We start from the raw sequence: 55,238 nt of genomic DNA, 5'->3' as shown, positions 1-55,238 counted from the left end.
GCAGCGCCGGACGAGGAAGGCGAGTTCCTCGTAGAGGGCGGGGAAGGGGTCGCCGGGGTCGGTCTCGTAGTCGGTGCCGGTGGCCAGCTGCACACCCGCCCGGTGCGCCTGCGCCGTGAGGGCGATGGCCAACTCGGTGTTACGGGAGGCTCGTTCGGACGCCTCCGGGTCGTCACCGGCGAGCGCCGCACTGGCCCACATTCCGGCGGTCGCGTCCAGGACGACCCCTTGCTCGCGCATGCGGGCGAACAGGGCGGCGAGCCGCGCGTCCTCGCCGGTGACGAGACTCGCGTGGTCGACGGGCGGCTTGTCCTTGTAGGTGGTCAGGGGCGCCGTGGCCGCCTCGTGGGCCAGCAGCGTCACGTGCGAGACGGTGTCCACTCCGGCCGCGACGACCTCGCCGGGGGTCGCGGGGAACACGGCTCCGTGTGCCCAGACCGGAACGCCCTGCCGGTGCGCCTCGGCGGTGATGGCGGCGACGAGGCCCGCGTCCAGGTCGGCGTAGACCTTGACGGCCGCGGCGGAGGTCCCCCGGGCGAGGGCCACCGCCAGGGGCAGGTCGGTCAGGCCGGTGACGGCCTGCATCCAGGGCACCTCTCCCGGCACGGCGCCCCGCGTCACCTGGTGGGTCCGGGGATCGTCGAAGAACCCCGGACCCGCCATCAGCGCCGCGTAGTGGATGTCCGGGGCCGCGATCTCCCCCACTCGCCCGGCCCGCGCCAGGTCGCCGACCTGCCGGAGGTCGTCGGCCATGTCGCGTACGGCCGTGACCCCGCTGTGCACGAGGCGGCGCAGTACGGCCTCGGCGGCCGGGCGATCGGGTGGCGTGGCGAGGTGCTGATGCGCGTCGACGAGACCGGGGGTGACGAAGTGGCCGTCGAGGTCGACGACTTCAGCCCCCTCGGCGCCGAGGGCGGCCGTGTCCGCGTCGTCCACGACGGCCCGGATCAGGGAACCGTCCACGACGATCGACGTCGCGGGCCGGGGCGGGCCGCCGGTCCCGTCGAACAGCGTGACGCCTCGGTAGACCACGACCGTTCCGCTCTCGGGCGGGGCGTACGGGGTCGCCGCACCGGCACTGTCGCTCGTCAAGGTCACCACTCCCAGCCTGTTACGCTCTACGTAACAACTCTCTCGCCATACGAAACAGGCGGTACTCTACCCCCGTATCCGGGCGGTCGGCGGTCAGCCGCCGACGAAGAGCCCGCAGGAGGGCTTCGATCGAAAGGGCTTCGATGCCGCAAGCGTCGCGAACGGCCGTGGACAAGGCGCTGGACCTGGTCGAGGCCGTCTCCCGGGCTCCCCGGCCGCCTCGGCTGACCGACCTCGCCGACGAGGTCGGACTGCACCGGGCCACCGCCTACCGGATCCTGGTGGACCTGGTCCGCCGCGGCTGGGTCCTGCGGGCCGGCGACCGCTACCTGCCCGGCACCGCCGTCCTGCGGCTGTCGGTCCGGGCGGCACACAACTCGCTGACGTCACTGGCCCGTCCCGTACTGGAGGACCTGTCCGGGCGCACCGGCCTGATGGTCAACCTCCAGGTCCTCGAGAACGACGGCTCCCGGGTGGTGGACGTGGTCCGGCCGGACCGCCTGGCGATGATCAGCACCCTGCTCGGCGAGTCCCTGCCCGCGCACCGGTTCGCCGGTCCGCTCGCCCTGGTGGCCGCCCTCGCCCCGGAGGCACGCGGCCCCTACCTGGACGCGGCCCGCAAGGACGGACATCCCGTGGACGGCGACGCAGGGCTGCTCGCCGACATCGAACGGACCCGCGCCGCCGGGTTCGCCGTCGAGCACGGCCGTGACGAGCAGCTCGTCGCGTCCCTGAGCCGGGCCGTCGTCCCGGCCCCCGGGGCGCCGGTCTGCGCCGTGACCGTCGTCGGCCCGGACGCCGAGATCGACGCCCCACGCATGCGTGGACTGCGGGAGGATCTCGCCTCGGCGGTGGACGTGCTGGGCGGCCTGCTGTCCGGCACGGGCGGAGCGGGCGACGCGTGAACGACCTCCTCGTCCTCGACCGGGCCGCCACCGCGGCGGCGCTCGACCCCCACCACCTCATGGCCGCCGTGGCCGACGCCCTCACCGCCGTGGCACGCGGACAGGCGTCCGCGCCGCCCCGGATCGCGGCGACCGCGCCCGGCGGCCTGCTCGGTGCCATGCCCGGATACGTGCCGGGGCTGGGTCTCGCGGCGAAGCTCGTGTCGGTGTTCGCCGACCCCGCCCGTCCGGGCCGCAGCACCCACCGGGGCGTCGTGGCCCTCTTCGACCCCGAGGACGGCCGGCCCCTGGCCGTCATGGACGCCGAGCCCGTCACGGCCTGGCGCACCGCGGCGGCCGCCACGCACAGCGCGCTGGCCCTGGCCCGGCCCGGCCCCGTCGTGGTCGTGGGCACCGGCGCCCAGGCCCGCGCCCAGGTCTCCCTGCTGGCAGCGCTCCGTCCGGCCGAGCCCGTCACCGTCGCCGGCCGCGACCGTACGGCGGTCCACGCGACGGCCGCCCTGCACCCCCGGGGCCGTGCGGCCGACGGCATCGAGGCCGCCGTACGCCAGGCGGCGACCGTGTACTGCTGCACCGGCGCGACCCGTCCCGTCCTGCACCGCGACTGGCTCGCCCCGGGCACGCACGTGAGCTCGGTCGGCGGTTCCCACGGACCCGAGCTCGACGCCGCGACCATCCGGGAGGCGGCGCTCTTCGCCGAGTGGCCCGGCGCCGCCGGCACGCCACCGCCCTCCGGCGCCCACGAGTTGCAGGGCCTGCCGCGGGACTGTGGCGTCACGCTGCTCGGATCCGTCCTCGCGGGCGAGGCCCCCGGTCGGAACTCCCCCGCCCTGCTCACCGTCTTCAAGTCGACCGGCCACGCGGCCCTCGACGTGGCGGCCGCCCATGTCGTGCACGGCGTGGCGACCGGACGCCTCTCCGTACCGGAGGGGCCAGGCCGCTAGCGACACCGGCACAGGGGACGCGACCGAACCGCTCCCCAAGGCGGCTCACGGCAGGCGCAGTTCACCGCGGGGGAACATGACGCGGCCCGCCCTCTCCCCCGGAGCAGGACGGACCGCTGTCATGAGCGCGGGCGTCAGGCGGCGAACCGCTTGAACGCGGCCCGGGTCCCGTCCCCGGCGACGCCATCGATCGCGCCGGTGTAGCCGTAGTCGTCCTTCAGGAGACGCTGGAGTGCCTTGATCGTGTTGGTGCCGGGGTCGCCGTCGATCGCGCCGGTGTAACCCCAGTACGTCTTGAGGCAGCGCTGGAACGCCTTCCAGCTGTTGGTGCCGAGCTGACCGTCGATGGTGTCGGTGTAGCCCCAGTAGTCCGCCAGGAAGTTCTGGACGTTCTTGGCCTCGGCCGTCGTCAGACCGAAGTTCTGCGTCGCCAGCACGGAGGCGGTGGTCGCGCTCACGGCGGACTGCGAAGTCGGCGCGGACGCCGCGAAACTGGTGCCCGCGGTCGCGAGGCTTCCGGCGGCGATGCCGGCGACGGCGACAAGGCCGGCGATGGTCCTGGCCACAGCATTCGGTCGCATACGTTCCTCTTCCAGGTCGTGGGGTCGGCACCTGACCCGGCCGGTGAACATGTGGCGGGCCGGTGACGACTTGGTGGCGGGACCACGGTGCACGGGGGTCGGCCAGGGCCGCCACGGGTGCCGCGAAGGTGACGGCTTCTTGGGACACGGGACGCGCTGACCTGCGAAGACGACGTCCGCCGGGACGGTACGGCGGGACGGCTGTGACAGATGTTGCGATGTTCATGCAGAATGCGAGCGAGCGGGGGGCCGCTGATCACGGTCGTGACCGCATCTGGGGGGAACATGCCGCGCTGGAAGGCGCTGTCCGCCGAACTGGACCCACGGGTGCGGGAGTTGGTGACGCACTTACGCCGGCTCAAGGACCACAGTGGCCTGAGCCTGCGGCAGTTGGCCGCGAAGACGGGGTACAGCGAGAAGTCATGGGAACGGTATCTCGGCGGTACGTCCCTGCCGCCCCGAGAGGCCGTGGACACGCTGGCCCGTATCGGCGGCGCCGACCCGGTCCGGTTGCTGGCGTTGCGCGAAGTCGCCGCCGACACCTGGAACGGCCGCCGCGCACACACCTCCGCGCCGGACGACCTCATGGCGGAACCGGCGGTGCGTATCCCGCCGAACGACCCCGTGGCGGAAACGGTGGCGCAGGTCCCGCCCAACAGTACGGCGACGGAACCGGTGGCGCAGGTCCCCCCGGAGATCCTGCCCGAGCCGGCCGCCCTGTCGGCGCAGGACGACGGTCGGCGGACGGACGGACGGTCGCTGCGCGTCGCACTCGTGGCGGGGGCGGTGGCCCTGGTCATGGCCCTCTCCTCGGCGGTTCTGCTGGTCCTGCGGCTCAACGACGACGCCGGCGGCGCACCCGAAACCGTCGCCGCGGCCCCGTCCACCGCTCCGGCATCCTCGCCGCCCCCCTCGTACACCTGCCGGATCGAGCGGATCGACGGGCTCTGGACCGCGGGCATCAGCCGCACGCGGGACACCGAACTCTCCTACGGTGACGTCGGACCCGGTGTCGCCGAGGCGCAGTGCCTGCTGCGCCGGGCGGGCATCTCACCGGGCGGCATCGACGGAATGTTCGGCCCCCTGACGCAGCGCGCGGTAAAAGCCATGCAGAAGCGGTCCGGCCTGGTCGTCGACGGGATGATCGGGCCGCGCACCTGGAAGGCCCTGCGCGGATGACACGGCCGGCGCTGTCGCCGGGGACCGCCCGACTGACCGCCGCACTGCGGGAGTTGAAGGACCGCGTGGGGCTGAGCCTGGCGGGGCTCGCCGCCGCGACCACGTTCAGCAAGTCCTCGTGGGAGCGCTACCTCAACGGCAGGACCCTGCCGCCGCGTGGTGCCGTCACGGAGCTCTGCCGCCTCGCGGGCGAACCGGACGGGCGCTGTCTGGCGCTCTGGGACATCGCGGAGGCCGAGTGGGGCGGACGGGGGGAGAGCGCGGTGCGCCCATCGTCGCCGTCCGCCGACGTGAGCGCGGACACCGCCCCCGCTCCTCCCCTCACCTCCGAGCCTCCCGCTCGCTCCGTCGGCGATTCGAAGGCGATCACGGTCGGCGGCCGTCCGGGGACGGTGGCCGTGGCGGTTCTCACGTCGGTCTGCGCCGCGGTGTTGGCCATCGTCGTGCTGGTCTTGCTCCTCCTGCCGGACCGGGCCGATACGCCACGACCGTCGACGCACCCGCCCGCCACCGGCCCGCTGTGTGGGACGGCCACCTGCGCGGGCAAGGACCCGATGGCGATGCGATGCGCCGCCACGCCGGACACCCTCACCGAGCACCGGACCGCGACCGGAGCCTCCGTCCAGCTCCGGTACAACCGGGTGTGCGGCACCAGTTGGGCTCGGATGTGGGGTGCCCGGATCGGCGACCGGATCGAGATGACGACGGACGGGCCCGACGCCGCGCACAGGCGTGGCGCCCGGGTCAGCAGCCGTTCCGAAGCGGACACCTACGTGCACACCCTCATGAGCCTGACTCCGCCAGGAGCGGCCGTACGGGCGTGCTTCCTGCCCGTGAAGGGCGGCGGGACCGAGTGCTTCGAGGCCCGCGCCGGCCAGGGCACACCGACGCCTTGAGGACCGGCCGTCCTTGGGACCAGGGCACGGTCATTGCCTGGGCCTGTCGGGATTGATCACCGCGCGGAGGGTCTCGATCCGCCCGTCGAGTATGTCGACTACGTCGAGCGCGAGGGTGTGTGCGGCACCTTGCCCTCCGGGGCACGGAAAGGCGGCCGCGGCGGCCGTGGACACCGGGAAAAGGGTCGAGCGCTGCCGTCCCGGGTCAGGCGAGATGCCGGACCGGGACAGCAGCGCTCGGGAAACCGGCACTACTTGGTGAGCGGGGACAGCTTCGGGTCGTTGGCGTAGGCCTCGGCCGCGTTCTCCTTGGTCACGATGACCGGCGGGAGCAGGTACGAGGGAACGACCTTGGAGCCGTTGTTGTACGACTTGGTGTCGTTGACCTGCGGCTTGTCGCCCTTCTGGATGGACTTGACCATGTTGATGGTCTCGGCGACGAGCTTGCGGGTGTCCTTGTTGATGGTCGAGTACTGCTCACCGGCCATGATGGACTTGACCGACTCGACCTCGGAGTCCTGACCGGTGACGACCGGGACCGGCTTGCCGGCACCCTTCACCGAGGTGAGGATCGCGCGGGCGAGGGTGTCGTTCGGGGACAGGACACCGTCGAGCTTCTTGGCGCCGTTGTACGTCGAGGTCAGCAGGCCGTCCATGCGGCTCTGGGCGTTCTCCGCCTTCCAGCCCTGGATCGCGGTCTGCTTGATGTCCTTCTGCCCGGAACCGACAACGATGTCACCCTTGTCGATGAGCGGCTTGAGGACATCCATCGCGCCGTCGAAGAACACCTTCGAGTTGTTGTCGTCCGGCGAGCCGGAGAACAGCTCGACCGTCCAGGGGCCCTTCGGCTTCTTCGCCTTCATGCCGTCGAGCAGCGCCTGACCCTGAAGCTGGCCGACCTTGAAGTTGTCGAACGCGATGTAGTAGTCGACGTCCGGCGTGTTGGTGATGAGCCGGTCGTAGGCGATGACGGTCACGCCCGCCTGCTTGGCCTGCGCCACCTGGGTCGACAGCTGCGACGCGTCGGTGGCGCCGATGACGATCACCTTCGCGCCCTTGGTGACCATGGAGGAGATCTGCGCCTGCTGGTCCGCGACGGTCGTCGAGGCGCCGGCGTACTGCACGTCGGCCTTGAACCCGGCGCCCTTGAGGCCGTCGGTGAACAGGTCACCGGCCAGCACCCAGTTCTCCGAGGTCTTCGCGGGCAGCGCCACGCCCACGAGCGAGCCCTTGTCGAAGCCCTTGGCGTCGCTGGTGCTCGACTTGTCGGAACCCTCGCGCTCGTTGGAGCACGCGGTGGCGCCCAGGGTGAACAGAGCGGCGGCGCCGACCGCCGCGATGCCTCTGATGATGCCAGTACGCATGGTGAGTTGAGCCCTTCTTACGGTGGTGCGGGGTGAGTGGGACGCAGTGGAGTGCGGCGCCATCGGTGACGACCCTCCGTTCAGCCTGCGACCTGAGCCTTGTCGGGATCGGAGGCCTGCTTCGGCGCATCGGCCGGTGTGGACGCCTCGTCCCGCTGGAACGGGCGCATCAGCGTTCCGATGATCGAGAAGCGCCCCTGCTTCTTGCTGTAGACGTCGAACGCGACGGCGAGCAGGAGGACCAGGCCCTTGATGATCTGGACCATGTCGGAGCCGACGCCCTCGAGTTGCAGACCGTTGTTGAGCAGCGCCATGACGAGACCACCGACGATGGAGCCGCTGATGGTGCCGAGGCCGCCCGAGACCGCCGCGCCACCGATGAAGACGGCCGCGATGGCGTCGAGTTCCCAGCTCAGGCCGTCCTGCGGGCCGGAGGCCGCGGAACGCGCCACGAAGATCATGCCCGCGAGTGCCGCGAGGACGGACATGTTCATCATGACGTAGAAGTTGACCTGCTTGAGCTTCACACCGGACAGCTCGGCGGCGCGGGAGTTGCCGCCGACGGCGTAGATGTGCCGGCCGCCGACGGTGTTGCGCGTGTAGTACGAGTACGCGAGCACCAGGACGATCAGGATGATGCCGGAGATGGGCAGGCTGGTGCCGATGCGGCCGCCGGCGAAGCGCAGCGTGGTGAAGATGATGACGGTCAGCATCACGGCCAGCCGCACCCCCGCCACCCACAACGGTGCGGTGTCGGCGTTCATCTCCTGCCGGGTCTGCCGCGCCTTCCACTCCCGCCACACCACACCCAGGCAGGCGGCCAGGCCGAGCAGCAGGGTGAGGTTGTTGTAGCCGGTCTCCGGACCGACCTCCGGCAGGAATCCGGCGCCGATGTCACGGAACCCGGTGGGCACCGGCACCGTGTCGGCGTTGCCGATGTACTGGTTGCCGCCGCGGAACAGCAGCATGCCGGCCAGGGTGACGATGAACGCGGGCACCCCGACGTAGGCGACCCAGAAGCCCTGCCAGGCACCGATCGCCGCGCCGACGAGCAGGCCGAGCACGATGCCCAGGATCCACGGGAGGTCGTACTCCTGCATCGCCTTGGCGACCACGATGCCGGTGAACGCCGCGACCGATCCCACCGAGAGGTCGATGTGGCCGGCGACGATCACCATCAGCATGCCGATGGACAGGATCAGGATGTAGGAGTACTGGCTGACCACGGCGATGAGGTTGCCGGAGGTCAGGGTCAGACCGCCGGTCCAGATCTGGAACAGCGCGACGATCGCGACGAGCGTGGCGATCATCCCGAACTGGCGGGCGTTGGAGGTCGTACCTCCGAAGAGGTTCTTCTGCAGCTCTGATATGCGGCTCATGGGGTCGCTGTCTTCGTGAGAGAGGTCATCTTCTTCATAAGGAGTTCCGGGTTGGCGTCGTCGCGCGTCACCTCACCGGTGATGGCGCCTTCGAACACCGTGTAGATGCGGTCGCACAGTCCGATGAGCTCGGGCAGCTCCGAGGAGATGACGATGACGCCCTTGCCCTGGTCGACCAGGCGCTGGATGATCCCGTAGATCTCGTACTTGGCGCCCACGTCGATGCCGCGTGTCGGCTCGTCGAGGATCAGCAGGTCGGGATCGGTGAACATCCACTTCGCGAGGACGACCTTCTGCTGGTTGCCGCCGGAGAGCTTCACGACACCCTCGTCGACTCCGGGGGTCTTGATCCGCAGGCTCTGGCGGTACTCCTCGGCCACCTTGTGCTCGCGCACCGGGTCGATGACCCGGCGACGGGTGATCTTCGAGAGCTTGGCCGCCACCATCGAGGTCTTGATGTCGTCCAACAGGTTGAGGCCGATCGACTTGCGGTCCTCGCTGACGTAGGCCAGACCGTGACCGATGGCGTCCGCCACCGACTTCAGCTGGATCTCCTCGCCGTCCTTGAAGACCTGGCCGGAGAGCCAGTGGCCGTAGGAGCGTCCGAACAGGCTCATCGCGAGTTCGGTGCGTCCGGCGCCCATGAGCCCGGCGAAGCCGACGATCTCGCCGCGCCGCACGGTGAAGTGGGAGCCCTTGCACACGAGCCGTTCGTCGGAACTCGGGTGCCGTACGGTCCAGTCGCGGACCTCGAAGAACACCTCGCCGATCTCGGGGGTGTGATCGGGGAACCGGCTGCTGAGCTCGCGGCCGACCATACCGCGCACGATGCGGTCCTCGTTGACGCCGTCGGCCTGGACGTCGAGGCTCTCGATCGTCCGGCCGTCCCGCAGGATCGTGATGGTGTCGGCGACGGCCTCGATCTCGTTGAGCTTGTGGGAGATCATGATCGAGGTGATCCCGCGGTCCCGGAAGCCGCGCAGCAGGTCCAGCAGATGCTGCGAGTCGGCCTCGTTCAGGGCCGCGGTCGGCTCGTCGAGGATGAGCAGCTTCACGTCCTTGGCGAACGCCTTGGCGATCTCGACGAGTTGCTGCTTGCCGACACCGATGTCCTTGATCAGCGTGTCCGGGTCCTCCCGGAGCCCGACGCGTTCCATCAGCTCCAGTGCCTGGCGCTGCGCGGCCTTCCAGTCGATCGAGCCACGCCTGCGGGGCTCGTTGCCGAGGAAGATGTTCTCGGTGATCGACATGCCCGGGACCAGCGCCAACTCCTGGTGGATGATGACGATGCCGGCCTGCTCGCTCGCCCGGATGTCACCGAAGCGGACCTCGTCACCCCGGTAGACGATGTCGCCGGTGTAGCTGCCGTGCGGGTGAACACCGCTCAGCACCTTCATGAGGGTGGACTTACCGGCGCCGTTCTCGCCGCAAATCGCGTGGATCTCGCCCTCCTTGACCACCAGGTTCACATCCGCGAGCGCCCTCACGCCCGGGAAGGTCTTGGTGATCGAGCGCATCTCCAGCAGTACCTGGGGGTCGCTCATGAGCCGGGCCCCATGCCACGGAAGCCGTGAGGATCACACGGCTCCGAGCGTTCCGGGCGACATTTCATGGACATCAACCTGCCTCCGATGGCACTGCCTTGTGCCTGCATGTCCGGGCTGTTACGTCTGCGGGACGGGACTTTAAATCCATTTGTTTTACTAAGTCAACGCCTGGCGAAGGTATCGTCATCGAGCTGGAACAGAGAGGACCTCGCGCGTGCGCCAAGCAGGAACAAACCTCCCCAAGGTCGGGCGATACAACAGGGCGGTCGTGCTCGACCAGATCCAGCTCGCCGACGGCATCAGTAGGGTCGAGATCGCCCAACGGACCGGGCTCACCCCGCAGACGGTCTCGGGCATCGTGCGCCGGCTGCTGGACGAGGGGATCGTGCGCGAGGACGGGGCCAGCCGGGGCTCGGGCGGCGGCAAGCCCCGTACGACGCTGAGGGTCAACGCCGACGCGGGCAGCGCCGTGGGCCTCGTGTTCGACCCCGTCGAACTCACCTGTGCCGTGGTCGACCTGCTCGGACGGCCCCTGGTCGTCAAGCGGCGGCCCACCCCGCCGGGCACCGACCCGTCACACGTCGTGTCGGCCATGGCCGAGCTGGTCACCGACGTGCTGGACGAGGCGAAGGTGCCGCGCGAGAAGGCACTGGGGCTGGGACTCGCCGCGCCGGGACCGATCGACCAGAAGCTCGGCATGATCGTCGCCCCTCCCCAACTCGCCCACTGGCGGCGGGTGCCGCTGCAAAGCATGCTGAGCGAGGTCACCGGCCTGGCGGTGACGCTGGACAACGACGCCACCGCCGCCGCCATCGGCGAGCGCTGGTCCGGCCTGGGCAAAGGGGTCGCGAACTTCGCCTACCTGTTCTTCGGCACCGGCGTCGGAGGCGGCCTGATACTTCATCACCAGGTCTACAGGGGCGGCTCGTTCAACGCGGGCGACTTCGGCCACTCCTCCGTACTGCCCGACGGGCCGGAGTGCTACTGCGGCGACCGGGGCTGCCTGGAACGGCTGGTCAACCCCACCGCGATCGTCGCGGAGGTACATCGCCGACTCGCCGCCGGGCCAGGCGTCGACAGTGCGCTGTCGCAATCGTTCGCCGAGGATCCGGCCCTCGTCGACCACGCCGCGATCCGGCTCGCGGCGGGTACCGGTGACCCAGTCGCGACGGCGGTCATCGACGAGGCCGCGGGACATGTCGCCTCGGTCGCGGTCACCATCGCCAACTTCATCGACGTGGACCTCATCATCCTGGGCGGCCACGGCATCCAGCACGTGGAGTCGCGCTACGTGGACGCCGTCACCGCGGCCCTGACCTCCAGACCGCTCGCCCGGCACATCCGGGTCGTACAGGTCGCGGCCTCCCCGCTCGGCGTGGACGCCGCGGTCGTGGGCAGCGCGGCACTGGTGCTCCACGCGACGTACTCCCCCCAGTTGTCGGCGCTGCTGTCGGACTGACCAGCGGACGGCGCCAACGGGGACAGCGACGGCGACGCCCGGCGGAACGGAGTCCCCTTCCCTACGGCCGCTCCCCTACGGTCACTTCCACCCGTACGCGTACGCCGCGACCCAGGTGATGTCGAGCTGGGCGCTGCTGCCTGGCGCCGCGCCCGGCCCTTCCAGGGCGCTCTCGTTCTGCAACACCCAGGACAGCGGCCGGTCCGGTACACCGCGCGTGTCGTGTCCGGTCAGCCGCCCGTCGACGAAGAACCGCACATGGCCCGGCGTCCACTCGGTGGACACGGTGTGCCATTCGGTCCAGTCGTCGCTCCCCGGAAAGTACCCCTGTTCACCGCCATCGCACGGATGGTGGAACGCGGTGAGCGCGCCGGTCCACTCGCCTTCGGGGTGGTCCATCTCGCACCCCCCGCCGTAGTGCAGCCAGGCGGACTTGTATCCCGGGGCCAGTTTCGTGACCTTGATACGCGCGCTGTACTTGCCGTACTTCATCTGCATCACCGCGCGTGGTACCAACGCGGCGGCGTGCACGGGCCCTCCGTCGGCCGGCCGCCACATCCGTACGGTCATCCTGCCGTCGCCGTCCGCCGCAGGGCCGACGCTCACCGTGTCCTCCGGGTGGTAGACACCCACCACGTCCCGGGCCCTGCTGTTCGCCGTGTCGAGCCAACCGGTCGGGTAGGCCCACCAGTTGTCACGGAACTTCCCGCTCAGACCCGCGCAGTACGCGGCGGAGGTGTCGACATGGTGATCGCAGTCGCTGAACGCGCCGAGCGGCACCCGGTCGCCGTCGAAGTCCTCCGCGAGGACCTGCCAGAAGGGCCCGCAGTCCCCTCGGGGCAGACTCGCGCCCGTGGTGTGACAGGCATCGGCCGAACCGGGCGCCCCGTCCGCCCGGGGCAGTCCCAGGAACGCGGCGACGAGCACGAGGCCCGCCGACGCCACCAGGGCTCGCCTTCGGTGGTGCGGCGCTGCGTGTGAACCCATCCCCAGGCTCCCTCGATGCTCAGCTGCCGGCGGCGTCCCTACTTCCCACGCCCTCACGAGGGCGGACGGTTCTCCGCGAAGGAGCATCCTGACCCGCCGGCCCGCGCGGCGCCATCCCCGGAACGGACCGGGAACCGGACGGCCCTGCTCCACCGCCGCCGCCCCCCGGCGGTTCCGGAACCGGCTATCCGGCCCGGTTCCGCAACGGCCATCCGGCCTTGCCGCTCGCGGTGGGCCGGACGCGCGTCCCGCCGGGCATCGCACCGGCCCCTCGGGGCAGCCCGCTCTGCCTCGGAAGCCGCTGACGCCCGGTCACGGGTTCGTTAGCGTCCGAGGGTGAGCCCGAACATCCCGCCCACACCGCGCCCCGCCGCGGCTCCCGCGCACCACCGGCCCGGCACGTGAACGACCCGGCGGACACCGCGACTCCACGGCACATCACCGACGAACCGGCGCGGCCTGCCTCCGCCCTTGACCTCGCGACAGCGACAGCGACATCAACCGCGACTGGGGCTAGGTCTACGTCTACGTCTACGTCGAGCGAAGGTCGTCCACCGCGCCGCCGTGGGCCCGGCCCCTTCACCCTGATCGTGGTGCCCGGTCTGATGGCGCTCATCGGAGTCTCCGGGTTCCTGGCCCTGACCGGTGGCCTCTCCCCCGCACTGTCCCCGGGACCGGATCCGGCACCGACCTCCAGCAGCGACGTCGACGCCTCGTACGTCCCTTGGCTGCGCAAGGCGACCGATGCCTGCGCGGTCGTCACCCCCGCACTCCTCGCCGCGCAACTCGACCAGCTCTCCGGATGGGTGGACGACAGCGCCAGCCTGTCCGAGCAGGGAATCGCACGCTTCACGGCCGACCGGTGGCGGACCTGGGGCCGGGACGACGACGCCAACGGCCGCTCCTCACCGCACGATCCGGCGGACGCCATCATGGCCCTCGGCCGGCAGGACTGCGCGCTCGCCGGGAAGGTGACCGCCCTCAGGACCGAGGGGACCGTCAGCGGCAGCCTCGCCGACCTCACTCTCGCCGCGTACGCGGTCGGGACGGACACGGTGGCACGGGCCGGCCGGGTGCCGGGCGCCGCCCGCCCGTTCGTCGACCAGGTCCAGGAACGGCTTCCGCGCTACGAAGCCCTGGTCCGCCGGAATCCCGGCCAGGCGGGCGGCCAGAGCGCCGCCGCGATACTGACCCCTCCCGTCGGCACGCTCACGGTCACCTCGCCCTTCGGGTCGCGCGAACACCCACTCACCGGAGTCACCAAACTCCATACGGGGGTGGACTTCGGCGCGGCTCAAGGAGTTCAGGTGTCCGCCGCGCGGGCCGGCCGGATCGAGTTCGCGGGCACGACCACGGCCTACGGCAACCGGGTGGTGATCGACCACGGCACGATCGGCGGCAAGCGGCTGGAGACGACGTACAGCCACCTGTCCGCCCTCCAGGTCACCGCGGGGCAGACCGTGAGCGCCGGCTCCCCGGTCGGGCTCGTCGGCTCCACCGGCCTGTCCACCGGCCCACATCTGCACTTCGAGGTTCTCCTCGACGGCCAGTACACCGACCCGATGCCGTGGCTCACCACCACCCGGTGACCCGTACGAAGCGCACCCGGCGGCGCCGCCTCACCACGCCGCCTCACCACGCCACGACACCGCCGCCCCACGGCGCACACACGTGACGACGGCACCCCGTCGGACATTGCGCAACCCTCGGGTTGCACGTTACTTCACGACGTGCAACCCTGGAGTTGCACGCACCGACCGTGGCGACGAAACCGTGACGACGAAGGAGTCCCTCATGAGCGAGGACCGGATCGAGCGCGAGACCCTCATCTCGGCGTCCTTGGAGCGGGTCTGGTCGCTGGTGGCCCAGCCCGGGTTCTGGGTGGCCGAGAAGGCGAGCCTGCCCGGCACCGTGGCCGTGGAGGGAGAGTCGATGGTGGCGAAGAACGCGGAGCACGGCGATTTCCCGGTCCGCGTGGAGAAGGTCGTGCCGCCGACGTACCTGGCGTACCGCTGGACCAGTGCCTTCCCCGGCGAGGAGTTGCGCGAGGACAACAGCACCCTCGTGGAGTTCACACTGACCGCGGAAGGCGACCGGACGCGACTGCGCGTCGTCGAGAGCGGGTTCGCGGCGCTGGCCGGCTCCGAGGAACTGCGCACCCAGAACGTCAAGGACCACACCGAAGGCTGGCCGCTGGAGCTCGGCGCGCTCAAGTCCCGCGCCGAGCGGCCCTCCACGTGACCGAAGAGCGTCCCGACGCCGCCGAGACCGTCGACAGCGTGCTCGCCGCACTGGCCGACCCGACGCGACGCCGGCTGCTCGATCTGCTCGCCGAACGGGGCGAGGCCACCGCCACGACGCTCGCCGGACAACTCCCCGTTTCGCGCCAGGCGGTGGTCAAGCACCTCACCGTGCTGGACGCCGCAGGTCTGGTCCGCAGCGGCCGGGTCGGCCGCGAGGTGCGCTACGCGGTACGCCCCGCGGCGCTGGACACGACGGCACGGTGGATGGCCTCGCTGGCGGCCGACTGGGACCGCCGTCTGGCGACCATCAAACGCGTCGCGGAGGCGGCGGAACGGGAGGCGACCACGCCGGGCACCGACTGACGAGCGGGATCCTTCGCACAGGAGGCGGCCGCGCGGAACCTGTGACGGGCCGCTCGACTCGGTCCTGGCTCCGCCCCCCTCACCCCAGCAGGGCGAGCAGTGGTTCCGCGGGCAGGGGGTAGCGGGTGTCCCCGCCCGGGCCGGTGGTCGTGGTGGCGGTCAGCAGCGAGTTGAGGACCGCTTCCTCCACCGCGTCGAGCACGGCGACGAAGACGGGATCGAGGAGGTCGTCGCGCACCACGGCGGGTCCGGCGGGCGTACCCAGCGGACGGGTCCCGAAAGCGATCCCGTAGTCGCCGCTGCCATGGCCGTACGCGGCACCCACCCTGGCCAGCCCGAAGACGGCCCGGCGGGCCAGCCGGGTCAACTGCCGTGCGTCCAGCGGCGCGTCGGTCGCCACCACGACCATGCAGGAGCCGTCCTGCGGGCCGGGGTCAGCGGTCGGCACGCCGACGTCGGCGGGAGTGACCGTACGGCCCAGCACCCGCAACGTGCCACCGAAGTTGGCCTGCACGAGGACCCCGACGGTCGCCTCCCGGCCGGCCGGACGCACGCGCCGCGACGAGGTTCCGATGCCGGCCTTGAACCCGAGAGCGGTCATCCCGGTACCCGCCCCGACACATCCCTCGGCGACCGGTCCGGCCGACGCGCTCTCCAACGCGGCGCGGACATGCTCCTCGCGCACCGGCCGCGAGCGGATGTCGGACAGGAGCCCGTCGTTGCACTCACCCACGACCGGGTTCACGCTGCGCGCACCCGCCCCCTCCGGTCGCTCCAGGATCCAGCCGACCAGGGCGTCCGCGACCCTGAAGGCGGACAGCGTCGACGTGAGCAGCACGGGGGTCTCCAGCGCGCCGAGTTCGGCGATCTGCGTGGTGCCGAGCAACTTGCCGTACCCGTTGCCCGCGAACACCCCCGCGGGCAGGGCGCCGGCGGGACCCACCCCCTCCGGCACGATCGCCGTGACCCCACTGTGCACCCGCGGGGGGCGCACCAGCGTGGTGTGCCCGACCCGGACACCCGGCACATCCGTCAGCGCGTTGTGGCGCCCGGTCGGCAGATCACCCACGACGATGCCGAGCTCCCGCGCTCTGCGTGGTACCGCGGCCGAGGACGGAGGCGAACCACCTACGGGCACATGCATGACCAGCACGCTACCGGCACCGCACGAGCCCCACCCTCGCCCACTCCCTCAACTCCTGGGACGGCGCGGCCCGGAGGCGAGCGACGCCGCCCCGACGGCACACTCTTCACCACTTCACCACTTCACCACTTCACGATTACATGATGATCACTTATTGGGTATGCTCTCGAGGCTCCATTCGCACCACTGAGGGGGGATTTCCTCATGCGTATACGTCACGCCCTGACCGCCACCGCCGCCGCCGGCGCCATCGCGGTCACCGCCGCCGCTCCGGCCCAGGCCGCCGAGTACTCCTCGGCGCTGAAGTTGAAGGGCGTCCAGTACGACGCACCCGGGTCGGACTCCAACAGGTGCTCCGGTGGCAACACCAAGAACGAGTACCTGACGATCAAGAACTACTCGCGCACGGCGACCGTCAACCTCAAGGGTTACGTCGTCAAGGACGCCGTCGGCAACAAGTTCACCTTCACCGCCGCCCACAAGCTCGAGCCGGGCGACTACGTGAAGCTGCGCGGCGGCCGCGGGACCGACTCCGACGCGGGCAACGTCGTCTACCGCCAGAACTGCAACTTCATCTGGAACAACGACAAAGACACCATCAACCTGATCAAGCCGACCGGCGCCAAGGCCGACGTGCACTCCTACACCAAGCGCGCCAACGACCCCGACGGCAACGGCTACATCAACTACCACGGCTGACCGACGCCACCACCGGCGAGGGACGGTTCGCCGCCGCGCCCGCGGACATGCACGAGACCCCGCCCCGGATCTCCGGGACGGGGTCTGCTCGAGCGCCGGGCAGGCCTTGCACCTGCATTTCCCCGCAGGAAGCGGGGCGTCTTTCCTTGGACCACCGACGCACAGCGCGTGAACCGCGTTTCCGCGGCGCGCTCAAGATCGAGTATACCGTGCCGTCGGAGGACCGGATCCGCTACCGGTGCCCCGCCGTTCCGGCCGAGCCCGCGGAGCGTCTCGTCGTGGTGTCACGGGTCGAGCGGCACACCGCTGATGCCGACGCGGGGCCCGTAGTGGCGCGTGCACCCATGTGGGCGGGGCCCGGGACCTCGTGGGTCATCCGGACCTGGTGACCGTGGCCTCCTGGGCGTGGCGTTCCTCGATGCGTGCGACGACGCGCCGACGGGCCAGCCTGCGTGCCGCGCCCAGCTTGGCGTCGGCGGCGAGCAGGGGGATCCACAGCAGGAAGCCCCAGAGGCTGAAGGTGACCACGCCGGTCTCGACCAGCAGGCGGTTCACCGCGAAGGCACCGAGGAACGTGGCCAGATAGGCGGCGCCACGGTGGGCCAGGAGGAAGCGCAGGGGTGCGTTGGCCGGCCCCTGGAGCACTTCGAGCGCCGCGGCCACTTCCGCCGCCTTCAGATCCTCCCCGCCGGCGTCGGGCGCGGCACCGACGGCGGAACCCGGGCGGAACGCCTCGGTGACCTGCTCGCTCAACTCGGCCTTCTCGGCCTGTCGTATCTCGTTCTGGGTGGTGGCAGCGACGACCTCGTCCCAGTAACCTCGGCCGGCCCAGGCCAGGGCGGTGTCGACCCGCTCGCGCTGCGGCGATCCGACGGGGGCCAGTTCGTCGACGCGTGCCCGCAGGGTGACGGCGCGGGCGGCCCGGCCCGGATATTCGAAGGCGTCGGCGCGCAGGCACAGTTCGAGGTAGCTCACCTGCAGTCCGAGGTCGTCGGGAGCGTGCGCGAGGCCCTCGCGGTACGCGCGTTCCGCCTCGGCGTCGTGGTCGTCCTCGTCCTCTGCGGCGTGGGCCTGCCCCAGCCACCGGTAGAGCACCGCGGACGGTCCGGCCTCGTCGAGTCCCGCCTGCGCCGTGCGGCGCACGGCCGCGAAACCGCCGACGGCGAAAAGCTCCGCACACCGCTGTGCGTACTGCTGTACCACTTCCACGCCTCATCCCTGCTTGTCCAGACCAGCACCTTCCGCTATCACGAAATCCCCGTCAAGAGTCGAAGATCACGATTCGCGAGAACCTCCCGACCTGGGACGCTCGCGGACTTGCGTTCTGGTCCGCCATGGTCCGATCCCCGATGTGAACTGCGCTCCAGCACACGGAAGTTGATGTGCGAAACTGTCGTGGACCGTTCACGGGCGCGGAACCGTGGCGGTTGCCGAGAGGAGCACAGGGTGACACAGGGCGGCTTCCCTGCCGAGGAGATCGACACCAGCAGGCCGCACCCCGCACGGATCTACGACTACCTGCTGGGCGGCAAGGACAACTACGAGGTGGACGCGCAGGCCGGCGAGGCACTCGCCGCCGCGGCACCCGAGGTCCGCGCCGGCCTGCGGGCCAACCGCGCCTTCCTGCGGCGCGCCGTCCGCCATGTCGTCGGCAGCGGCGTCCGCCAGATCCTCGACGTCGGCACCGGGCTGCCCACCTCGCCGAACGTGCACGAGATCGCCCACGAGCTGGCGCCGGACGTGCGCGTCGCGTACGTCGACAACGACCCGATCGTGAAGGCCCACGCCGACGCGCTGCTCAGCCGCTCCGGCACGACCAGCATCGTGCTCGCCGACCTGCGCGATCCGCGGGCGGTCGTGGACCACCCCGATGTGCGCCGCGTCATCGACTTCGACGAGCCGGTCGCCCTGCTCCTGGTCGCCGTCGTCCACTTCCTCACCGACGCGGAGAATCCCGGGCAGATCGTCGCCACCCTGCGCGAGGCGCTCCCGCCCGGCAGCTTCCTGGTGCTCTCGCACGCCACGAGTGACTTCGCCGACCGCAGCGCGGCCCAGGCCGTGTACAAGAGGGCCACCGCCACGCTGAACCTGCGCACCCGCGCCGAGGTCGAGCGGTTCTTCGACGGCTTCGAGCTGGTCGAACCCGGCCTGGCCCAGGTCCCGTTCTGGCGCCCGGACGGCCCGCCGCCGGCCGGCTCCGACGAGATCGGCTTCTACGGCGGCGTGGCACGCAAGTCCGGCTGAACGCCATCGGTCCGAGCACGCCTCAGCCCCGGCTTCAGCCGCATGCCGGATCCACTGGCGGATCCGGCTGATCCTCGCGCCCGTCACCCCCGACGGGCTCCGGCATCTGAGTCCGGTCGCGGACGCCGCGTCGCATGCTGCTGTTCGGTCGATCTTCCCCGCCCCTGGCCCACCGGCGGCACGCCGGACCCGGCCCGGGTCGGAGTGCGGGGTTAGCGTCGGCCGCATGGACGATGATCGCTGCGGATGGCTCCCGTGCCTGCTCGGCGGGGCGGTGTTCGCCGTGTGCATGGCCGGCACCACGTTGCCGACCCCTCTCTACGGCCGCTACCAGGAAAAGTTCGGCTTCTCCGAGCTGACGGTCACCGTCGTGTACGCCGTGTACGCGTTCGGGGTCATCGGCGTACTGCTGCTGGCGGGCAACGCCTCGGACGTCATGGGCAGGCGTCCGGTGCTGCTGTGGGGCCTGGGCTTCGCGGCGGTGAGCGCCGTCTCCTTCCTGTGTGCCACCGGGCTCGGCTGGCTCTACGCGGGGCGGCTGCTGTCGGGGCTGTCGGCCGGTCTGTTCACCGGCGCGGCCACGGCGTACGTGATGGAGCTGGCACCGCGCGGCGGCACCGCGCGCGCCACGTTCGTGGCGACGGCCGCCAACATGGGCGGACTGGGCTGCGGTCCGCTGCTCGCCGGAGTGCTCGCCCAGTACGCCGCCTGGCCGCTGTACCTGCCGTTCGTCGTCCATCTCGTCCTGGTGGCCTGCTCGGCCGTCGTGCTGCGCCGGCTGCCGGAGACCGTGCGGGAGCGGCGGTCACCGAGCGCCGTACGGCCACGACGCCCCAGCCTGCCCGCGCAGGTGCGGTCGGTGTTCGGACCGGCGGCGATCGCCTCGTTCGTGGGCTTCGCGCTGTTCGGGGTGTTCACCTCGGTCAGTCCGGCGTTCCTCGCGCAGTCCCTGGACGTGCACAACGACGCCCTGACCGGGCTGGTCGTCGCGCTGGCCTTCTTCGCCTCGACCGCCGGGCAACTGGCCGTCGGCAAGGTCGGCGTCGAGCGGTCGCTGCCCCTGGGCTGCGCCGCGCTGCTCACCGGGCTGGCGCTGCTCGCGGGCGCCCTGTGGTGGGACCTGCTGTCGTTGGTGGTGCTGAGCGCGCTGGTCGGCGGGAGCGGGCAGGGGCTGGCGTTCCGCGGGGCGATGTCCGCCGTGTCCCACGCGTCACCCGTGGACAGTCGCGCGGCCGTGATCTCGACGCTGTTCGTGGTCGCGTACGCGGGCATCTCGGTGCCGGTGATCGGGGTGGGCGTCCTGACCGGGCCGATCGGCCTGGAGGGCGCGGGCCTGGTGTTCATCGTGTGCATGGCCGTCCTGGTCTCGGCCGCGGCCGTCTACCTGCTCCGCCGCCCGGTACCGGCGGCGACATGAGCACGCAAGGCCCACAGCTCACGAGCCGACTGGAACGGCCCGCCTCACCTGGGCAACCCCGCAGGACCGAATGCGCGAGGACCAGATCCTCGCCCCGCGCGAGAGCGGCCCGACGGGCGGGCGCGCGTCGGCGTCCGCGCGCCGAGTGACGCACCCCAGTCACGGGATGCGGGACAGCTGCGCACGCGCACGCGACCGCGCGCGCATCCGGCGTCCGGCGTCCGGCGTCCGGACGATCCGCGCGCGGGGCGCAAGCGATCCGCGCGCCGTCAAGCCGTGCTGTTGTTGTCGTCCACCCGCTCGCCCTCCGCCTGGGACGGCTCGGTCCTGGGGACGTCCGGGTGCATGGCCGCGCGTGCGGCGGGCTCGTCCCGCTCGCCCTCGGCCTGGGAGGGCGTGTGGGAGTACAGCCAGGGGTCGTAATCCGAGGCTCCGGATTTCATGGCGGCTCTCCTTCGGTCGTTCGTCTCCCATGCTCCTCCGTGCACCGCGACGGGGCGAGGGCAGCCGGCCTCACGCGGGAAGTTCCGGGCAGGCTTCGGGAGGTACGCCGAGGGGGCTCAGGCGCTGCCTCCGATCGGGGGAAAGCCGCTTCCGAGGGCGATACGGCATCCCCCGTAAGGGGAGATATCCGACCATGGCACTTACCGCATGCATCGACATGACCCGCCCGGTGGCGACCCTCATCAACATCTTCACCGTCTCCCCCGACCGCCAGACCGAACTGATCGAGCTCCTCACCCGCGCCACGGAGGAGACGATGCGGCACCAGCCCGGCTTCGTCTGCGCCAACTTCCACGCCTCCCAGGACGGTGAGCGCGTCCTCAACTACGCCCAGTGGGAGTCCGAGGAGCACTACCGCGCGATGCTCGACAACCCCGAGGCCCGCGTCCACATGGAACAGGCGGCGAAGATCGCCACCGACGTCCAGCCGCGCCTGTTCCACGTCGCCTCGGTCCACCCCCGGTAGACCCCGGCGCGGCACACCCCCGCCGGAAGCCGCGTCACTCCGGCCCCGTATTCGCGTTCCCGCACCGGCATCGGCAGGATGGGGCCATGAGCGAGATCCATACCCCCCGTCTTCTCCTGCGCCGATGGCTGGACGACGACCTTGTCCCCCTGTCCGAGATCCAGGCCGATCCGTCCGTGATGCAGTGGATCGGCGACGGCTCGCCGCGCTCCCTGGAAGAGAGCGCCGAGGACATCGAGGCGTGGGAGGAGGAGTGGGACGAGGAGGGGTTCGGGATCTTCGCGGTCGAACTCCTTGGGTCCGGGGAACTGATCGGGGCGGTCGGCCTGTACGTCGCGCAGGTCCCGGCCGAGATCGCCGGCCAGGTGGCGATCCGCTGGCGGCTCGGGCGCGCGTTCTGGGGACAGGGCTACGCGTCCGAAGCCGCCCACGCGGCACTGGAGTTCGCGCTCCAGGACCGCGGTATCGACCAGGTCGTCGCCGTGTGCCGGACCGGAGACACGGCCTCCGCGAACGTGCTCGACAAACTCGGGATGCAGCCGGAGGGCGCCGTGGAGCACCCCGTGCACGGCCATGACCTGCGGGTCTACGGCATCGACCTCACCGAGTACCAGGAGTAGCGGGAACGGCCCCGGCCGGGCCGACCGCGGCCGAGGTCAGTGCCGGGCGAACTGGACCCGCGTCGGCTGTACGACGTCCGGCCGCAGCGCGATCCCGTCGACGGTCAGTCGCTCGCCGTAGATGTCGGTGATCCTGAGCGTGCCGCCGCATCCGGCGCCGTCGGCGGAGACGAAGTAGTTGTAGCCGGTGCGTGCCAACTGCCGCCAGCCGCCGGTGGTACGGACCTCCAGCCGCGCCACCGGATTGCGGTGGCCGAGCGCCTGGACGCCGCACCACCAGCGGCTGGAGCCGGTCTTGTACCGGATCGAGACGGTGTCCGGGATGCTGGGGCTGAGCAGTTCCCAGGTGATCGGGACCCGGCCGGCCGAGGGGTCGGCGAGCCGCGCGAACGCCTGCGCGCTCAGGTCGAGTTGCCCGGGCACACAGGGTGACGGGCATTCGTTGACGATCCGGACCGTGACCGAGTCGCCGCCGGCCCGGACGAGGACATACGCTCCGCACGCCTTGGCCGACTCGTAGTCGGCGGTGTTCATCGCCGCGACCATGAGATCGTCCGCCGGGCCGTACATGCAGGCGCCGTCACCGGTACCGGCGTCGTAGGAGGTGGCGACTCCCCGATAGGTGACCGCGGGCTTGATCCGCCCCGCCAGCGGTGCCACGGCGAACGCCGTCCGCCCTGTGTCCGTGGCCGAGGGCCGCGTCACCGCGGTGGTCGCGGCCGCCGGTTCGGTCGGGGACGGTGTGGTGGCGGGGGACGGCGTGGCGGCGTGCGACTCCCGCGCGGGTGCCGGCCTCGACGCGGTCGGTGACACCGCTCCGGTGCCGGCGACCGACTGGTGCGCGGCAGGCTCCCGCCCCGCGTCGGCCCGGTGGTCGGGGCCGAACTCCATGACCAGGTAGACGAGGACGCACGCGGCGATCAGCGCCAGCGGAGCGCCCATGACCAACCCGAGCCTGCGGTCGCGCGCGGCCTGTCTCGTTGACTTCATGCCCATCCGTTCGAGGGTTCGGAAGCTCGGACGTTCGGAAGCTCGGACGTTCGGAAGGTGGAGTCGGTGGTGCACCGCTCGGTGGCCGCGGGAGAGAAGCGGGTTGGCGCGTCTGTCGCCACCCGCACGGACCGAGTGTCGCAGGACCGGGTCGGCACCGGGCGCGGATTCACCGTTTGACACTCGGCGTTCACGGACTGTCGTTCGTGATCAGCCGGGCGTCGCGCGGTGTGGCGAACGAAAGGCCCTAGGGTGCGGACATGATCTCGCGCAGCTACCTCTCCGACTTGTTCTCGCTGGACGGCCGGGTCGCCGTGGTGACGGGCGGCAGTTCCGGCATCGGCCGGGCCATCGCCGGGGCGCTCGCCCGAGCGGGGGCGAGCGTGGTGATCGTGGCCCGCAAGGAGCCGGAACTGATCGCCACCGTGGACGAGTTGACGGCCGACGGATGCCGGGCGGCGTGGGTGAGCGCCGACCTGGGCAGCCGGGACGGAGTGCGCGTGGCGGCGGATCGGGCGGCCGAGGTGTTCGGCGAGCCCGACATCCTCGTCAACAGCGCCGGGATCAACCTGCGGCCGCCGATGGGCGAACTGGGCGAGGACGTGTGGGACGCCACGATGGCGGTGAACCTGGAAGCGCCCTATCTGCTGGGCCGGCGGTTCGGGCCCGGCATGGCCGAGCGCGGTTTCGGGCGGATCATCCACATCACCTCCCAGCAGGCGCATCGGGCGTTCGTCCAGAGCGGCGCCTACGGGGTCTCCAAGGGGGCGTTGGAGTCACTGGCCCGCTCACAGGCGGAGGCGTGGTCGCCGTACGGCGTCACCTGCAACACGCTGGTGCCCGGTTTCGTCATGACTCCGCTCAACGCGCGCCTGTCGTCCGACCCGGAGCGGGTGGCGGCGCTGGCCGCACGCACGATGGTCGGGCGCAACGGCCTGCCCGAGGACTTCGCCGGTGCCGCCGTGTTCCTGGCCGGCCGGGCGTCCGGCTATGTCACCGGGCAGGCGATCTTCGTCGACGGCGGATTCTCCGTGCACTGAGTCACCGGACTCGGGGTCTTCACCGACCCGTGCCGCGTGGCCGACGGCCCGGCTAGAGGTCAAGGACCACCTCGGTGGCCGGTTCGCCGCAGCAGACGAGAACCGTGCCGGGCTCGGGGAGTTCGAGCCGGACGGCCGCCCTCCACGCAGGAGGACCGCGATGGCGAGCGGCTCGCGTGGCCCGCGTTGTCGTGATCGAGGGGGCGGTACGGTGCCGTGTCACCCCGGGAACGAGTGACTCGGCCGTGCCGCCCTCATGGGTGCGTCGGCCGTTCTGCCGTCCGGTCCTGGGCCGCGCAGACCTCCGTGGAGCACCAGCGTCGCCCGCCCGGCCCGGCCCCGGCGTCCAAAGGAGCCGGGACCCGGGCCGGCGGCCGGCGGCCTCAGGCGGCCGAGGTGACCACGGCGACGCCGGTGCGGCCGCCGTCGACGTCGAGGACCGTGCCGTGCACGAAGTCCGCCTCGTCGGAGGCGAGGTAGACGGCCGCCCGGGCGATCGAGTCCGGATTTCCGTAACGGCCGGCCGGGGTGCCCTTCATCATCACGTCGCCGGGCCGGGCCCCGGTCTCGCCGGGACCCGACTCGCGCACCACCCCGGGAGAAATGGCGTTGACGCGGACGCCCTGGGGACCGAACTCGGCCGCCCAGGCGCGGGTGAGCGTTTCCATCGCCCCCTTGGACGACGCGTAGACGGCCCCGACCGGGATGCCGAGCCGGGCGATCCACGAGCCCAGGTTGATCACCGCGCCCCCGCCGGCCTCGATCATCGCGGGGACCACGGCGGCGGTCAGGAAGAACGGCGCCTTGACGTTGACCGCGTAGATCCGGTCGAACGTCTCCTCGTCCGTGGCGGGCGTGGCCGGGCTCGGGTAGATGCCGGCGTTGTTGACCAGGATGTCGATGCGGCCGCCCAGGACCCGGGTGGCTTCCTCGGCGAGCGAGCGGGAGGCGGCCGCGCCGCCGTCGAGATCCGCGGGCAGGAAGTCCGCCCTGCCGCCCGCGGCGCGGATCTCGGCGATGACCTCCTCGCCGCGCTCCGGGCTGCGGCCGGACACCGCGACGTGGGCGCCCTCGGCGGCGAGGGCCAGCGCGATCGCGCGGCCGATGTTGCTGGTGGCGCCGGTGACCAGCGCGGTCCTGTGCTGTAGACGGTTGCTCATGACGCGAACTTCTTCCATATCCGCAGGGGCTGATGGGCCCGATGGTGACCGCGGAAAAATGGACCTGCAAGTCCAAAGTTGCGGCGGCCTCGGCCGCCTCTCACGCCGGTCCGGCTCACTCACGTCACGAGGAGCCGGGGGCGCCCGCCGGTCGCAGGTAGACCTCGTCGACGTAGCACCAGGCCCAGTCCTCGCGCCGCTCGGCGGAGCGGACGACCGGGTGCCCGGTCTCCTCGTAGTGCGCGCTCGCGTGCCTCCCGGGCGAGCTGTCGCAGCACCCCAGGTGACCGCAGTCGAGACACAGGCGAAGGTGCGTCCAGTGGCCCCCGTCGGCCACGCACTCCTGGCAGCCGGAGCCGGTCCGCGGCGCGGGGGCGGCGCGGTCCAGATGACCGCAGCGCCGCCCCTCGGGCCGTCCGCCGTCCGGCCGTACCGTCCACATGTCCATGACGCTCGGGCCCTCCTTCCCTCGGTGCGACGACTCCCCCGGCACCCATGATTCCGGCCCCGTCACCCGTACGGTTGCGGCGGGACCGGGCGGCCGCGTCACGGGAATCGGGTGGCCGCACCGGATGTGACGTCTCCCACCTGCTCTTGCCTCAGCCACGAAGGCCTACCTAAGTTCGGCGACATGTCCCCACATGTTCCGCACCTTCCCGACGGTCCGGGCGACCCCGCCGAGCCGCTCCGCCCCGCCGCCGGTTCGTCGCAGGACACCTCGCTGGTCGACTTCTCCGTGGACCTGACGTCCCACGAGATGCTGCGGCGCGCGCACGTGCTGGACACTCTCGGCCCCGAGTGGGATCCCGTGGCGGCACTGCGCGGCGAGGACGCGGCGCACGACCTGCTGTTCTCCGGTCTGAGCGAGGAACAGCAGAAGATCTACGACGACCTGGTGGCGGCGGGTGTCCTCCCGCGGAGAGGAGACGGCCGTGCTGCCTCTTGATCCGCAGGCGGACGTCGGACGCCGGGCCTGGGTGGCCTGCCCGAGCTGCGCCGACAGCCGCGGGTGCGAGACCTGCGAACAGCGGCGTACCTGCTCGGAGCACTGGCGCTACCTGCTCGCCAACACCGGCAGCCTGCTGCACCTCCAGTGCCCGTCGTGCACCCATGTCTGGGAGCACGAGACCGGCTTCGGAGCCACCCGCTCCCTCTCCCAGCGCATCATCAGCGGCCTGCGGCGCCACTGACGGCCGGGCCGTACGACGCGCGGCGACCGGTGGGGCGACCGCACCCTCGCTCAGCGGGGCAGGAGCTGCTGGCCTCCGTCGATGTCGTAGGTCGCGCCGGTGAGCGCGTCGTTGCCCATGATGTGGACGGCCAGGGCGGCGACGTCGGCCGGGCCCACGACCCGCCGGATGGGCAGACTGGTACGCAACTCCTCACGCCGGGCTTCGAGTCGGTCACCGAGGAGTGACGCCGACAGGGGGGTGTCGACGAATCCGGCGGCGATCAGGTTCACCCGGATCGGCGCGATCTCCAGCGCCAGGTTGGCGACGAGGGCGGGCATCGCCGCGGTGACGGCGGAGACGACGGACATGCCGACACCCGGGCGCCGGCCACCGGTGCCGCCGATGAAGAGCAGCGTGCCTCCGGCCCTGACCTTGGCACGGCTGAACAGGGCGACCGCGAGGACCATGGCGAGACGCTCACCGAACTGGCGGCGGGCGTCGTCGAGGTCCAGGTCCGCCAACGGGGTGTAGACGGGACCACCGGCGGTGACCATGACGTGGTCGACCGGACCGGGCAGGTCCCGGAAGAACTGTTCGAGGCTGTCGGTGTCGTGGGCGTCGAACGCCGCCGTGCTCAGCGGCTCGAGTTCGGCCGCCGCCTGCCGCAGTCTCCCGGGGTCACGGGCGACCAGGACCAGCTGTCCGCCGTGCGCCCGCACCTGGCGGGCGGTCTCCAGCCCGATCCCCGCGCTGGCGCCGATCACCACGACCGTCCGGCCGGCGAGGGGACCGTCGCCTGGGCCGGCGGCCGGGTCGCGGTCGAGGTGGGGGTCGCTGCCCGTCATCGGTACCTCCGGGTGTCAGCCGGTACGGATGGTGTGCGCCCCGAGGTGCACGACCTTCGGCCGTCGACCGTCGGGCCCGAGGTACACGGCCCGAGGCCGTCGTGCCCGTGACCTGATGACCGTCGCCGATGGTCGTCGGTGATAGCCGTCGCCGATGGCCGTCGAGGCCATGGCCGGGGTCGTCGTCGGCTTGGCCGAAGTGGGCGCTTCGCCCGTCAACCTACCGGTTCGCCCGGCGCGACGCGCGGCGTGCCGGGGAGCTCACCGTCGTAGGATTGCCCCAAAGATCCCGACATGACCGGTTGGAGCAAGGGTCGGGTCGAGCTGTTGAGCCGCATCAGATCAGGGCCGTCGTCGTGATCCAGCACCGCCAGGAGTTCTCGTGCACAGGCCGTGTGAATGGACCCGCAGGGTGCTTCGTCGGGACCCGCGCCGCACCGCCGCCGACCCGGCGGACGTTCCGGCGACGAGATCACCGCTGTGGGTGCGCTGGCTGCCCGCCCTCTACGTCGGCGTCATCCTGGCGGTGGAACCTGTCACCCCGGTGCAGTGGCCGGTGAGCTTCCTGCTCATCGCCCTTCCCGTGGTCGCCGCCTACGCCCACGGCCCCTTCGCGGTCGCCGCCATCACGGTCTTCGCCGTCGTGTTCGAAGGCGTGCTGGCCGGCACCCCGTGCTGCGCGGGCCGCTCGGTGGGATACCTGTGGGACCGCTACTACGTCTTCACGTATGTCTCCACCGCCCTGGTGGGCGTCCTCGGCGCGATTCTCGCCGCCCACCGGATCCGCCGGGAACGCACGCTCGCCAGCGTGCGTTCCGTGGCCGAGACCGCGCAGCAGGTGCTGCTGAGCCCGGTGTCCCGCCGCCTCGGCCAGGTCCGGGTGGAGACCCTCTACCTGTCGGCCGCCGCGGAGGCCCGCATCGGTGGCGATCTGTACGAGGCGGTGCCCTGCGCCTACGGGGTCCGGCTGCTCATCGGTGACGTCCGGGGCAAGGGCCTGGTCGCGGTGGAGACGGCGGCGACGATGCTCGGCGCCTTCCGTGAAGCCGCGCACGACGAGCCCGACCTGGTCGCGGTGACCCACCGGGTGGAGCGGAGCATCACCCGCAGAGCCGCCCAGCTGCCGGGCAGCGAGGTGGCCGAGCGCTTCGTCACCGCGGTGTTCGCCGAGATCCCCGACCACGAGCCCGTGGTCCGCATCGTCAACTGCGGCCATCCGCCGCCGTTGCTCATCGACCGCGACGGTGTCACCGAGCTGGACTCGTCCGATCCCTCACCGCCCCTCAACCTCGGCGTGCTGGTGGGGGACGACTACCACGTGGACGTACGGCGTTTCCGGCCCGGCGACCACCTCCTGCTGTACACCGACGGCGTGACCGAGACGCGGGACCGCGACGGGGCCTTCTACCCGCTCGTCGACCGTGTCCGGTCCTGGGGCCCCCTCGGCCCCCGCGAACTCCTCGACCGTCTCCACAAGGACCTGCTGGACTACAGCGGCGGTCGCCTCGACGACGACACCGCCGCCCTAGCCGCCTACCGCGACCCGGGGTGAGCCCCGGAACCGACCGGACCAGGGACCGCGGAACGGGGACAGGGATCAGGGCGCGAGCGGTACGGGAGCCGGGACCGGCCGACCTCACGCCGGGGGCTCCGGGGTGGCCGCCCCCTCGTCCGGGCGGTCCCCGTCCGGCCCGGGCGGCTTCCGGCCGGGCTTCGCGACGACCTCCGGCAGTACCAGTTCGGCCCAGATCACCTTGCCCTGGGCGGTGTAGCGGGTGCCCCAGCGCTCGGCGATCTGCGACACCAGGAACAGGCCCCGGCCGCCCTCGTCCGTCGTCGCCGCGTAGCGCAGATGCGGCGAGGTGCTGCTGCCGTCGGCCACCTCGCAGATCAGCGACCGGTCGCGGATGAGCCGTACCCGGATCGGGTCGGAGCCATGGCGGATGGCGTTGGTGATGAGCTCGCTCAGGACGAGTTCCACGCTGAAGGCGCACTCGGAAAGGCCCCAGTCGTCCAGCGTCCCGGACACCGCTTCGCGCATGACCGCGACGGCGGCCGGGTCGCGCGGTACGCCCCAGTCGGCGACCGAGTCGCGCGGCAGGCCCCGGGTACGGGCGATGAGCAGGGCCACGTCGTCCTTGGGCCGGCAGGGCAGCAGCTCGTCCAGTACGGCCTGACAGCTGTCCTCGGGCGAGCGGTCGGGGTGACCCGCCAGCGCGTCGGCCAGCAGTTGCATGCCCACGTCCAGGTCGCGCTTGCGGTCCTCGATGAGGCCGTCGGTGTACAGGACGAGCTGGGTGCCCTCCGCGAGCTCCAGCTCGGCCGTCTCGAACGGCATGCCGCCCAGGCCGAGCGGCGGCCCGGCCGGCAGGTCGGGGAAGGTGACGGATCCGTCGGGGTGTACCAGCGCGGGCGCCAGATGTCCCGCGCGCGCCATGACACACCGGCGTGTCACCGGATCGTAGATCGCGTACAGGCAGGTGGCGCCCACGACGCCGACGGCGCGGTCCGTGCCGGCCTCGTCCTGGTCGATGCGGCCGACCAGGTCGTCCACGTGGCTCAGCAGTTCGTCGGGCGGCAGATCGAGCGAGGAGAAGTTGTGCACCGCGGTCCTCAGCCGCCCCATCGTGGCCGCGGCGTGCAGGCCGTGGCCGACCACGTCGCCGACGGCCAGCGCGACCCGGGTGCCCGACAGGGGGATCACGTCGAACCAGTCGCCGCTCACACCTGACTGGGCGGGCAGGTAGCGGTAGCCGACGTCGAGGGCACTCAGCTCGGGCAGTGCCCGCGGCAGCAGACTGCGCTGGAGGGTGACCGCCAGGGCGTGTTCGCGGGTGTAGCGGCGGGCGTTGTCGAAGCTGACCGCGGCTCGGGCCACGAGTTCCTCGGCCAGCGACCGCTCCTCCTCGTCGAAGGGCTCGTGCCGGGCGAAGCGCCAGAAGTTGGCCATGCCCAGCACGACACCGCGGGCCTGGATCGGGGCGGCGATCAGGGACCGGATGCCGTAGTCCACGATCGCCCTGGTCCGCGCGGGGTCCTGGGCGTGCCAGCCCGTGGCGGTCGACAGGTCGGCCACCAGTTCGGAGCGTCCGGTGCCGTAGCCGCGCGCCTGGGGCGTGGACGGCACGAAGTCGATCAGCCGGCCCTCCTCGTAGAGCGGATGGTCGTCCCGGACCCCGTACACGGCTGTGCGCCGCAGGTCGGTGGCGGTGTTGGCCGGGTCCTCGCCGCGCAGCACGGCGTCCGCCAGGTCCACGGTGACGAAGTCGGCGAAGCGCGGTACCGCGACCCTGGCCAGTTCGTCCGCGGTGCGGCGCACGTCGAGGGTGGTACCGATCCCGAGTCCGGCGTCGTACAGCAGTTTCAGCCGCTCCCGGGCGATCTCGGCCCTGCCGGTCAGCGCCTGTAGCTCGGTGGAGTCGCGCAGCGTCGCCACGGTGCCCGCGGGGCCTCCGTCACGATCGGTGGGCCGCTGGTTGACCGCCAATAGCCGCTCTCCGGTGAAGTGCACCTCGTCGGTGGCCTCGCGGCCCGAGGCGAGCAGCGCCGTCATCTCGGGGTCGAGGCCCGGAACCTCCGACACGAGCCGTCCCTCGGCGTCCGGGGGCAGCTCCAGCAGCCGGCTCGCCTCGTCGTTCGCCAGCAGCAGCCGCCCGTCGCCGGAGACGATCAGCACGCCTTCGCGTACGGAGTGCAGCACGGCGTCGTGGTGCTCGTACATGCGGGCCATCTCGTCCGGCGCCAGGCTGTGGGTCTGCCGCCGCAGCCGCCTGGCCACCAGTGCCGTGCCGCCGGTGGCCACCGCGAGCGCCCCGGCCCCGGTACCCAGGATGATCGGCAGTTGCCGGTCCACCGCGTTGGTCACGTTCTTGACCTTCAGCCCGGCGGAGACGAGGCCCTCCACCTTGCCGTCGGTGGCCTCGATCGGGACGGTGGCCTGCACTTCCTGACCGAGCGGACCGTCCACGCTCTCCGTGTACACCTTGCCCGCCAGCGACGGCCCGATGGTGCCGACGAACCGCTTGCCGATCAGGCCGGGCAGCGGGTGGGTGTAGCGGATGCCCTGGGTGTCCATGACCACGATGAAGTCGACGCCGGCGGCCTTGCGCGCCGCCTCGGTGAGCGGCTGCAGGATCTTGCTCGGGTCCGGGCTGCGGAGCGCGGCCAGGACGCCGGGCGAGTGCGCGAACGTCTCGGCCACCGCCACCGAGCGACGCTCGGCCTCGGCCTCGTTGTCCCACTGCGACTGAAGGAAGACAGCCAGCACGCCACAGGCCACGAGCAGCACGACCAGGGCCACCTGGAGGAAGAGCACCTGCCCAGCCACGCTTCGCGGGCTCTTGCTGGCCAGGGGCCTGAGCCGTAGGCGTCGAAAAGCGGCGAATCGATTCGCCATGTGACCTTTCTAGCACTGGTGATCCCGTGCGGCCATGGACGCGCCGCCCCGTGGCTACTTGGGGACAGCGGTCATGCCGGGTGCCGCACGGCTCAGACCCACGACTCCCACGACGACCAGCAGGGCGCCCAGCGCCTCGGGCAGCAGCCACCAGCCGGTCCGGATCTGCTCGTCGAACAGGAAGATTCCCAGTGCGAGGCTCACGGTCGCGTCCCCGATCGTCAGGGCGGGCTGGGACGCGACCAGGGGGCCCGCCTGGAGCGCGCTCTCCAGCAGGACGATCGCGGCGATCCCGGACAGGGCGAACCCGTACGTCTGCCACGCGCGCAGGAAGGCCGGAAAGCCGTCGTCCGCGAAGGTGCCGGTCGCGGACTTCAGCAGGGCCGCGGTCAGGGCGTTGCCGATCGCGGCGGCCGCCGCCAGCACCGCGGCGCGGAAGGCCTGCGGCCGCTCCGGTCGGGCCACCACGAGGGCCGCGCCCATCGCGCCCAGACACAGCACGAGCACCGGAAGCCAGCGGACCATGGGGCTCTGGTCCTCGGCTCCGCTCGGTGCGGCCGAGGCCAGGACGAGCGCCAGGCCCGCCACCACGCAGACCACTCCCAGCCAGCCCGCGGCCGACAGCCGGCGGTGCATCAGCGGAATGACGACGAGCAGGGCGAACGGAAGTTCCAGGATGAACAGCGGCTGGACGAGGGCCAGCGGCCCGTTCACCAGTGCGAGGGCCTGGAAGAGCGCGGCCCCGGCCACGCCGGCGATGCCGATCAGCCACACGGGTCTCCCCATCAGCTCCACCAGCAGCCGCAGCCCGCTCCTGGTGGAGGTGGAGGCCGCCTTGCGCTGGAACGCCGTTCCCACGGCATTGCTCATGGCACCCAGGACAGCGAACACCGCGGCCAGTTCGATCACATTCGGTCGCCTCCCCGGGAAGTGGACCCCGTCCCAGTTTCGGAAGGCGGCGGCGGCACGACCACTCGGCGCCGCCGCGGCCACGTGCCCGGCGGCCGGGGAGACCGTCGACATCGACCGGAAAACCACGCTCGCCCCGCCGGCGCACGCATTACATTCAGTGATCGCACGGGTACTGATCCGAGCGGGTGAACCGGGCGTCGCGGTCCCCCCGCGCGGCCGGGCTCCGTCCCATCGGCGACAGGCGCGTCCTGGTGGAAGGTGTGTCCCCGTGGAAGGGTGCGGCCCAGTGAAAGGTGCGTCCATGGGCGTCGTCGACCTCGCCGCGCTCGGTGAGTCCTTCACCCGGGACCCGTATCCCGTGTACGCCCGGTTGCGGGCCGAGGGACCGGTCCACCGGATCCGGATGCCGGAGGGCGGCGCGCCGGCCTGGCTCGTCGTCGGATACGAGGCCGGGCGGGCCGCGCTGGCCGATCCCCGGCTCTCGAAGGACTGGGGCAGGGCGTCCCCCGCGCTGCCGCTCGCAGCCGTCTCCTCTGGCCCTCATATGCTCAGGGCCGACCCGCCGGACCACACCCGGCTGCGCAAGCTGGTCGCCCGGGAGTTCACCCCGCGCCGGGTGGCGGAGCTCGCCCCACGCGTCCAGCGGACCACCGACCGGCTCCTGGACCGGATGCTCGCGGCCCCCGAGGGGCGCGTCGACCTCGTCGAGGCACTGTCGTTCCCGCTTCCCATCTCCGTGATCTGCGAGCTGATCGGTGTGCCGGACCTGGACCGCGCGTCCTTCAGGACGTGGTCGAACGACGCGCTCGACGCCACCGACCCCGAGGACCGCGCGGTCGCCGCGACGGCGATGGCGCGGTACCTCGTGGAACTGGTGGACGGCAAGCGCCTGCGGCCCGGCCAGGACCTCCTGAGCGCGCTGATCCACGGCTCGGACGAGGACGGCGACCGGCTGTCGCCCGAGGAAGTCGTCGGCATGGCCTGGCTGCTGCTCGTCGCCGGGCACGAGACCACCGTCAACCTCATCTCCAACGGCGTCCTCGCCCTGCTCACCCATCCCGATCAACTGGCCGCCCTGCGCGCGGACTTCACCCTCATCGACCGCGCCATCGAGGAGATGCTGCGCTACGACGGTCCGGTGGAGACCCCCACCTACCGCTTCACCACCGAGCCGGTGACGATCGGCGACACGGTGATCCCCGGCGGTGGCGAACTCGTCCTCGTCGCCCTGGCCGACGCCAATCACGACCCCGCCCGCTTCCCGTCCCCGCGGCGATTCGACCTGTCCCGTGACGCACGCGGCCATGTGGCGTTCGGCCACGGCATCCACTACTGCCTGGGGGCGCCGCTGGCCCGCGTGGAGGCGCGCATCGCCATCAGGACGCTGCTGGAACGCTGCGGCGACCTGACCCTGGACATCCACCCCGCGGCGCTCACCTGGCGTTCCGGCATGCTGATCCGCGGCCCGCGGAGCCTGCCCGTACGGTTCACCCCGTAGTCCCGCCTCCGGCGGCCCCGCGGTCGTCCGCGACCAGGCCGACGATGTGGGCGGTGACCGTGTCGAGGATGTCGCTCCAGCCGGAATCCTCCCCGAGCACCAGGTAGTTGAGGGTCAGGCCGTCGGTCATGGCGGCCAGGTAGCGGGCCAGTACGGAGACGGGCACTTGCAGGCGCAGATCCATGCTCCGGCACAGCTGGTCGATCAGTTCGGCGTACGCGTCGCCGTACAACTCGTACTGGCGTCGCGCCAGGTGGGCGAACTCCGGCCGGCGCAGGGCGTACTGCGTCAGCTCGTAGGTGAGCATGTGCTCGTCGGGGTGGGCGAGGACATGGTCCCAGTACGCCCGGAACCCGGCCCGGACGGTCTCTTCGAGGGTGCTCCTGGGGCGCAGCGCCTGCCGTACGACGGTCACGGAGTGGTCGGTGATGGTGGTGATGACGGACTCCACCAGGGCCTGCTTGGAGTCGAAGCAGTAGTGGAAGACGCTCAGGGACACGTCCGCCTCGGTGGCGATGGCCCGGGTCGTCGTCCTGTCGACGCCGTCCCGGGTCATCACCCTGATCGCCGCTTCCGTCAGCTGCCGGCGCCGTTCGGCCGACGGCATCCGTGCCATCCGTGTGTCCTTCGTGCTCGTACCGGCCGCCCGCCGGGCGGGCGGTCGCGGTCAGCTGCTGTGCACGCCCACCTCGTAGAGCGAGTAGCCCCACTCGGTGCCGCGGGCCAGGCCGTGGATCCGTACGTAGCGAGCGGGTGTGGCGGTGAACAGGGCGGTGTCGAGGCCGCCGTCACCGGCCGTGGTGGACCAGGCGGTCTGCCAGGTCGACCCGTCGGCGGAGAGCTCGATGCGGTACGACTTCCCGTACGCGCGTTCCCAGTCGAGCGTGACGCGCCGGACCAGGTGCGTGGAGCCCAGGTCGACGCGCAGCAACTGGTCGTCGCTCCAGTCGCTGGCCCAGCGGGTGTTGCGCGTGCCGTCCACGGCCTGGCCCGGCGCGTAGCTCGTGAACGGGTTCCACTCCGCCGAACTGGCCGTGGTCGCGGCGCCCTGGGCGAGGTTGACGCCGGCCTGGTGCCGCTCGGTCGCTCCCCAGGTGCCGAGGTAGGACTCGGCGCCCCGGAAGAGGTCGTCCACCACGTCCTGGCCGCCGACGAGCCGGATGTCCTCGATCCAGTCCGGTACCAGGCCGTAGTGCGCGGCCCCGTCGGTGTTGAGGTCCCAGGTCCGCTGACCGGTCGTCTGCCGGTCGATGACGGAGCCGCCGTCGACGCTGCGGAAGGGATAGGTGACCTTGTTGGGGGCGGTGGCGCCGCGCGGGGCCGGCCAGCCGCCGACGCCGTTCATGTCCGTGCCGAAGCCGTAGCCCACGCCGTACTTGTCGCGCAGCGCGTCCGTACGCTTCGCTTCGGCGCTGAACTGCTCCGAGCCGTGCATGTACTGGGCGATGAAGCCGCCGAGGCCGTAGACCCGCTCGGTCCAGTTCAGGTCCATCCAGCTGTGCGAGGAGATCACACCCGGGTAGGACGCGGACTCGAGGATGTCGAGCGCGCGGCCGGTGGCCTTGACGCTCATGTGGTCGATCTCCAGCATCATCTTGCGTTTCACCATGCCGCGTACGGCGTACTCGCCGAGGTCGGTGAGCCCGCGCGTGTTGCACTGCGCGTCGGTGTCGTACGAGGGGACGGCCACGCCCGCCGGAAGGTCCTTCTCCGCCCCGGAGGCCGCGGTGCCGATGGGGTTGTCGTGCTGGGGGCCGGCGCACTTCTCGGTCTTCCAGAAGGTGCCGGTCGACAGGAACTGCCCGACGTTGATGGCGGTGCCGAGGCCGCCCTCGTCGAAGCGGACCCCGCACAGCGCGTTGTCGAACTTGTGGCACAGGAACATGCTGCGCACGCCCAGCCCGTACAACTCGTCCAGCCCGGCGTCGATGTCGGCCTTGCTGCACTGGGGGATGTCCAGGATCTGCTTGCAGCCGAACGGTTCGGAGGTCTCCACACCCAGGACGACGGCGAGCTTGCCCTGCTTGATGACGTCGCGGGCCTGTGCGCTGTCGGTGACGATCCGGAACCAGCCCTTGCCGGTGCCGCCGTACATCTTGTCGATGTACGCCTGGAGGTCGTACGTCAGCTTCGCCTGGAGCCGGATCGACGTCATCTCGTCGCAGCTGCGGTCCTTGAAGAAGTACACCGAGCAGATCACACCGTTGGTGACGAGGTCGTTGACGAGCACCCGCTGTCCGCCGCGCCAGGCCCGCTCCACCCAGGCGTAGTAGTTCTGCTGGTGGGTGAGCGAGTCGTGCGCGGGCCAGTCCTTGAAGGTGGGCCAGCCGACCGGGTCGTGCTTGCCGTCGCCGCCCTTGGTGATGTAGTCGAAGATCGCGAGCGAGCCGTCGGGGTAGTGCTCGGGACAGTCCTTGAGCGCGTCGGCGACTCCGGCGTCGGAGAACGTCCTGCCGCAGATGAGCCGCCCGCCGAAGGCCTCGTTCGCCATCAGGTGGTCGTGCGCGTCCACGAAGCCGCGCACCTCGCCCTGGGCGTCGACGCCCGTGAACGGCGCGCCGGTGACATTGATCTGGGAGTCCGGCGCGGGCCGGGCGGTCGGTGTCCACCAGTCGGTGCCCGCCGCCGCCGAACTCGACGTGGGGCCGAGTGCCATGGCCAGGACGAAGAAGAGCAGCGAAACAAGGGTGACGCGAGGGCGTCCGCGATACGTGCGTCCAGTCGTGCTCACTACCCACATCCCCGGGTCGACGGGATGGCACGGCCGACGGACCGGGCTGTCCGAGGTCCGAGGAACCACGAGCCCGGATTGTCATGACCGGCGCAAAACTTGCGACGAGCATGGCCACGGACGCCTACCGAGTCAAGAGTCCGGGACGCTTGACCTGATGGCGCGTGAGAAACCCCGCGAGCGGGTGCGGCCCCTTCTCCGGGCGCACGGCTGGTGGCGGGCCGACGCCGGGAAGCACGCCGGCCCTCGGTGCGCCTTCTCCGGGCGCACGGCCGGTGGCACGCCGACGCCAGGGAACACTCCGGCCCTCGGCGGGACCGGGGTGCTCCCGGGACGCTTCCGGCCGGTCAGGAGGCGGAGGCGGCGGTGTGGAAGTAGTGACCCTTGTCGAGGTCTTCGAGGAGTCCGGGGTGGGTCGGCTCCCAGCCCAGCAGTTCACGGGTCAGGGTGTTCGACGCCGGAGAGTCGGCGCCGAGGAAGGAGCCGAGCCAGGCGAAGTGCTCCGCCGCGGCCTCGGGCGCCACCGAGGTCACCGGCACGTCGAGGTGACGGCCGATCACCTCGGCGACGTCGCGGATCGCGACTCCCTCCTCCGCCACGCCGTGCAGCACCGTTGCGGCGGGTGCCTGTTCGGCCGCCAGCCGGAACAGCCGCGCGGCGTCGAGGCGGTGGACGGCCGGCCAGCGGTTGGCGCCGTCGCCCAGGTAGCCGGAGACGCCCCGGTCGCGGGCGATGGCGACCAGCGTCGGCATGAAGCCGTTGTCCCCCTCGCCGTGGCAGGTCGGGGAGAGCCGGACCACGGACGAGCGCACACCACGCGAGGCGAGTGCGAGCGCCGCCCCGGCGGTCGCCGCCCGGGCGGCGACCGGCGAACCGTCGAGCGCGGGCAGGTCCCGTTCGGTCGCCACCCGCCCGGGCGCGAGGCCGACCACGCCGGAGGCGAGGACGAACGGCCGGTCGCTGCCGGCCAGCGCGTCGCCGAAGGCGTCGACGGCACGCCGGTCGGCCTCGGCCGCGTCCTGGAAGCCGCCGCTGAAGGCGAGGTCGTGCTTGAAGGCGAGGTGGATCACGCCGTCCGACGCGGCGGCCGCGTCCCGCAGGACGCCGAGGTCGTCGATGGTGCCGCGGACGGCTTCCGCCCCGGCCGCGGCGAGCGCGGCGGCGGAGGCGTCGGAGCGGGCGAGCCCGACGACCCGGTGGCCCGCGCCGATGAGCTCGGGCACGACGGCGGAACCGATCCAGCCGGACGCGCCGGTCACGAAAATGCGCATGGGAACCCCAGACGGTTGATGCCGGCTGACCGACGGGCGACCCGTCGCAGCCAGGTGATGTCAGTTGCTGTCATCGAAGCTAGCACTCGATGTCAGTAACTGTCATCACGTAGGATCTGCGCATGGGCAGATGGGAGCCGGACGCGCGTGGGCGACTGGCGAAGGTGGCGCTGGAGCTCTACAGCGAGCGCGGGTACGAACAGACCACGGTGGCGGAGATCGCCAAGCGGGCCGGGCTCACGGAGCGGACCTTCTTCCGGCACTACACCGACAAGCGCGAGGTGCTGTTCGCCGGCTCAGGCGAGTTGCGGGAGTTGTTCGTGGGCGCGGTCGCCGGCGCCCCGAAGTCCGCGGCGCCGATCGACGCGCTGACCGCCGGCCTCGACGCGGTCTCCGAGTTGTTCGCCGACCGCCGCGAGTACGCGCGCCGGCGCCAGGGCGTGATCATGGCGAACGCGGAACTCCACGAGCGTGAGCTGATCAAGCTCGCCTCGATCTCGGCCGCGCTCGCCGGGACCCTGCGCGAGCGCGGCGTACCGGAGCCGGCCGCGAGCCTGACGGCCGAGGCGGGTGTCGCCGTCTTCAAGGTCGGCTTCGAGCGCTGGGTCGCGGCGGGCGAGGAACGCGACATGGCGGACCTGATGCGGGACTCGCTGGCCGAGCTGAGGGCCGTGACCACGGGAAGCGAATCGACGACGTGACCGCTGGGCGGCGGTCACGCCGTCATCGCGGGCGTCGAGGACCGATGAGAGGTCTACGGGCGTCGCGGACCGATGAGAGGTCTACAGGCGTCGGGGACCGGCGTCGTACCTGCGGGCGCAAGGAGCCGTCAGGGATGACGAGTTGGGGCGCTGCGACGTGTACCGGAGCCGGCGTCAGTTCCCCTCGGGGCGACCATGGCCGACCGGCCGACGGAGGATCGTGCGTATGCGATGGCGGCGTGAAAATCCTGCCTGAAACATGGATTTCCACGATCGGTTTCTTTTGAAGGGCGTCTCGAAGACCGCGGCGAAAAGCCACGCCGCCAGCACCGAAACGGGCAATCCCAGCAGGATCGTGAAACAGAACGTGGACAGCCCCGGCGAAACGTGATGCGGAGCGATCTTCCGAACGATCACCATGACGATCGGCAAGTGGATCAGGTACAGACTGTAGGAAAAGTTGCCGAGGCTCCGCATCGGGCGCGTATCCAGAAGTCGCACGAGGAGAGTCGGTCTCCCTAGGGAAACTGACACGACGAGCAGGGTCATGGCCGGGACAACCACAAGATCCATCCAGAAGTAGTGGTCCACGGTCCAGACCGAACCCTTGATCACGACGAGCGCCAGGGCCGGTGCAGCGGCCAAGGCCGCCATCCAGTGCCATGGCAGGCGCCGAACTCTCTCCGAGGCGACCACGACACCCGCGCCGACCAGACCGGCGACAAACACCGGAGCAAGGTTCAGAGTCAGTCCGTTCACGCCCTCGATCGGCAACGCGTTCTTCGCCAGCAAGCCACGCGCGACGACGACGAGAGTCACGGCCGTGACCAGGACCACCGCCCCCAGTCGTCTCCGTACCAGCAGAAGAATCGGAAACGCGAGGTAGAGCTCGGCCTCCACCGCGATCGACCAGAACGCCCCGTTCGGGGTCGGTGCCGTGAATACGTCCTGAACTACGAAGGCGTACACCAGAATCGTTGTGCCGCTCGGTGGGCCGAAACGAGACGCGGGCACCACCAGATAGGCGACCAGCAGGCTGAGAACCAGCGCCGCCCAGTAGGGCGGCAGGATTCTCCAGGCGCGCCGGCGCAGGAAATCCGCGACGCCGCCCAGTCGCCATCCCTTGCGCGCCGCCGAGATGGCCAAGGAGAAACCCGACAGCACCAGAAAGAAGACGACAGCGAAACGCCCGTACATCAGCCAGCCCAGCCAAGAAGGGCCAGAATTGTGGGGGAACCCGCGAAACGAAAGGAGCCAGCAGTGAAACAGGAGCACGTACAACGCGGCCAGACCGCGGAGCCCGTCCAGACCCGACACATGATGCCGAACGGGCGCTGCGATCGTGTCGGTGCCGTCGGCGAGATCACTACCGGTTGGCTGGCTCGCGACTAATGAGATGGTTCGGCCCTCTTTCGATGTCCTGATCGCCACACGCGGTCAAGCTGTGCTTTCGGGCAGCGCGCGGACACTCCCGGCACCTCATACGTCGCGCCTGGCCGGAAGGTTCAAGGGTCTCCATGACCTCAGGCGCGCATCGCCGCAGACCTGGTCCGGGAGCCGCTGCCCGAGTGTGCGGCCCGGCCGCCTCCACACCCTCGGCGACCAGACGCACGCGCCCTGACCGGGCGACATCCCACGCCCCCTTCTGAACTTGGCTCGTCATCGCCGCGAGTAGCGGACACGATCTGACCTCTATGCCCGCCATGGTTGTCCCGTACCGAACAGCGAGAGCGACCGGAAGGGTCCCATCACCATGACCGCCTCGACCACGCCCCCCTCGACCCTCGACGCCGAGCGGGCCGACCTGCTCGCCGAGCTCGCGATCGCGCGGCTCGCCCTGACCAACACGGCCCGCGGGCTCAGCGACGCGCAGGCCGGCGAACGGCCGACGGCCGGCGCGCTGTGCCTGGGCGGCCTCATCAAGCATGTCGCGGCCGTCGAGGACGGATGGCTGCGCTTCGTGGTCGAGGGCCCGTCCGCGATGCCCTACGACCTGCCCGACGGTGTCACCTGGGCCGACCTCGCGGCCGGTACCGCCCGGGAGTTCCCGCAGTGGGCCATCGACCACCGGAACGACTTCCAGATGCTGCCCGGCGAGACGCTCGCCGGGATCCTCGCGCACTACGAGGAGGTCGCCGCCCGGAGCGAGAAGATCATCCTCTCCGTGCCCGACCTCGCGGCGACGCAGCCGCTGCCCGTGGCGCCCTGGCACGAGCCGGGAGCCGAGCACAGCGTGCGCCGGGTGCTCCTGCACGTCATCGCCGAGACCGCCCAGCACGCGGGGCACGCGGATATCATCCGCGAGACGCTCGACGGCCAGACCTCCACCTGAGCGGCGGCGTACGGCGTCGCCGGGTGTCGTGCCGCGATGCCCGGCGCCGCGCGCCGACCTGAACGGCACGACACGACCGGTCCCGGACGACCGGTCCGGCAGGCAAGCGAAGGGAACGGCGTCACCGTGACAGCACACGAGCCGGGGCGGCCCGATGACCGGGGCACCTCCTGCCCTCCCGGCACCGGCACCGGCATCGGGCAGGGGTTCTCCGTCCCGACCGGAGCGGCCGGAGCGGCCGGCGCCGTCGAACACGCGCCGCCGCACCGGCGGGTAGCCGAAGGGCGGGGCGCGGCATGAGCCCGACGACCGTCCTCGGCGCCCGGGCGCTCAACCGCGCCACGCTCGCCCGGCAGTTGCTGCTCGATCGCGCCGAACTGCCGGTGCTCAGCGCCGTCTCGCACCTCGGCGGGCTTCAAGCGCAGGAACCGCAGGAGCCGTTCGTCGGCCTCTGGTCGCGGCTGCGCGCGTTCGACCCGGCGGCGCTCTCCGGGCTGCTGACCGGGCGGAACGTGGTGCGGACCCATCTCATGCGCCGCACCGTCCACCTCGTCACCGCCGACGACGCCCTCGCCTGGCGAAGCAGGCACGACGCCATGTTGCGCCAGCGGGTACTGGGCACCTACCGCCGCGAGCTCGACGGGGTCGACCTCGACGAACTCGCCGCGGCGGGCCGTTCGGTCATGGCCGACGGCGAGCCGCGCTCGATGACCGAACTCGCCCGGGCGCTCGCCGGGCGCTGGCCGGCGCCAGGGCTACGGCCTCTGGGCGAGATACTGGTCGCCGCCCTCGTCCCGATGGCGCAGTTGCCGCCCCGGGGGCTGTGGCGCACCAAGGCGGGCGTACGCAACGTCCCGCTGTCGGCCTGGCTGGGCCGCGAGATCGATCCGCCGTCGCCGGACGGCAGCGACCCGGTGGGCCAGGCGCTGCTACGGCGCTATCTGGCCGCGTACGGCCCCGCCGCCTCGGCCGACCTGCGCGCTTGGTGCGGGCTCGCCGGACTGCCGGCCGCGGTCGCCGCCGCCCGCGGGGAACTCGTCGCCTTCCGCGACGAGCGTGGCCGGGAACTGCTGGATCTTCCCGGCGCCCCGCGCCCCGACCCGGACACACCCGCCCCGGTGCGGTTCCTGCCGGCGTTCGACAACGCGATCCTCGGCTACCACGACCGCGGCCGGATCATCGACGACGCCCATCGCGGCCTGTCGGTCACCGGCGCTCGCGTCGTCCTGGTCGACGGCCGGGTCGCCGCGACCTGGAGCGTCGAGGCCGACACCGTGACGGTCACCCCGCTGCGCGGCTTCTCCCGCACCGAGCACACGGCCGTCATCGAACAGGGGCAGGCCCTGGCATCCTTCCTCTCCGACCACGCCGACGACCACGTCCGGATCATGGAGTCGCCTCACTGAGCGCGACGGGCGGCGGGACGACGGGCCGCCACGGGCCGCCTTGCGTCCGCGGGCGGGCGGGGACCGGCGCGCGGTCGGGCCAACACGGACACGGACCTACGAGCTCCTGGCTCCGCCCCCCAACCCGAAGGCCTCGCCGAGCCACTCCCCCGCGTCTGCGACGATCTCTGCGTGGACTACCCGAACGACCAAGCCCCTGGCGCCCCCGTCCGCTCCGGCATCCCGGAGCACGGGCGCATCCCGAAGTACTACGCGGTGAAAGCGCGGATCGCCGCGCTCGTCGACGAGCTGGGCGAGGGCCATCTCATCCCCACCGAGCGCGACCTCTCCGAGCGGTACGACGTCGCCCGCGAGACCGTCCGCCAGGCGCTGCGCGAGCTGGTGCTGGAGGGCAAGCTGCGCCGGCAGGGCCGGGGCACGGTCGTCGCGGGCCCCAAGCTCGCCCAGCCCCTGTCGCTGGCCAGCTACACGGAGGGCGTACGGCGCCAGGGCCGCACCCCCGGCCGTAACCTCGTCACCCTCGACCGCTTCCCCTGCCCGGACGCACTCGCCGCCGAGATCGGGCTGACCCGCGGCGAGCCCGTCTGGCACCTGGAGCGTGTGCTGCTCGCCGACGACGAGCGGGTCGGCCTGGAGAGCACGTACGTCGCGGTGACCCGGCTCCCCGACCTCGACAGCGACTTCGAGCCCGACTCGTCCTTCTACGCCTACCTGAACGGCAAGGGCATCTCCTTCGGCGACGCCGACGAGCGGATCGAGACCGTCCTGGCCACCCCGCGCGAGGCGCTGCTCATCGGCACCCCGCCCGCCCTGCCGATGCTGCTGATCCACCGTGTCTCGCGGGACACGGGGGGACGCCCCCTGGAGCGGGTGCGCAGCCTCTACCGCGGGGACCGCTTCTCCTTCACCGCGCACCTCCAGGGCTGAGAACGGCCGCCTCCGACCCCCTCTCGGCATCACGAAATGATAACGGGTCTAGCCCAAAAGTGATGACTCGTTCACGCTCTCGTTGGCGGCCGGACCTTTCCGGTTCCCCGTCCAAGAGGAGCGTGAGCGTCGTGAGAGTGACAGTCGTCGGAGGCGGCGTGGTCGGCACCATGCACGCCTGGCAAGCAATTCAGCGCGGCCACGAGGTCGTACAGATCGAGCGCGAGACGGAGGCTCGCGGCGCTTCGCTGCGCAACTTCGGCCAGATCTGGGTCAGCGGCCGAGCCAGCGGTGAGGAGCTGGAGACCGCTCTGCGGGCCAGAGAGCTGTGGGAGGGGATCGGGGCCCGGGTGCCCGCCCTGGGGTTCCGCGCCAACGGATCCCTCACCCCCGTACGCGGTGATCTCGAACTGGCCGTCGCCGAGGCCGCGGTCGCCCGTGCGGACGCCGCCGCCCGCGGCTACAAGCTGCTGACGCCCGGCGAGGCCCGCGCCCTGAACCCCGCCCTGCGCGGCGAGTTCTCCGCGGCGCTGTACTGCGAGCGGGACGCGGCCGTCGAGCCCCGCACCGCTCAGCTCGCCCTGCGCGCGGAGCTGCTGAAGTCCCCCCGCTACCGGTTCCTGCCCGGCCGTGAGGTCCGCGAGGTGATCGACACCGCGACCGTCCGCGACGACCACGGTGACCTCCACCGCGCCGACGCGGTCGTCCTGTGCACCGGCGCCTGGCTCGGCGGCCTGGTCCGCGAACTCGCCGGACCCGACCTGCCCGTACGCCGCGTCCGGCTGCAGATGATGCAGACGGACCCGCTTGGCGAACCGCTGACCACCTCGGTCGCGGACGCCGACAGCTTCCGTTACTACCCCGCCTACGCCTCGCCCGCCCTGGACGAGCTCAACGCCCGGCAGCCGCAGGCCCCGACGGCCGCGGAGCACCGGATGCAGCTGCTGATGGTGCAGCGCGCCGACGGCGGACTGACCATCGGCGACACCCACGAGTACGAGCACCCCTTCGCCTTCGACACGGTCGAGGAGCCCTACGAGCACCTCACCGGGGTCGTCGAGTCCCTCCTCGGCCGCCCGCTGCCGCGGATCCGGCACCGCTGGGCCGGGGTGTACGCGCAGTGCACGGACACCAGCCGGGTCGTGCACCGCCAGCGGGTGCGCGACGGGGTCTGGCTGGTCACCGGGCCCGGCGGGCGCGGCATGACCTGCTCCCCCGCCATCGCCGAGACGACCGCCGACGAGCTGGGCTGGTGACACGGATGACCGACATGACCCACACGAACCACACCCCCCACGGGAACGACATGACCGACCTGACCGACATCCGCCTCGTCGTCCTCGACATGGCCGGCACCACCGTCGCCGACGGCGGCCTGGTCGAGCGCGCCTTCGAGGCCGCCGCCGCGGAACTTGGCGTCGAGCCCGGCAGCCCCGGCCACACCGCCAAGCTCGACTACGTCCGCGCCACCATGGGCGAGTCCAAGATCTCCGTGTTCCGCCACCTGTTCGGCACCGAGGAGCTGGCCCGGCGCGGCAACGCCGCCTTCGAGAAGGCGTACGGCGAGCTGGTCGGCGAGGGTCTGACCGAGCCCGTGCCCGGCGCCCGCGAGGCCATCGAGGAGCTCCGGGAGGACGGCCGTACCGTCGTCCTGACCACCGGGTTCGCCCGCGTCACCCAGGACGCCATCCTCGACGCCCTCGGCTGGCGCGACCTGGTGCGCCTGACCCTGTGCCCCGCCGACGCGGGCGGCCGCGGACGCCCCTTCCCCGACATGGCGCTGGAGGCGTTCGTGCGGACGAAGGCGGCCGAGGACGTGCGTCAGATGGCCGTCGTCGGCGACACCTCCTACGACGTGCTCAGTGGCGTACGGGCCGGAGCGGGCCTGGTCGCCGGGGTGCTGACCGGCGCGCACGGCGAGGACGCCCTGCGCGCCTCGGGCGCCGGCCACGTGCTCGCGTCGGTCGCCGAGCTCCCCGCGCTCCTCAGGGGAGTCGGCTGATGGGCATACGCTTCGACGGCGTCACCGTCGCCTACGACGGGAACGTCGTCCTCGACTCCCTCGACCTGAACGTCGGGACGGGCGAGGTCATGGCGCTGCTCGGGCCGTCCGGGTCCGGCAAGACCACCGCGCTGCGGGCGGTCGCCGGGTTCGTGCGGCCCGCCTCCGGGCGGGTGTTCCTCGGCGACCGTGACGTGACCGATCTGCCGCCGTACCGGCGGGGCATCGGGATGGTCGTCCAGCAGTACGCGCTCTTCCCGCACATGCGGGTCGAGGACAACGTGGCGTTCGGGCTCAAGGCCCGCAAGGTCCCCAAGGCGGAGATCCGGACCCGCGTCGCCGAGGCGCTGGAGATGACCGGCATGGGCGCCTACGCCCGCCGCCACCCGCGCGAGCTGTCCGGCGGCCAGCAGCAGCGGGTCGCCATCGCGAGGGCGCTGGCCATCCGGCCGGGCGTCCTGCTGCTCGACGAGCCGCTGTCCGCCCTCGACGCCCAGCTGCGCTCCGGCATGCTCGCCGAACTGGCACGCCTGCACCGCGAGCTGCCCGACGTCTCGATCCTCTACGTCACCCACGACCAGGTCGAGGCGCTGACGCTCGCCGACCGCGTCGCGGTGATGAGCGAGGCACGGCTCCAGGCGTGCGGCACGCCGAGGGAGCTGTACCGGGCCCCGGCGAACGCCTTCACGGCCTCCTTCGTCGGCAACGCGAACCTGTTGCCGGTGACGGTGGGCGCGGACGGGGTCGCCTTCGCGGGCGCCGAGCTGAAGGTCGACACGGCGGGGGCGGCACGGGGGGCCAAGGCCACCCTGTGCGTTCGGCCGCACCTGGTGGGACTCGGCGACGGACCCAACCGCCTGGCCGGCACCGTGACGGAGATCCAGTGGCGCGGCGCCACGCACCGGCTGTACGTCGACGTGGACGGCCACCGGGTCATGGCGGACGTCAACGAACTGCGCGACCCGCCCGGCCACGGCGACACGGTCACTTTGCACTTCGCTCCCCAGGACGCGGTGCTGCTGACCGCCGGAGTCACCCATGACTAGAAGGCTGTTCTGGGCGCTGCCGCCCGTCGCCCTCCTCGCCCTGTTCTTCCTCTATCCGCTGTTCCTCGTGGTCCAGCAGTCGGTGCGGCCCGACACCGGCGGCACCTCGGTGCAGCCGTACGCGGACGTCTTCGGCTCCGAGGTCTTCCGCGAGGCGCTGTGGACGACGGTGTGGCTGGCGCTGGCGTCGACGGCCGGCTGCCTGGTCCTCGGCTTCGTCCTCGCGCTGGTCATCGCCTTCGTGCCGTTCCCCGGCGCGCGGGCCGTCGCCAAGTTCATCGACGTCTTCCTGTCCTTCCCGTCCTTCCTGATCACCCTGGCCCTGCTGTTCGTCTACGGCACGGTCGGCATGGCCAACGGGGCGTGGACGGACGTCACCGGAGCCGCCGAGGGGCCCTTCCAGTTCCTCACCACGCCCTGGGGTGTGCTCCTCGCCGAGATCACGTACTTCACCCCGTTCGTGATGCGGCCGCTGCTCGCCGCCTTCTCCCAGCTGGACACCGCCCAGCTGGAGGCGGCGAGTTCGCTGGGCGCCCGCGCGCCCCGCATCGTCCGGCAGGTGATCCTGCCCGAGGCGCTGCCCGCGCTCGCGGCCGGCGGCAGCCTCGTCCTCGTCCTGTGCCTCAACGAGTTCGGCATCGTGCTGTTCACCGGCGCCAAGGGCGTCACGACCCTGCCGATGCTCGTCTACAGCAAGGCGATCCTGGAGTCCGACTACCCGGGCGCCTGTGTGATCGCCGTCGTCAACGTGCTGATCTCCGTGGGGCTGTACGGCCTCTACCGGGTGGTGAGCCGTCGTGCTGGTGCATAGCCGCTGGGCCAGGTGGGCCGTACAGGCGCTGTTCCTCGTCCTGTTCGTCCCCCTGTTCGCCCTGCCCCTGCTCGTCGTCCTCGCCGCCTCGTTCGCCACCCACTGGTCGGGGGTCCTGCCCTCCGGCCCGACCACCGCCCACTACAGCGCCGCCACCCGCGGCGAGGCGCTCCAGGCCCTGACCACGAGCCTGCTCACGGCGCTCGCCGCGAGCCTGATCGCGCTGGCCGCCGGCACCTGGGCGGCGCTCTCGGCGGCCTCGCTGCCCAAGCGGTACCGCAGAGTGCTGGACGCGCTGTTCGTGCTGCCCGTCGCCGTCCCCTCGGTCGTCGTCGGCCTCGCGATCCTCGTCGCCTTCTCCCAGCCGCCGATCCTGCTCAACGGCACCCGCTGGATCGTGATCGTCGCCCACACCGTGCTGGTCACCGCCTTCGCCTACCAGTCGGTGTCGGCCGCCGTCGTCCGCCTCGACCCGGCCTACGAACAGGCCGCCGCCTCCCTCGGCGCCAGGCCCGGGTACGTCCTGTGGCGCGTCAGGCTGCCGCTCCTGCTGCCGTCGCTCACCGCGGCGGCCGGGCTCTGCTTCGCCCTGTCCATGGGTGAGCTGAGCGCGACCATGATGCTCTATCCACCCGACTGGACTCCCCTTCCGGTCCTGATCTACGCGGCCACCGACCGCGGCGCCCTGTCCGCCGGCTCCGCGGTCGCCGTGGTCCTGATGACGGCCACCCTGCTGGTCCTCCTCGTCGTCTCCCGGATCCGCACCAAGGCCTCGTACCGCTGACCTCACGCAGTCGACCACCACCTTTCCCACGCAAGGAGTTCACCCCGTCATGCCCAGAAACACCCTCAAGCTCGCGATCGCCCTGTCCCTCCTCGCCGTTCCCGTGCTCTCCGCCTGTGGCGGTTCCTCCGCCGCCTCCGACGAGAAGTCCGTCACCGTCTACAGCGCCGACGGCCTCAAGGGCGAGAACGGCGACGGCTGGTACGACCAGGTCTTCAAGGACTTCGAGAAGGAGACCGGGATCAAGGTCAAGTACGTCGAGGGCGGCTCCGGCGAAATGGCGCAGCGCGCCCTGCGCGAGAAGAACAACCCGCAGGCCGACGTGCTCGTCACCCTCCCGCCGTTCATCCAGCAGGCCGACGGCAAGGGCCTCCTCCAGAAGTACGCGCCGCAGGACGCCGACAAGGTCGACGGCGCCGACAAGGCCGCCGACGGCACCTGGACCGCCGTCGTCAACAACTACTTCGGCTTCGTCCACAACAAGAAGGAGCTGACGCAGGCCCCCACCACGTGGGAGGAACTGCTGGACTCCAAGTACAAGAACAAGCTCCAGTACTCGACCCCGGGCGTCGCCGGTGACGGAACCGCCGTACTGATCAAGGCGATGCACGACTTCGGCGGCAAGGACGCGGCGCTCGCCTACCTGAAGAAGCTCCAGGCCAACAACGTCGGCCCGTCCGCCTCCACCGGCAAGCTCGCGCCCAAGGTCGACAAGGGCGAACTGCTGGTCGCCAACGGCGACGTGCAGATGAACTTCGCCCAGTCGAAGACCATGCCGAACCTCGGCCTGTGGTTCCCGGCCCGCGAGGGCGGCAAGCCCACCACCTTCGCCCTCCCCTACGCGGCCGGCCTGGTCACCAAGGCCCCGCACAGCGAGAACGGCAAGAAGCTCCTCGACTACATGCTCAGCCAGAAGGCCCAGGCGCAGGTCAGCACCATCGGTGGCGGCTTCGCGGCCCGCAAGGACGTCAAGGCCACCGACGCCAACGCGATCGCCCTGACCAAGCTGATGGACGGCGTCGAGGTCTTCGAGCCGGACTGGGCGGACATCGACAAGAACCTCACCACGTACGTCGACGCCTGGAAGTCCGCCACCGGCAGCTGACACCCCGCCTGCCGCCCCCTTGTACGGGCGACGCCCCTGGTTCCGCCGGGGGCGTCGCCGTGTCCGCACGGCCCTTTCTTCCCTGTCTCCGGAGGTATTCGTGTCGCACCACCTGTCCCGCCGCGCCCTCCTCCTGTCCGCCGCCGCGCTCGCCGCGTCGGCCGGACCGCTCGCCACCGTCGCCCGTGCCGCGACCGCGACTCCCAAGGTCCTGGTCATCGGACTCGACGGCGCCCTGCTGACCCGGATCAAGGACGCCACCGCCCCGAACCTGGACGCCCTGATGGCCGCCGGCCTGACCGCGCCCAGCAGCATCCACGCCAACCCGCTCGCGCCCACCCTGTCCGGCCCCGGCTGGTCGACGCTGATCACCGGCGTCTGGCCCGACAAGCACAACGTCAAGGACAACGCCTTCACCGGCGCCCGGTTCACCCAGTACCCCGACTTCCTCACCCGCGCCGAGCGGGCGAAGCCCGCCCTGACGACGTACGCGGTCGCCTCCTGGGCGCCGATCACCGACACGGTCTTCTCCGGCACGGTCGACACCCGCGTCTCCACGCCCGGCGCCGAGTACGACACCGGCACCACCTCCCGCGCGGTCGCCCAGCTGCGGGACGGCAACCCGGACGCGGTCTTCGTGCAGCTCGACAACATCGACCACGCGGGCCACAGCTACGGCGCCGCCTCCGCGCAGTACCTGGCCGCGATCGCCGGCGCCGACGCCCAGGTCGGCCAGTTGGTCGCCGCGGTCAAGGCCCGTGCGACCTACGCGGCCGAGAGCTGGCTGATCATGGTCACCGCCGACCACGGCCACACCGACGCGGGCGGACACGGCGGCTCCACGCTGCCCGAGCGCCAGACGTTCCTGATCGCCACCGGCCCTACCCTGGCACCCGGTTCGGTCCGCTACGACGTGAAGATGCCCGACGTCGCCGCCTCCGCGCTCGCCCACCTCGGCGTCCCGCTCGACCCCGCCTGGGGCCTGGACGGCCGGCCGGTCCAGCAGCCGGGCGCCGACGACTTCGACGCCCTGCGCCCGCAGTTGCAGGCCCGCGTCGACGAGACCGGCATCCCCACGAGCGTCCTCGGCTTCACCCACACCCCGCCCGCCGGGTGGTCCGTCGACAACTCGGCGATGGGCGGCGGCGGGGTCACCGAGTGGCGCGGCTGGACCTTCACCACCGACGAGTTCTGGACCCAGTCGCAACGCGACCAGAACCGTGAGTGCAACGTCCGCGCCCGGAACGTCTTCGCGGTCGCGGACGGCGACGAGTGGAACGACAAGTCGCTGTCCGGCACCTTCGACTCGACGCTCGTCAGCCCGGCCTACCCGGTCACCGGAGGCCGCACGGCCACCCTGACCTACACCACCTACTACCGACAGGAGTCCCCGCAGAAGGGCGAGGTCCTCGTCTCCTACGACGACGGCACCCCCGTTCCGGTGAAGGCCTACACCGCCGACGTGTCCTCGCGCACGGAGACCGTCACCCTCCAGGTGCCGGCCGGAGCGACCAGGGCCCGGGTCCGCTTCCGCTACACCGGGGGCAACAACTGGTACTGGGTGATCGACGGAGTCCGGCTCACCGCTTCCTGACCCCGGTCCGGCCCGCCAGGGCCGCCGGTACGGTGACCGGCCGTCACCGTACCGGCGGTGCGGACCGACCTCACCGCCTAAACTGGACCCGTACGTCCAGAATGGAGGTGGCGTCGTGCCGATCACCGACCGTCCCGGGTCACGGCTGACCCCCAAGGGGGAGGCGACCAGGCGTCGCATCGTCGAGGGCGCGGCGGCGGAGATCCGGGCCAGGGGTGCCGCCACCACCACACTGGACGACATCCGCGCGCGCACCGCGACCAGCAAGAGCCAGATCTTCCACTACTTCCCCGGTGGCAAGGAGGAACTGCTCTACGCGGTCGCGGCCCGCGAGGCCGGCCTGGTCCTCGCGGACCAGGAGCCGCACCTGAGCGATCTGAGCACCTGGGCCGCCTGGCAGGAGTGGCGCGACGCGGTCGTGCGACGGTACGAGCAGCAGGGTGTCAACTGTCCGCTGGGCGTGCTGATCACCGAACTGGGCCGCACCACCCCGGCGGCACAGGCGGTGACGGGCAGGCTGATCGACCAGTGGCAGACGGCCCTGCGGAGCGGGATCCGGCGCATGCAGGACAGCGGCGAGATCGACCCCCTGCTGGACGCCGACCGGACGGCGGCCGCGCTGATCGCCGCGGTGCAGGGCGGGGTGGCCATCCTGATGGCCACCGGCCGGATCACGCATCTCCAGGCGGCACTCGACACCTCACTGGAGTCGCTGCGCCCCGCCGCACGGAAAGCACCACGGCCCGATCCGGGTGGGAGTGCCTAGATCCAGGTGTCCAGCCACAGCCTGGACTGCCAGTCGGAGCGCGGGATCGTCGTGCCCGTGTAGAGCGGCAGGAAGTAGACGAAGTTCCAGATGATGAGCAGGACGAGGCCGCCCGCGGCCACCACGCCCCACATCCGGCGTCGTTCGTCCGCCCCCTGCGGCGCCGCGAACGCGCCCACCGCCATGGCCACGGCCAGGCAGACGTAGGGCACGAAGACGACGGCGTAGAAGGAGAAGATCGTCCGGTCCTGGTAGAAGAGCCACGGCAGCCAGCCGGCGGCCACCCCGCACAGGACGGCGCCCGCCCGCCAGTCCCGGCGCATCGCCCAGCGGAAGAGCAGGTAGGCGAGGGCGAGGCAGGCGGTCCACCACAGCAACGGCGTGCCCAGCGCGGTGACTTCCCGGGTGCAGCCGTCCACGGCGTGGCAGCCGTCCTGTCCGGATGCCGGGGACTGGAAGAAGAACAGCACCGGACGCCCGACGACGGGCCAGCTCCAGGGGTTGGACTGGTAGGAGTGCGGGGTGTGCAGTCCCACGTTGAACTGGTAGACCTGATGTTCGTAGTGCCACAGGCTGCGCAGCGGGGCCGGTATCCAGGACCAGGCGCCGCCGCGCGCGTCCGCCCAGTGCCGGCCGTAGCCGTCGTCCGAGCGGAACCATCCGGTCCAGGTCGCCAGGTACGTCACCAGCGCGACGGGCACGACCGACAGGACCGACCAGCCCAGGTCCTTGCGCAGCACGGACCGGTACGGGTGGTACGCCCCGGCCACGCGGCGGGCGCCGACGTCCCACAGCACCGTCATGATCATGAAGAAGGCGAGGAAGTACAGGCCGTTCCACTTGCTGGCCGCCGTCAGGCCGAGGAGCAGGCCCGCGGCCGGCCGCCAGGGCCGCAGACCCGTCCCGGCGCGGTCGCCGGTGCGGGCGTCGGGGCGGGCGAAGCCGTCGTCGGGAACCGGCAGCGCCCGTGCCAGCCGGGAGCGGGCCCCGTCGCGATCGATCAGCAGGCAGCCGAAGGCGGCCAGCGCGAAGAACATGACGACGGTGTCGAGCAGCGCGACCCGGCTCATCACGTAGTGCAGGCCGTCCACCGCCATCAGCGTGCCGGCCAGGCAGCCCAGCGCGGTCGACCGGAAGAGGCGCCGGCCGATACGGCACAGCATCAGCACCGACAGCGTCCCCAGAGCGGCCGTCGCGCAGCGCCAGCCGAACGGGCTCAGGCCGAACATCCACTCACCGGCCGCGATCACCCACTTGCCCATCGGCGGATGCGCGACGAACGATCCGACATCGGTCAGCGGGATCGTCTGGGGGTGCGCCAGGATCTGCGGGTCCGCGACCTTGCGGTCGGGCCAGGTGCCCTCGTAGCCGAGCCTGAGCAGGGACCAGGCGTCCTTGGCGTAGTACGTCTCGTCGAAGACCAGATCGCGGGGCTCTCCGAGACGCCAGAACCGGATCAGCCCCGCGAACACGGCGACCAGGACCGGGCCGACCCAGTCCATCGCCCTCGCGGCGCGGTACGCGGCCGCCGGAGGCAGGCGCATCGCCTCCCAGAACCAGGTTCGCGGTGCCGGGAACCGGGGGACGAGGCGGTCACGGATGTCGGTCCCGGGGCGCTCGACGTGGCCGAACGCGCGCAGCCGCGCGGCCCAGCCGCCGGACGCGGTCTTCGTCAGCACGGGGTCGCCGACACCGGCGTCGGTCCTGGTCTCACTGATCACCGCGTCATCGTACGGACGCGGTCAGCTCATCATTCAATAAACCTGCGGTCTTGTCGGCCGCCGCTCGGGCCGACGGGTCTCGCACCCCGCCCCGGCCGGGGTCGCGGCCGGGGTCTGAGGCGAGGTCCGAGTCGAGGTCTCAGCCGAGGTCGAGCAACTCCTCGTAGAAGCCGCCGAAGCCGCGCCCCGGGTCGGTGAGATGGATCTCCAGGATCCAGTGGCAGACGCGTCCGGCGCGGTCGGGGCGCCGCAGCGGGGTGTCGTTCCCGGGGGCGATGTACGACTCGATGTCGGCGCCGTCGATCTTCTCGTGCGGGAACTCGCCCACCGGGTGTCCGGCGTGCCAGCCGCCCAGTTCCCAACCGCGCTCGGCGGCCGACCGGGCCACTTCGGCGTGCAGTCGGGCCCCGGTGATGTCCGCGTCGGCCTCGAAGGCACGACGGCCGGCGGCGAAGATGACGGGCAGGTCGTCGCGCAGCCGGTGCTTGACGGGGTCGTCACCGAGGACGAAGGTGCGGCCGAAGTCGGCCTCCCACTCCTCGAAGATCGGGCCGAAGTCGGCGAAGGCGATGTCGTCCCCGCCGATGATCCGGTCCGGCGGGTTCTCCTTGTACGGGTGCAGGGTGTTGGGTCCGGAGCGCACGATCCGTTTGTGCCAGTGGCGGGTCGGACCGAACAGTTCGTTCGCCAGGTCACGGATCCTGTCGCTGACCGCCCGCTCCCCCTCGCCCGGCGCGACCAGGCCCCGCGACTCGACCTCGGCGAACAACTCGGCGGCCTTGGCCTGCGCGTCCATCAGGCGTGCGGCACGCGTGGTCTCGTTCGTCATGTCTGCTCCCTCGTGGACGGGCGTCGGATCGGGCCGTGCTGCGTGCCGAGCCGCCTACGGACACGGCCGGTTCCATGATGGCGTGGTGCGGGTGCGGCACGGACTCCGGATCGAGTACGCGGCGAGGACCGGCGGGCACCCGGGAGCGAGGAGGCCGCCACCCGTCAGCGCGCCTGTGCCGGCCGGGATTCAGGAGTCGAGGTCGTCGGCGAAGTGCCGGAACCCGTGCCGGTCCCGGTGCATGGCCCACAGCGCGTCCGCGAGCACGGCCGGGTCCTTGCGGTGGTGGCCGGAGATGATCGCACCCGGGATGATCAGCTGGCCGACGTGGATGCCGTCGGCGGCGAGCGTGTCGTGCAGCAGATGCCCGTACGCGCTCTCCGCGGCGAAGGCGATCGAGGTGCCGGCCCGGTCGGGATGCGGAACCGCCGCGGTACCGCCGTTGACGAACAGAATTGTGCCGCGGCCCAGGTCACGCATGCCGGGCAGGACCTGCTGCACGGCGGCGACCGGGCCGTAGACGGAGAACTCGACCGGTCCGAGCAGGTCTCTGTGGGTGGTCTCCAGGACGGGCCGCATGAAGTCCCCGTGCGGGACCGGGCTGTACTGGAGGACTTCGATCGGGCCGAGGGTGGCGGTCGCGGCGTCCAGGGCCGCGGCGAGACCCTCGGGAGCCCGTACGTCCGCCGCGAAGCCCCGCACGGTGACGCCCTGGCCGGACACCTCGGCGACCAGGGCGTCGAGGCGGGCCCGGTCACGGGCGACGAGGGCGATGTCGTACCCCTCACGGCCGAAGCGGCGCGCGGCGGCGGCTCCCAGGCCGGGGCCCGCTCCGATGATGGCGACGGTGGTCATGGCACGGTTCCTGTCGGTCAGGTGGTCCTACGACCGGTGCGTGGGCGGGGCGTCGGACACACGGAAGGGTTCCGTGTGTCCGAGACTAGAAGCCTCCGGGGCTCCAGCGGTACGGCGGCCACGCACTGTTCGCACCGTTGTGGTCAGGGCTTGACCAGGACCTTCAGGGCGGTGCGGTCGGCCATGGCGCGGTAGCCGTCGGGGACCTCGTCGAGGCCGACGGTGCGGTCGAACACCCGGCCGGGTTCGACACGGCCCTCCAGGACGTCGGGCAGGAGTTCCTCGATGTAGGCGCGGGCCGGGGCGACACC

Annotated in this window: 53 protein-coding genes (2 of these 53 only partly in view); 30 read left to right on the top strand and 23 right to left on the bottom strand. The window is 71.6% G+C overall.

Going from position 1 to position 55,238, the window contains the following annotated elements:
* Positions 1 to 1,098: the 5' portion of an amidohydrolase family protein gene (locus tag ACWCQK_RS23175; RefSeq protein ID WP_451157725.1), read on the bottom strand. It extends 234 nt beyond the left edge of the window; only the first 1,098 of its 1,332 coding nucleotides appear in the window; its start codon is at positions 1,096 to 1,098; the stop codon falls past the left edge of the window.
* A 137-nt stretch (positions 1,099 to 1,235) separates the two neighbouring features.
* Here ACWCQK_RS23175 and ACWCQK_RS23170 point away from each other — a divergent pair, with 137 nt between their 5' ends.
* Both ACWCQK_RS23170 and ACWCQK_RS23165 read left to right on the top strand, forming a co-directional pair.
* On the top strand, positions 1,236 to 1,997 hold the full coding sequence (locus ACWCQK_RS23170) for an IclR family transcriptional regulator (RefSeq protein ID WP_451157723.1): 762 nt from the start codon (positions 1,236 to 1,238) through the stop codon (positions 1,995 to 1,997).
* On the top strand, positions 1,994 to 2,941 hold the full coding sequence (locus ACWCQK_RS23165) for an ornithine cyclodeaminase family protein (protein ID WP_451157721.1): 948 nt from the start codon (positions 1,994 to 1,996) through the stop codon (positions 2,939 to 2,941). Before ACWCQK_RS23170 ends, ACWCQK_RS23165 begins: the two co-directional genes overlap by 4 nt.
* Before the next feature lie 134 nt (positions 2,942 to 3,075).
* Here ACWCQK_RS23165 and ACWCQK_RS23160 read toward each other — a convergent pair whose 3' ends face one another.
* The gene (locus tag ACWCQK_RS23160) at positions 3,076 to 3,522 is read right to left on the bottom strand and encodes a peptidoglycan-binding domain-containing protein (protein ID WP_451157719.1); all 447 of its coding nucleotides are present in this window, start codon (positions 3,520 to 3,522) and stop codon (positions 3,076 to 3,078) included.
* 285 nt (positions 3,523 to 3,807) lie between these two features.
* Between ACWCQK_RS23160 and ACWCQK_RS23155 the strand changes: the two genes are divergently transcribed.
* Both ACWCQK_RS23155 and ACWCQK_RS23150 read left to right on the top strand, forming a co-directional pair.
* The gene (locus ACWCQK_RS23155) at positions 3,808 to 4,701 is read left to right on the top strand and encodes a peptidoglycan-binding protein (RefSeq protein WP_451157828.1); all 894 of its coding nucleotides are present in this window, start codon (positions 3,808 to 3,810) and stop codon (positions 4,699 to 4,701) included.
* Positions 4,698 to 5,597, top strand: coding sequence for a DUF2690 domain-containing protein (locus ACWCQK_RS23150; RefSeq protein WP_451157717.1), 900 nt, complete (start codon positions 4,698 to 4,700; stop codon positions 5,595 to 5,597). The genes ACWCQK_RS23155 and ACWCQK_RS23150 overlap by 4 nt, the downstream gene beginning before the upstream one ends.
* Before the next feature lie 251 nt (positions 5,598 to 5,848).
* On the opposite strand, the gene ACWCQK_RS23145 is transcribed toward ACWCQK_RS23150, so the two are convergent.
* The 3 genes from ACWCQK_RS23145 to mmsA all read right to left on the bottom strand — a co-directional run bounded on the left by ACWCQK_RS23145 (position 5,849) and on the right by mmsA (position 9,884).
* On the bottom strand, positions 5,849 to 6,961 hold the full coding sequence (locus ACWCQK_RS23145) for a substrate-binding domain-containing protein (protein WP_451157715.1): 1,113 nt from the start codon (positions 6,959 to 6,961) through the stop codon (positions 5,849 to 5,851).
* 80 nt (positions 6,962 to 7,041) lie between these two features.
* The gene (mmsB, locus tag ACWCQK_RS23140; RefSeq protein WP_451157713.1) at positions 7,042 to 8,340 is read right to left on the bottom strand and encodes a multiple monosaccharide ABC transporter permease; all 1,299 of its coding nucleotides are present in this window, start codon (positions 8,338 to 8,340) and stop codon (positions 7,042 to 7,044) included.
* Positions 8,337 to 9,884 (bottom strand): multiple monosaccharide ABC transporter ATP-binding protein, encoded by a 1,548-nt coding sequence (mmsA, locus tag ACWCQK_RS23135; protein ID WP_451157711.1) that lies wholly within the window; start codon positions 9,882 to 9,884, stop codon positions 8,337 to 8,339. The genes mmsB and mmsA overlap by 4 nt, the downstream gene beginning before the upstream one ends.
* A gap of 271 nt (positions 9,885 to 10,155) precedes the next feature.
* Between mmsA and ACWCQK_RS23130 the strand changes: the two genes are divergently transcribed.
* Positions 10,156 to 11,346, top strand: a complete 1,191-nt coding sequence (locus ACWCQK_RS23130) for an ROK family transcriptional regulator (protein ID WP_451157709.1) — start codon at positions 10,156 to 10,158, stop codon at positions 11,344 to 11,346.
* An 81-nt stretch (positions 11,347 to 11,427) separates the two neighbouring features.
* Here the strand turns inward: ACWCQK_RS23130 and ACWCQK_RS23125 are convergent, their stop codons facing one another.
* Positions 11,428 to 12,333, bottom strand: a complete 906-nt coding sequence (locus ACWCQK_RS23125; RefSeq protein ID WP_451157705.1) for a glycoside hydrolase family 16 protein — start codon at positions 12,331 to 12,333, stop codon at positions 11,428 to 11,430.
* 605 nt (positions 12,334 to 12,938) lie between these two features.
* Here ACWCQK_RS23125 and ACWCQK_RS23120 point away from each other — a divergent pair.
* The 3 genes from ACWCQK_RS23120 to ACWCQK_RS23110 all read left to right on the top strand — a co-directional run bounded on the left by ACWCQK_RS23120 (position 12,939) and on the right by ACWCQK_RS23110 (position 14,939).
* Positions 12,939 to 13,922, top strand: a complete 984-nt coding sequence (locus ACWCQK_RS23120) for a M23 family metallopeptidase (protein ID WP_451157703.1) — start codon at positions 12,939 to 12,941, stop codon at positions 13,920 to 13,922.
* Positions 13,923 to 14,127: 205 nt separating this feature from the next.
* The gene (locus tag ACWCQK_RS23115; protein WP_451157701.1) at positions 14,128 to 14,574 is read left to right on the top strand and encodes an SRPBCC domain-containing protein; all 447 of its coding nucleotides are present in this window, start codon (positions 14,128 to 14,130) and stop codon (positions 14,572 to 14,574) included.
* The gene (locus tag ACWCQK_RS23110) at positions 14,571 to 14,939 is read left to right on the top strand and encodes an ArsR/SmtB family transcription factor (RefSeq protein ID WP_451157699.1); all 369 of its coding nucleotides are present in this window, start codon (positions 14,571 to 14,573) and stop codon (positions 14,937 to 14,939) included. The genes ACWCQK_RS23115 and ACWCQK_RS23110 overlap by 4 nt, the downstream gene beginning before the upstream one ends.
* Positions 14,940 to 15,018: 79 nt before the next feature.
* Here the strand turns inward: ACWCQK_RS23110 and ACWCQK_RS23105 are convergent, their stop codons facing one another.
* The gene (locus tag ACWCQK_RS23105; RefSeq protein WP_451157697.1) at positions 15,019 to 16,083 is read right to left on the bottom strand and encodes a P1 family peptidase; all 1,065 of its coding nucleotides are present in this window, start codon (positions 16,081 to 16,083) and stop codon (positions 15,019 to 15,021) included.
* A 204-nt stretch (positions 16,084 to 16,287) separates the two neighbouring features.
* Between ACWCQK_RS23105 and ACWCQK_RS23100 the strand changes: the two genes are divergently transcribed.
* The gene (locus tag ACWCQK_RS23100) at positions 16,288 to 16,782 is read left to right on the top strand and encodes a lamin tail domain-containing protein (protein WP_451157695.1); all 495 of its coding nucleotides are present in this window, start codon (positions 16,288 to 16,290) and stop codon (positions 16,780 to 16,782) included.
* Between the two features lie 372 nt (positions 16,783 to 17,154).
* Here the strand turns inward: ACWCQK_RS23100 and ACWCQK_RS23095 are convergent, their stop codons facing one another.
* Complete coding sequence (locus tag ACWCQK_RS23095) at positions 17,155 to 17,991, bottom strand: hypothetical protein (RefSeq protein WP_451157693.1); 837 nt, start codon at positions 17,989 to 17,991, stop codon at positions 17,155 to 17,157.
* A gap of 237 nt (positions 17,992 to 18,228) precedes the next feature.
* Between ACWCQK_RS23095 and ACWCQK_RS23090 the strand changes: the two genes are divergently transcribed.
* Together ACWCQK_RS23090 and ACWCQK_RS23085 are read left to right on the top strand one after the other, a co-directional pair.
* Positions 18,229 to 19,026 carry an SAM-dependent methyltransferase gene (locus ACWCQK_RS23090; RefSeq protein ID WP_451157691.1) on the top strand — a complete coding sequence of 266 codons (798 nt, stop codon included), beginning with the start codon at positions 18,229 to 18,231 and terminating at the stop codon, positions 19,024 to 19,026.
* A gap of 226 nt (positions 19,027 to 19,252) precedes the next feature.
* Entirely contained in the window at positions 19,253 to 20,443 is a 1,191-nt protein-coding gene (locus tag ACWCQK_RS23085; RefSeq protein WP_451157689.1) for an MFS transporter, read from the top strand.
* A 269-nt stretch (positions 20,444 to 20,712) separates the two neighbouring features.
* Here the strand turns inward: ACWCQK_RS23085 and ACWCQK_RS23080 are convergent, their stop codons facing one another.
* Entirely contained in the window at positions 20,713 to 20,886 is a 174-nt protein-coding gene (locus ACWCQK_RS23080; protein WP_451157687.1) for a hypothetical protein, read from the bottom strand.
* A 194-nt stretch (positions 20,887 to 21,080) separates the two neighbouring features.
* On the opposite strand from ACWCQK_RS23080, the gene ACWCQK_RS23075 reads away from it, so the two are divergent.
* Positions 21,081 to 21,413, top strand: a complete 333-nt coding sequence (locus ACWCQK_RS23075; protein ID WP_451157685.1) for an antibiotic biosynthesis monooxygenase family protein — start codon at positions 21,081 to 21,083, stop codon at positions 21,411 to 21,413.
* A gap of 86 nt (positions 21,414 to 21,499) precedes the next feature.
* Positions 21,500 to 22,033, top strand: a complete 534-nt coding sequence (locus ACWCQK_RS23070; RefSeq protein WP_451157683.1) for a GNAT family N-acetyltransferase — start codon at positions 21,500 to 21,502, stop codon at positions 22,031 to 22,033.
* Between the two features lie 36 nt (positions 22,034 to 22,069).
* Here ACWCQK_RS23070 and ACWCQK_RS23065 read toward each other — a convergent pair whose 3' ends face one another.
* Positions 22,070 to 23,029 (bottom strand): expansin EXLX1 family cellulose-binding protein, encoded by a 960-nt coding sequence (locus tag ACWCQK_RS23065; RefSeq protein WP_451157681.1) that lies wholly within the window; start codon positions 23,027 to 23,029, stop codon positions 22,070 to 22,072.
* 254 nt (positions 23,030 to 23,283) lie between these two features.
* On the opposite strand from ACWCQK_RS23065, the gene ACWCQK_RS23060 reads away from it, so the two are divergent.
* On the top strand, positions 23,284 to 24,063 hold the full coding sequence (locus ACWCQK_RS23060; protein WP_451157679.1) for an SDR family NAD(P)-dependent oxidoreductase: 780 nt from the start codon (positions 23,284 to 23,286) through the stop codon (positions 24,061 to 24,063).
* Between the two features lie 383 nt (positions 24,064 to 24,446).
* On the opposite strand, the gene ACWCQK_RS23055 is transcribed toward ACWCQK_RS23060, so the two are convergent.
* Together ACWCQK_RS23055 and ACWCQK_RS23050 are read right to left on the bottom strand one after the other, a co-directional pair.
* A complete protein-coding gene (locus ACWCQK_RS23055; protein WP_451157677.1) occupies positions 24,447 to 25,223 on the bottom strand; it encodes an SDR family NAD(P)-dependent oxidoreductase in 777 nt (258 codons plus the stop codon).
* 124 nt (positions 25,224 to 25,347) lie between these two features.
* A complete protein-coding gene (locus tag ACWCQK_RS23050; RefSeq protein ID WP_451157675.1) occupies positions 25,348 to 25,671 on the bottom strand; it encodes a UBP-type zinc finger domain-containing protein in 324 nt (107 codons plus the stop codon).
* Positions 25,672 to 25,854: 183 nt separating this feature from the next.
* Between ACWCQK_RS23050 and ACWCQK_RS23045 the strand changes: the two genes are divergently transcribed.
* Both ACWCQK_RS23045 and ACWCQK_RS23040 read left to right on the top strand, forming a co-directional pair.
* On the top strand, positions 25,855 to 26,169 hold the full coding sequence (locus tag ACWCQK_RS23045; protein WP_451157673.1) for a DUF6400 family protein: 315 nt from the start codon (positions 25,855 to 25,857) through the stop codon (positions 26,167 to 26,169).
* Positions 26,156 to 26,413, top strand: a complete 258-nt coding sequence (locus ACWCQK_RS23040; protein WP_451157671.1) for a hypothetical protein — start codon at positions 26,156 to 26,158, stop codon at positions 26,411 to 26,413. Before ACWCQK_RS23045 ends, ACWCQK_RS23040 begins: the two co-directional genes overlap by 14 nt.
* A 50-nt stretch (positions 26,414 to 26,463) precedes the next feature.
* On the opposite strand, the gene ACWCQK_RS23035 is transcribed toward ACWCQK_RS23040, so the two are convergent.
* Positions 26,464 to 27,240, bottom strand: coding sequence for an SDR family oxidoreductase (locus tag ACWCQK_RS23035; protein WP_451157669.1), 777 nt, complete (start codon positions 27,238 to 27,240; stop codon positions 26,464 to 26,466).
* A 412-nt stretch (positions 27,241 to 27,652) separates the two neighbouring features.
* Between ACWCQK_RS23035 and ACWCQK_RS23030 the strand changes: the two genes are divergently transcribed.
* A complete protein-coding gene (locus ACWCQK_RS23030; protein ID WP_451157667.1) occupies positions 27,653 to 28,792 on the top strand; it encodes a PP2C family protein-serine/threonine phosphatase in 1,140 nt (379 codons plus the stop codon).
* Between the two features lie 84 nt (positions 28,793 to 28,876).
* On the opposite strand, the gene ACWCQK_RS23025 is transcribed toward ACWCQK_RS23030, so the two are convergent.
* Complete coding sequence (locus ACWCQK_RS23025; protein WP_451157666.1) at positions 28,877 to 31,636, bottom strand: SpoIIE family protein phosphatase; 2,760 nt, start codon at positions 31,634 to 31,636, stop codon at positions 28,877 to 28,879.
* A 54-nt stretch (positions 31,637 to 31,690) separates the two neighbouring features.
* Positions 31,691 to 32,545 carry a DMT family transporter gene (locus ACWCQK_RS23020; RefSeq protein WP_451157664.1) on the bottom strand — a complete coding sequence of 285 codons (855 nt, stop codon included), beginning with the start codon at positions 32,543 to 32,545 and terminating at the stop codon, positions 31,691 to 31,693.
* Positions 32,546 to 32,849: 304 nt separating this feature from the next.
* On the opposite strand from ACWCQK_RS23020, the gene ACWCQK_RS23015 reads away from it, so the two are divergent.
* Positions 32,850 to 34,046 carry a cytochrome P450 family protein gene (locus ACWCQK_RS23015; protein WP_451157662.1) on the top strand — a complete coding sequence of 399 codons (1,197 nt, stop codon included), beginning with the start codon at positions 32,850 to 32,852 and terminating at the stop codon, positions 34,044 to 34,046.
* Here ACWCQK_RS23015 and ACWCQK_RS23010 read toward each other — a convergent pair.
* The 3 genes from ACWCQK_RS23010 to ACWCQK_RS23000 form a co-directional block, all read right to left on the bottom strand.
* Positions 34,036 to 34,662: a TetR/AcrR family transcriptional regulator gene (locus ACWCQK_RS23010; RefSeq protein ID WP_451157660.1), complete on the bottom strand. Its 627-nt coding sequence runs from the start codon at positions 34,660 to 34,662 to the stop codon at positions 34,036 to 34,038. The genes ACWCQK_RS23015 and ACWCQK_RS23010 overlap by 11 nt on opposite strands.
* Before the next feature lie 51 nt (positions 34,663 to 34,713).
* Positions 34,714 to 36,786 (bottom strand): galactose-binding domain-containing protein, encoded by a 2,073-nt coding sequence (locus tag ACWCQK_RS23005; RefSeq protein WP_451157658.1) that lies wholly within the window; start codon positions 36,784 to 36,786, stop codon positions 34,714 to 34,716.
* A 338-nt stretch (positions 36,787 to 37,124) separates the two neighbouring features.
* A complete protein-coding gene (locus ACWCQK_RS23000) occupies positions 37,125 to 38,048 on the bottom strand; it encodes an SDR family oxidoreductase (RefSeq protein ID WP_451157656.1) in 924 nt (307 codons plus the stop codon).
* A gap of 122 nt (positions 38,049 to 38,170) precedes the next feature.
* Between ACWCQK_RS23000 and ACWCQK_RS22995 the strand changes: the two genes are divergently transcribed.
* On the top strand, positions 38,171 to 38,749 hold the full coding sequence (locus ACWCQK_RS22995; protein WP_451157654.1) for a TetR/AcrR family transcriptional regulator: 579 nt from the start codon (positions 38,171 to 38,173) through the stop codon (positions 38,747 to 38,749).
* Positions 38,750 to 38,923: 174 nt separating this feature from the next.
* Here ACWCQK_RS22995 and ACWCQK_RS22990 read toward each other — a convergent pair whose 3' ends face one another.
* The gene (locus tag ACWCQK_RS22990) at positions 38,924 to 40,180 is read right to left on the bottom strand and encodes an acyltransferase family protein (protein WP_451157652.1); all 1,257 of its coding nucleotides are present in this window, start codon (positions 40,178 to 40,180) and stop codon (positions 38,924 to 38,926) included.
* A gap of 322 nt (positions 40,181 to 40,502) precedes the next feature.
* Between ACWCQK_RS22990 and ACWCQK_RS22985 the strand changes: the two genes are divergently transcribed.
* The 11 genes from ACWCQK_RS22985 to ACWCQK_RS22935 all read left to right on the top strand — a co-directional run bounded on the left by ACWCQK_RS22985 (position 40,503) and on the right by ACWCQK_RS22935 (position 51,522).
* Positions 40,503 to 41,081 carry a DinB family protein gene (locus ACWCQK_RS22985; RefSeq protein ID WP_451157650.1) on the top strand — a complete coding sequence of 193 codons (579 nt, stop codon included), beginning with the start codon at positions 40,503 to 40,505 and terminating at the stop codon, positions 41,079 to 41,081.
* A 296-nt stretch (positions 41,082 to 41,377) separates the two neighbouring features.
* Positions 41,378 to 42,487, top strand: coding sequence for a winged helix DNA-binding domain-containing protein (locus ACWCQK_RS22980; protein WP_451157648.1), 1,110 nt, complete (start codon positions 41,378 to 41,380; stop codon positions 42,485 to 42,487).
* A 171-nt stretch (positions 42,488 to 42,658) separates the two neighbouring features.
* Positions 42,659 to 43,414 (top strand): GntR family transcriptional regulator, encoded by a 756-nt coding sequence (locus ACWCQK_RS22975; protein WP_451157646.1) that lies wholly within the window; start codon positions 42,659 to 42,661, stop codon positions 43,412 to 43,414.
* 131 nt (positions 43,415 to 43,545) lie between these two features.
* A complete protein-coding gene (locus ACWCQK_RS22970) occupies positions 43,546 to 44,670 on the top strand; it encodes a TIGR03364 family FAD-dependent oxidoreductase (RefSeq protein WP_451157645.1) in 1,125 nt (374 codons plus the stop codon).
* 14 nt (positions 44,671 to 44,684) lie between these two features.
* Positions 44,685 to 45,416 (top strand): HAD family hydrolase, encoded by a 732-nt coding sequence (locus ACWCQK_RS22965; protein ID WP_451157643.1) that lies wholly within the window; start codon positions 44,685 to 44,687, stop codon positions 45,414 to 45,416.
* Positions 45,416 to 46,462 carry an ABC transporter ATP-binding protein gene (locus ACWCQK_RS22960; RefSeq protein ID WP_451157642.1) on the top strand — a complete coding sequence of 349 codons (1,047 nt, stop codon included), beginning with the start codon at positions 45,416 to 45,418 and terminating at the stop codon, positions 46,460 to 46,462. The genes ACWCQK_RS22965 and ACWCQK_RS22960 overlap by 1 nt, the downstream gene beginning before the upstream one ends.
* Entirely contained in the window at positions 46,455 to 47,273 is an 819-nt protein-coding gene (locus tag ACWCQK_RS22955; protein ID WP_451157640.1) for a 2-aminoethylphosphonate ABC transporter permease subunit, read from the top strand. Before ACWCQK_RS22960 ends, ACWCQK_RS22955 begins: the two co-directional genes overlap by 8 nt.
* Entirely contained in the window at positions 47,260 to 48,057 is a 798-nt protein-coding gene (locus ACWCQK_RS22950; protein ID WP_451157638.1) for an ABC transporter permease, read from the top strand. The genes ACWCQK_RS22955 and ACWCQK_RS22950 overlap by 14 nt, the downstream gene beginning before the upstream one ends.
* 49 nt (positions 48,058 to 48,106) lie before the next feature.
* Positions 48,107 to 49,162: a 2-aminoethylphosphonate ABC transporter substrate-binding protein gene (locus ACWCQK_RS22945; protein WP_451157636.1), complete on the top strand. Its 1,056-nt coding sequence runs from the start codon at positions 48,107 to 48,109 to the stop codon at positions 49,160 to 49,162.
* Positions 49,163 to 49,262: 100 nt separating this feature from the next.
* The gene (locus ACWCQK_RS22940; RefSeq protein ID WP_451157635.1) at positions 49,263 to 50,756 is read left to right on the top strand and encodes an alkaline phosphatase family protein; all 1,494 of its coding nucleotides are present in this window, start codon (positions 49,263 to 49,265) and stop codon (positions 50,754 to 50,756) included.
* Positions 50,757 to 50,877: 121 nt separating this feature from the next.
* Positions 50,878 to 51,522, top strand: coding sequence for a TetR/AcrR family transcriptional regulator (locus ACWCQK_RS22935; protein WP_451157826.1), 645 nt, complete (start codon positions 50,878 to 50,880; stop codon positions 51,520 to 51,522).
* On the opposite strand, the gene ACWCQK_RS22930 is transcribed toward ACWCQK_RS22935, so the two are convergent.
* The 4 genes from ACWCQK_RS22930 to ACWCQK_RS22915 all read right to left on the bottom strand — a co-directional run.
* Positions 51,519 to 53,243 (bottom strand): dolichyl-phosphate-mannose--protein mannosyltransferase, encoded by a 1,725-nt coding sequence (locus tag ACWCQK_RS22930; RefSeq protein ID WP_451157633.1) that lies wholly within the window; start codon positions 53,241 to 53,243, stop codon positions 51,519 to 51,521. The two genes, ACWCQK_RS22935 and ACWCQK_RS22930, sit on opposite strands and share 4 nt — an antisense overlap.
* A 139-nt stretch (positions 53,244 to 53,382) precedes the next feature.
* Positions 53,383 to 54,072 carry a M24 family metallopeptidase gene (locus ACWCQK_RS22925; RefSeq protein ID WP_451157631.1) on the bottom strand — a complete coding sequence of 230 codons (690 nt, stop codon included), beginning with the start codon at positions 54,070 to 54,072 and terminating at the stop codon, positions 53,383 to 53,385.
* A 189-nt stretch (positions 54,073 to 54,261) separates the two neighbouring features.
* Positions 54,262 to 54,927: an SDR family NAD(P)-dependent oxidoreductase gene (locus ACWCQK_RS22920; RefSeq protein ID WP_451157629.1), complete on the bottom strand. Its 666-nt coding sequence runs from the start codon at positions 54,925 to 54,927 to the stop codon at positions 54,262 to 54,264.
* Positions 54,928 to 55,070: 143 nt separating this feature from the next.
* Positions 55,071 to 55,238: the 3' end of a zinc-dependent alcohol dehydrogenase family protein gene (locus ACWCQK_RS22915; protein WP_451157627.1), read on the bottom strand. Its footprint extends 867 nt past the window's final position; 168 of the gene's 1,035 nt are visible here — the last part of the coding sequence; its start codon lies off the right edge, out of view; it ends in the stop codon at positions 55,071 to 55,073.

Source organism: Streptomyces sp. NPDC002306 (assembly GCF_053593435.1).
The sequence above is the reverse complement of the archived record's forward strand: the minus strand, read 5'-3'. Positions and strand labels throughout refer to the sequence as shown.

What these genes read in the sequence shown, in the direction of transcription:
- ACWCQK_RS22920 (WP_451157629.1), bottom strand. Translation starts at nt 54,927, where the DNA reads ATGACCACCGTCGCCATCATCGGAGCGGGCCCCGGCCTGGGAGCCGCC.
- ACWCQK_RS22955 (WP_451157640.1), top strand. Translation starts at nt 46,455, where the DNA reads ATGACTAGAAGGCTGTTCTGGGCGCTGCCGCCCGTCGCCCTCCTCGCC.
- ACWCQK_RS23080 (WP_451157687.1), bottom strand. Translation starts at nt 20,886, where the DNA reads ATGAAATCCGGAGCCTCGGATTACGACCCCTGGCTGTACTCCCACACG.
- ACWCQK_RS23120 (WP_451157703.1), top strand. Translation starts at nt 12,939, where the DNA reads ATGGCGCTCATCGGAGTCTCCGGGTTCCTGGCCCTGACCGGTGGCCTC.
- ACWCQK_RS23105 (WP_451157697.1), bottom strand. Translation starts at nt 16,083, where the DNA reads ATGCATGTGCCCGTAGGTGGTTCGCCTCCGTCCTCGGCCGCGGTACCA.
- ACWCQK_RS22945 (WP_451157636.1), top strand. Translation starts at nt 48,107, where the DNA reads ATGCCCAGAAACACCCTCAAGCTCGCGATCGCCCTGTCCCTCCTCGCC.
- ACWCQK_RS23070 (WP_451157683.1), top strand. Translation starts at nt 21,500, where the DNA reads ATGAGCGAGATCCATACCCCCCGTCTTCTCCTGCGCCGATGGCTGGAC.
- ACWCQK_RS23000 (WP_451157656.1), bottom strand. Translation starts at nt 38,048, where the DNA reads ATGCGCATTTTCGTGACCGGCGCGTCCGGCTGGATCGGTTCCGCCGTC.
- ACWCQK_RS23010 (WP_451157660.1), bottom strand. Translation starts at nt 34,662, where the DNA reads ATGGCACGGATGCCGTCGGCCGAACGGCGCCGGCAGCTGACGGAAGCG.
- ACWCQK_RS23065 (WP_451157681.1), bottom strand. Translation starts at nt 23,029, where the DNA reads ATGGGCATGAAGTCAACGAGACAGGCCGCGCGCGACCGCAGGCTCGGG.
- ACWCQK_RS23075 (WP_451157685.1), top strand. Translation starts at nt 21,081, where the DNA reads ATGGCACTTACCGCATGCATCGACATGACCCGCCCGGTGGCGACCCTC.
- ACWCQK_RS23025 (WP_451157666.1), bottom strand. Translation starts at nt 31,636, where the DNA reads ATGGCGAATCGATTCGCCGCTTTTCGACGCCTACGGCTCAGGCCCCTG.
- ACWCQK_RS22960 (WP_451157642.1), top strand. Translation starts at nt 45,416, where the DNA reads ATGGGCATACGCTTCGACGGCGTCACCGTCGCCTACGACGGGAACGTC.
- ACWCQK_RS23050 (WP_451157675.1), bottom strand. Translation starts at nt 25,671, where the DNA reads ATGGACATGTGGACGGTACGGCCGGACGGCGGACGGCCCGAGGGGCGG.
- ACWCQK_RS23115 (WP_451157701.1), top strand. Translation starts at nt 14,128, where the DNA reads ATGAGCGAGGACCGGATCGAGCGCGAGACCCTCATCTCGGCGTCCTTG.
- ACWCQK_RS23060 (WP_451157679.1), top strand. Translation starts at nt 23,284, where the DNA reads ATGATCTCGCGCAGCTACCTCTCCGACTTGTTCTCGCTGGACGGCCGG.
- ACWCQK_RS23015 (WP_451157662.1), top strand. Translation starts at nt 32,850, where the DNA reads ATGGGCGTCGTCGACCTCGCCGCGCTCGGTGAGTCCTTCACCCGGGAC.
- ACWCQK_RS23055 (WP_451157677.1), bottom strand. Translation starts at nt 25,223, where the DNA reads ATGAGCAACCGTCTACAGCACAGGACCGCGCTGGTCACCGGCGCCACC.
- ACWCQK_RS22985 (WP_451157650.1), top strand. Translation starts at nt 40,503, where the DNA reads ATGACCGCCTCGACCACGCCCCCCTCGACCCTCGACGCCGAGCGGGCC.
- ACWCQK_RS23145 (WP_451157715.1), bottom strand. Translation starts at nt 6,961, where the DNA reads ATGCGTACTGGCATCATCAGAGGCATCGCGGCGGTCGGCGCCGCCGCT.
- ACWCQK_RS23155 (WP_451157828.1), top strand. Translation starts at nt 3,808, where the DNA reads ATGCCGCGCTGGAAGGCGCTGTCCGCCGAACTGGACCCACGGGTGCGG.
- ACWCQK_RS23125 (WP_451157705.1), bottom strand. Translation starts at nt 12,333, where the DNA reads ATGGGTTCACACGCAGCGCCGCACCACCGAAGGCGAGCCCTGGTGGCG.
- mmsB (WP_451157713.1), bottom strand. Translation starts at nt 8,340, where the DNA reads ATGAGCCGCATATCAGAGCTGCAGAAGAACCTCTTCGGAGGTACGACC.
- ACWCQK_RS23100 (WP_451157695.1), top strand. Translation starts at nt 16,288, where the DNA reads ATGCGTATACGTCACGCCCTGACCGCCACCGCCGCCGCCGGCGCCATC.
- ACWCQK_RS23085 (WP_451157689.1), top strand. Translation starts at nt 19,253, where the DNA reads ATGGACGATGATCGCTGCGGATGGCTCCCGTGCCTGCTCGGCGGGGCG.
- ACWCQK_RS23045 (WP_451157673.1), top strand. Translation starts at nt 25,855, where the DNA reads ATGTCCCCACATGTTCCGCACCTTCCCGACGGTCCGGGCGACCCCGCC.
- ACWCQK_RS23035 (WP_451157669.1), bottom strand. Translation starts at nt 27,240, where the DNA reads ATGACGGGCAGCGACCCCCACCTCGACCGCGACCCGGCCGCCGGCCCA.
- ACWCQK_RS22995 (WP_451157654.1), top strand. Translation starts at nt 38,171, where the DNA reads ATGGGCAGATGGGAGCCGGACGCGCGTGGGCGACTGGCGAAGGTGGCG.
- mmsA (WP_451157711.1), bottom strand. Translation starts at nt 9,884, where the DNA reads ATGAGCGACCCCCAGGTACTGCTGGAGATGCGCTCGATCACCAAGACC.
- ACWCQK_RS23150 (WP_451157717.1), top strand. Translation starts at nt 4,698, where the DNA reads ATGACACGGCCGGCGCTGTCGCCGGGGACCGCCCGACTGACCGCCGCA.
- ACWCQK_RS22965 (WP_451157643.1), top strand. Translation starts at nt 44,685, where the DNA reads ATGACCCACACGAACCACACCCCCCACGGGAACGACATGACCGACCTG.
- ACWCQK_RS23005 (WP_451157658.1), bottom strand. Translation starts at nt 36,786, where the DNA reads ATGTGGGTAGTGAGCACGACTGGACGCACGTATCGCGGACGCCCTCGC.
- ACWCQK_RS22925 (WP_451157631.1), bottom strand. Translation starts at nt 54,072, where the DNA reads ATGACGAACGAGACCACGCGTGCCGCACGCCTGATGGACGCGCAGGCC.
- ACWCQK_RS23160 (WP_451157719.1), bottom strand. Translation starts at nt 3,522, where the DNA reads ATGCGACCGAATGCTGTGGCCAGGACCATCGCCGGCCTTGTCGCCGTC.
- ACWCQK_RS22980 (WP_451157648.1), top strand. Translation starts at nt 41,378, where the DNA reads ATGAGCCCGACGACCGTCCTCGGCGCCCGGGCGCTCAACCGCGCCACG.
- ACWCQK_RS23170 (WP_451157723.1), top strand. Translation starts at nt 1,236, where the DNA reads ATGCCGCAAGCGTCGCGAACGGCCGTGGACAAGGCGCTGGACCTGGTC.